General features: G+C 46.5%; 52 protein-coding genes, 1 tRNA gene and 2 rRNA genes (1 of these 55 running past the window's edge). 25 read left to right on the forward strand and 30 right to left on the reverse strand.

The genetic code is table 11. From position 1 onward, the window contains the following. The 4 genes from H027_RS0112345 to H027_RS0112360 form a co-directional block, all read left to right on the forward strand. Positions 1 to 1,732: ribosomal RNA gene (locus H027_RS0112345) — 23S ribosomal RNA — on the forward strand; it begins 1,155 nt to the left of the window's first position. Positions 1,733 to 1,807: 75 nt separating this feature from the next. Then, positions 1,808 to 1,922 (forward strand): 5S ribosomal RNA (gene rrf / locus H027_RS0112350). A gap of 34 nt (positions 1,923 to 1,956) precedes the next feature. Continuing rightward, a tRNA-Thr gene (locus tag H027_RS0112355) sits at positions 1,957 to 2,032 on the forward strand. 59 nt (positions 2,033 to 2,091) lie between these two features. After that, a complete protein-coding gene (locus H027_RS0112360; RefSeq protein ID WP_024872767.1) occupies positions 2,092 to 2,532 on the forward strand; it encodes an early set domain-containing protein in 441 nt (146 codons plus the stop codon). Between the two features lie 34 nt (positions 2,533 to 2,566). Here the strand turns inward: H027_RS0112360 and H027_RS0112365 are convergent, their stop codons facing one another. The 4 genes from H027_RS0112365 to ygfZ all read right to left on the reverse strand — a co-directional run bounded on the left by H027_RS0112365 (position 2,567) and on the right by ygfZ (position 8,324). Continuing rightward, complete coding sequence (locus H027_RS0112365; RefSeq protein WP_024872768.1) at positions 2,567 to 3,421, reverse strand: Tim44 domain-containing protein; 855 nt, start codon at positions 3,419 to 3,421, stop codon at positions 2,567 to 2,569. Positions 3,422 to 3,601: 180 nt separating this feature from the next. Further along, a complete protein-coding gene (gene ptsG / locus H027_RS0112370; RefSeq protein WP_024872769.1) occupies positions 3,602 to 5,053 on the reverse strand; it encodes a PTS glucose transporter subunit IIBC in 1,452 nt (483 codons plus the stop codon). A 473-nt stretch (positions 5,054 to 5,526) separates the two neighbouring features. Further along, entirely contained in the window at positions 5,527 to 6,969 is a 1,443-nt protein-coding gene (gene ptsG, locus H027_RS0112375; protein ID WP_024872770.1) for a PTS glucose transporter subunit IIBC, read from the reverse strand. Positions 6,970 to 7,412: 443 nt separating this feature from the next. Continuing rightward, entirely contained in the window at positions 7,413 to 8,324 is a 912-nt protein-coding gene (ygfZ, locus tag H027_RS0112380; protein WP_038149282.1) for a tRNA-modifying protein YgfZ, read from the reverse strand. Between the two features lie 135 nt (positions 8,325 to 8,459). Here ygfZ and H027_RS19380 point away from each other — a divergent pair, with 135 nt between their 5' ends. Both H027_RS19380 and H027_RS0112390 read left to right on the forward strand, forming a co-directional pair. Beyond that, on the forward strand, positions 8,460 to 8,672 hold the full coding sequence (locus tag H027_RS19380) for an FAD assembly factor SdhE (RefSeq protein ID WP_420804660.1): 213 nt from the start codon (positions 8,460 to 8,462) through the stop codon (positions 8,670 to 8,672). After that, positions 8,641 to 9,027 carry a protein YgfX gene (locus H027_RS0112390; RefSeq protein ID WP_024872773.1) on the forward strand — a complete coding sequence of 129 codons (387 nt, stop codon included), beginning with the start codon at positions 8,641 to 8,643 and terminating at the stop codon, positions 9,025 to 9,027. The genes H027_RS19380 and H027_RS0112390 overlap by 32 nt, the downstream gene beginning before the upstream one ends. On the opposite strand, the gene nadB is transcribed toward H027_RS0112390, so the two are convergent. Next, positions 9,021 to 10,634: an L-aspartate oxidase gene (gene nadB, locus H027_RS0112395; protein WP_024872774.1), complete on the reverse strand. Its 1,614-nt coding sequence runs from the start codon at positions 10,632 to 10,634 to the stop codon at positions 9,021 to 9,023. The genes H027_RS0112390 and nadB overlap by 7 nt on opposite strands. Before the next feature lie 169 nt (positions 10,635 to 10,803). On the opposite strand from nadB, the gene rpoE reads away from it, so the two are divergent. The 10 genes from rpoE (at position 10,804) to pdxJ (ending at position 19,289) form a co-directional block, all read left to right on the forward strand. After that, positions 10,804 to 11,388 (forward strand): RNA polymerase sigma factor RpoE, encoded by a 585-nt coding sequence (gene rpoE, locus H027_RS0112400; protein WP_024872775.1) that lies wholly within the window; start codon positions 10,804 to 10,806, stop codon positions 11,386 to 11,388. A 35-nt stretch (positions 11,389 to 11,423) separates the two neighbouring features. Next, positions 11,424 to 11,984: a sigma-E factor negative regulatory protein gene (locus H027_RS0112405; protein WP_051448989.1), complete on the forward strand. Its 561-nt coding sequence runs from the start codon at positions 11,424 to 11,426 to the stop codon at positions 11,982 to 11,984. A 7-nt stretch (positions 11,985 to 11,991) separates the two neighbouring features. Beyond that, positions 11,992 to 12,957 (forward strand): MucB/RseB C-terminal domain-containing protein, encoded by a 966-nt coding sequence (locus H027_RS0112410; RefSeq protein WP_038149283.1) that lies wholly within the window; start codon positions 11,992 to 11,994, stop codon positions 12,955 to 12,957. A gap of 11 nt (positions 12,958 to 12,968) precedes the next feature. Beyond that, positions 12,969 to 13,415, forward strand: coding sequence for a SoxR reducing system RseC family protein (locus H027_RS0112415; protein WP_024872778.1), 447 nt, complete (start codon positions 12,969 to 12,971; stop codon positions 13,413 to 13,415). Positions 13,416 to 13,556: 141 nt separating this feature from the next. Further along, a complete protein-coding gene (gene lepA, locus H027_RS0112420) occupies positions 13,557 to 15,353 on the forward strand; it encodes a translation elongation factor 4 (protein WP_024872779.1) in 1,797 nt (598 codons plus the stop codon). Positions 15,354 to 15,358: 5 nt separating this feature from the next. Next, positions 15,359 to 16,279: a signal peptidase I gene (gene lepB / locus H027_RS0112425; protein ID WP_024872780.1), complete on the forward strand. Its 921-nt coding sequence runs from the start codon at positions 15,359 to 15,361 to the stop codon at positions 16,277 to 16,279. Further along, a complete protein-coding gene (gene rnc, locus H027_RS0112430) occupies positions 16,276 to 16,947 on the forward strand; it encodes a ribonuclease III (protein WP_024872781.1) in 672 nt (223 codons plus the stop codon). The genes lepB and rnc overlap by 4 nt, the downstream gene beginning before the upstream one ends. Further along, positions 16,944 to 17,849: a GTPase Era gene (gene era, locus H027_RS0112435; RefSeq protein WP_024872782.1), complete on the forward strand. Its 906-nt coding sequence runs from the start codon at positions 16,944 to 16,946 to the stop codon at positions 17,847 to 17,849. Before rnc ends, era begins: the two co-directional genes overlap by 4 nt. Next, positions 17,842 to 18,561, forward strand: coding sequence for a DNA repair protein RecO (recO, locus tag H027_RS0112440; RefSeq protein ID WP_024872783.1), 720 nt, complete (start codon positions 17,842 to 17,844; stop codon positions 18,559 to 18,561). Before era ends, recO begins: the two co-directional genes overlap by 8 nt. After that, the gene (gene pdxJ, locus H027_RS0112445) at positions 18,558 to 19,289 is read left to right on the forward strand and encodes a pyridoxine 5'-phosphate synthase (RefSeq protein WP_024872784.1); all 732 of its coding nucleotides are present in this window, start codon (positions 18,558 to 18,560) and stop codon (positions 19,287 to 19,289) included. The genes recO and pdxJ overlap by 4 nt, the downstream gene beginning before the upstream one ends. A 73-nt stretch (positions 19,290 to 19,362) precedes the next feature. Here the strand turns inward: pdxJ and H027_RS0112450 are convergent, their stop codons facing one another. The 3 genes from H027_RS0112450 to H027_RS0112460 form a co-directional block, all read right to left on the reverse strand. Then, positions 19,363 to 20,523 (reverse strand): type III PLP-dependent enzyme, encoded by a 1,161-nt coding sequence (locus tag H027_RS0112450; protein ID WP_024872785.1) that lies wholly within the window; start codon positions 20,521 to 20,523, stop codon positions 19,363 to 19,365. A 400-nt stretch (positions 20,524 to 20,923) separates the two neighbouring features. Beyond that, complete coding sequence (locus H027_RS0112455) at positions 20,924 to 21,772, reverse strand: 23S rRNA (adenine(2030)-N(6))-methyltransferase RlmJ (RefSeq protein ID WP_024872786.1); 849 nt, start codon at positions 21,770 to 21,772, stop codon at positions 20,924 to 20,926. Positions 21,773 to 21,774: 2 nt separating this feature from the next. After that, positions 21,775 to 23,712, reverse strand: coding sequence for an ABC transporter ATP-binding protein (locus H027_RS0112460; RefSeq protein WP_024872787.1), 1,938 nt, complete (start codon positions 23,710 to 23,712; stop codon positions 21,775 to 21,777). Positions 23,713 to 23,860: 148 nt separating this feature from the next. Here H027_RS0112460 and slyD point away from each other — a divergent pair, with 148 nt between their 5' ends. Then, positions 23,861 to 24,544 (forward strand): peptidylprolyl isomerase, encoded by a 684-nt coding sequence (gene slyD / locus H027_RS0112465; RefSeq protein ID WP_024872788.1) that lies wholly within the window; start codon positions 23,861 to 23,863, stop codon positions 24,542 to 24,544. Between the two features lie 53 nt (positions 24,545 to 24,597). Here slyD and fur read toward each other — a convergent pair whose 3' ends face one another. From fur to H027_RS0112485, 4 genes are all read right to left on the reverse strand, one after another. Continuing rightward, complete coding sequence (fur, locus tag H027_RS0112470) at positions 24,598 to 25,032, reverse strand: ferric iron uptake transcriptional regulator (protein ID WP_024872789.1); 435 nt, start codon at positions 25,030 to 25,032, stop codon at positions 24,598 to 24,600. Positions 25,033 to 25,192: 160 nt separating this feature from the next. Continuing rightward, complete coding sequence (fldA, locus tag H027_RS0112475; RefSeq protein ID WP_024872790.1) at positions 25,193 to 25,717, reverse strand: flavodoxin FldA; 525 nt, start codon at positions 25,715 to 25,717, stop codon at positions 25,193 to 25,195. Positions 25,718 to 25,762: 45 nt separating this feature from the next. Next, on the reverse strand, positions 25,763 to 26,056 hold the full coding sequence (gene ybfE, locus H027_RS0112480) for a LexA regulated protein (RefSeq protein WP_024872791.1): 294 nt from the start codon (positions 26,054 to 26,056) through the stop codon (positions 25,763 to 25,765). Between the two features lie 105 nt (positions 26,057 to 26,161). After that, a complete protein-coding gene (locus H027_RS0112485) occupies positions 26,162 to 26,917 on the reverse strand; it encodes an alpha/beta fold hydrolase (RefSeq protein WP_038149817.1) in 756 nt (251 codons plus the stop codon). A gap of 333 nt (positions 26,918 to 27,250) precedes the next feature. Here H027_RS0112485 and seqA point away from each other — a divergent pair, with 333 nt between their 5' ends. Next, positions 27,251 to 27,769, forward strand: coding sequence for a replication initiation negative regulator SeqA (gene seqA / locus H027_RS0112490; RefSeq protein ID WP_024872793.1), 519 nt, complete (start codon positions 27,251 to 27,253; stop codon positions 27,767 to 27,769). A gap of 18 nt (positions 27,770 to 27,787) precedes the next feature. Then, positions 27,788 to 29,437, forward strand: coding sequence for a phosphoglucomutase (alpha-D-glucose-1,6-bisphosphate-dependent) (gene pgm, locus H027_RS0112495; protein ID WP_024872794.1), 1,650 nt, complete (start codon positions 27,788 to 27,790; stop codon positions 29,435 to 29,437). A gap of 79 nt (positions 29,438 to 29,516) precedes the next feature. On the opposite strand, the gene H027_RS0112500 is transcribed toward pgm, so the two are convergent. Genes H027_RS0112500 through sapA form a run of 5 tightly spaced genes read right to left on the reverse strand, consistent with a single transcriptional unit; the run spans position 29,517 to position 34,744 of the window. Further along, positions 29,517 to 30,302, reverse strand: coding sequence for a peptide ABC transporter ATP-binding protein (locus tag H027_RS0112500; protein ID WP_024872795.1), 786 nt, complete (start codon positions 30,300 to 30,302; stop codon positions 29,517 to 29,519). Next, the gene (locus H027_RS0112505; protein WP_024872796.1) at positions 30,299 to 31,297 is read right to left on the reverse strand and encodes a peptide ABC transporter ATP-binding protein; all 999 of its coding nucleotides are present in this window, start codon (positions 31,295 to 31,297) and stop codon (positions 30,299 to 30,301) included. Before H027_RS0112505 ends, H027_RS0112500 begins: the two co-directional genes overlap by 4 nt. Beyond that, positions 31,297 to 32,190 carry an ABC transporter permease subunit gene (locus tag H027_RS0112510; RefSeq protein ID WP_024872797.1) on the reverse strand — a complete coding sequence of 298 codons (894 nt, stop codon included), beginning with the start codon at positions 32,188 to 32,190 and terminating at the stop codon, positions 31,297 to 31,299. The genes H027_RS0112505 and H027_RS0112510 overlap by 1 nt, the downstream gene beginning before the upstream one ends. Next, positions 32,174 to 33,124 (reverse strand): ABC transporter permease, encoded by a 951-nt coding sequence (locus tag H027_RS0112515; protein WP_024872798.1) that lies wholly within the window; start codon positions 33,122 to 33,124, stop codon positions 32,174 to 32,176. The genes H027_RS0112510 and H027_RS0112515 overlap by 17 nt, the downstream gene beginning before the upstream one ends. A 3-nt stretch (positions 33,125 to 33,127) precedes the next feature. Further along, entirely contained in the window at positions 33,128 to 34,744 is a 1,617-nt protein-coding gene (gene sapA, locus H027_RS0112520) for an ABC transporter substrate-binding protein SapA (RefSeq protein WP_024872799.1), read from the reverse strand. Between the two features lie 160 nt (positions 34,745 to 34,904). Between sapA and H027_RS0112525 the strand changes: the two genes are divergently transcribed. Then, complete coding sequence (locus H027_RS0112525; protein WP_024872800.1) at positions 34,905 to 36,317, forward strand: YcjX family GTP-binding protein; 1,413 nt, start codon at positions 34,905 to 34,907, stop codon at positions 36,315 to 36,317. Further along, complete coding sequence (locus tag H027_RS17830; RefSeq protein ID WP_024872801.1) at positions 36,314 to 37,408, forward strand: YcjF family protein; 1,095 nt, start codon at positions 36,314 to 36,316, stop codon at positions 37,406 to 37,408. Before H027_RS0112525 ends, H027_RS17830 begins: the two co-directional genes overlap by 4 nt. 29 nt (positions 37,409 to 37,437) lie before the next feature. On the opposite strand, the gene H027_RS0112535 is transcribed toward H027_RS17830, so the two are convergent. From H027_RS0112535 to H027_RS0112545, 3 genes are all read right to left on the reverse strand, one after another. Next, positions 37,438 to 38,808, reverse strand: coding sequence for a sensor histidine kinase (locus H027_RS0112535; RefSeq protein WP_024872802.1), 1,371 nt, complete (start codon positions 38,806 to 38,808; stop codon positions 37,438 to 37,440). 3 nt (positions 38,809 to 38,811) lie between these two features. Then, a complete protein-coding gene (locus H027_RS0112540) occupies positions 38,812 to 39,501 on the reverse strand; it encodes a response regulator transcription factor (protein WP_024872803.1) in 690 nt (229 codons plus the stop codon). Between the two features lie 120 nt (positions 39,502 to 39,621). Further along, positions 39,622 to 40,221: a GDSL-type esterase/lipase family protein gene (locus H027_RS0112545; protein ID WP_081741552.1), complete on the reverse strand. Its 600-nt coding sequence runs from the start codon at positions 40,219 to 40,221 to the stop codon at positions 39,622 to 39,624. Between the two features lie 16 nt (positions 40,222 to 40,237). On the opposite strand from H027_RS0112545, the gene H027_RS0112550 reads away from it, so the two are divergent. Both H027_RS0112550 and H027_RS0112555 read left to right on the forward strand, forming a co-directional pair. Beyond that, on the forward strand, positions 40,238 to 40,921 hold the full coding sequence (locus H027_RS0112550) for an ABC transporter ATP-binding protein (protein WP_024872805.1): 684 nt from the start codon (positions 40,238 to 40,240) through the stop codon (positions 40,919 to 40,921). After that, positions 40,914 to 43,349, forward strand: a complete 2,436-nt coding sequence (locus tag H027_RS0112555; RefSeq protein WP_038149285.1) for an ABC transporter permease — start codon at positions 40,914 to 40,916, stop codon at positions 43,347 to 43,349. Before H027_RS0112550 ends, H027_RS0112555 begins: the two co-directional genes overlap by 8 nt. An 8-nt stretch (positions 43,350 to 43,357) precedes the next feature. Here H027_RS0112555 and H027_RS0112560 read toward each other — a convergent pair whose 3' ends face one another. The 3 genes from H027_RS0112560 to H027_RS0112570 all read right to left on the reverse strand — a co-directional run bounded on the left by H027_RS0112560 (position 43,358) and on the right by H027_RS0112570 (position 47,923). Continuing rightward, entirely contained in the window at positions 43,358 to 44,263 is a 906-nt protein-coding gene (locus H027_RS0112560) for a TIGR01777 family oxidoreductase (protein WP_024872807.1), read from the reverse strand. 231 nt (positions 44,264 to 44,494) lie between these two features. Continuing rightward, the gene (pta, locus tag H027_RS0112565; RefSeq protein WP_024872808.1) at positions 44,495 to 46,651 is read right to left on the reverse strand and encodes a phosphate acetyltransferase; all 2,157 of its coding nucleotides are present in this window, start codon (positions 46,649 to 46,651) and stop codon (positions 44,495 to 44,497) included. Positions 46,652 to 46,726: 75 nt separating this feature from the next. Beyond that, positions 46,727 to 47,923: an acetate kinase gene (locus tag H027_RS0112570; protein WP_024872809.1), complete on the reverse strand. Its 1,197-nt coding sequence runs from the start codon at positions 47,921 to 47,923 to the stop codon at positions 46,727 to 46,729. A gap of 278 nt (positions 47,924 to 48,201) precedes the next feature. Between H027_RS0112570 and yfbV the strand changes: the two genes are divergently transcribed. After that, positions 48,202 to 48,624: a terminus macrodomain insulation protein YfbV gene (yfbV, locus tag H027_RS0112575; protein ID WP_024872810.1), complete on the forward strand. Its 423-nt coding sequence runs from the start codon at positions 48,202 to 48,204 to the stop codon at positions 48,622 to 48,624. Here yfbV and pflA read toward each other — a convergent pair whose 3' ends face one another. The 4 genes from pflA to ycaO form a co-directional block, all read right to left on the reverse strand. Further along, entirely contained in the window at positions 48,625 to 49,371 is a 747-nt protein-coding gene (pflA, locus tag H027_RS0112580; RefSeq protein ID WP_024872811.1) for a pyruvate formate lyase 1-activating protein, read from the reverse strand. It abuts the gene before it with no gap. A 144-nt stretch (positions 49,372 to 49,515) separates the two neighbouring features. Then, positions 49,516 to 51,798, reverse strand: a complete 2,283-nt coding sequence (gene pflB, locus H027_RS0112585) for a formate C-acetyltransferase (protein ID WP_024872812.1) — start codon at positions 51,796 to 51,798, stop codon at positions 49,516 to 49,518. A gap of 66 nt (positions 51,799 to 51,864) precedes the next feature. After that, the gene (gene focA / locus H027_RS0112590; RefSeq protein ID WP_024872813.1) at positions 51,865 to 52,695 is read right to left on the reverse strand and encodes a formate transporter FocA; all 831 of its coding nucleotides are present in this window, start codon (positions 52,693 to 52,695) and stop codon (positions 51,865 to 51,867) included. 259 nt (positions 52,696 to 52,954) lie between these two features. After that, positions 52,955 to 54,715 carry a 30S ribosomal protein S12 methylthiotransferase accessory factor YcaO gene (gene ycaO, locus H027_RS0112595; RefSeq protein ID WP_024872814.1) on the reverse strand — a complete coding sequence of 587 codons (1,761 nt, stop codon included), beginning with the start codon at positions 54,713 to 54,715 and terminating at the stop codon, positions 52,955 to 52,957. Between the two features lie 201 nt (positions 54,716 to 54,916). Here ycaO and asd point away from each other — a divergent pair, with 201 nt between their 5' ends. Continuing rightward, positions 54,917 to 56,035, forward strand: coding sequence for an aspartate-semialdehyde dehydrogenase (gene asd, locus H027_RS0112600; protein ID WP_024872815.1), 1,119 nt, complete (start codon positions 54,917 to 54,919; stop codon positions 56,033 to 56,035). A 163-nt stretch (positions 56,036 to 56,198) separates the two neighbouring features. Here the strand turns inward: asd and flgN are convergent, their stop codons facing one another. From flgN to flgA, 3 genes are all read right to left on the reverse strand, one after another. Next, positions 56,199 to 56,603 carry a flagellar protein FlgN gene (flgN, locus tag H027_RS0112605; RefSeq protein ID WP_024872816.1) on the reverse strand — a complete coding sequence of 135 codons (405 nt, stop codon included), beginning with the start codon at positions 56,601 to 56,603 and terminating at the stop codon, positions 56,199 to 56,201. Then, complete coding sequence (gene flgM, locus H027_RS0112610; protein WP_024872817.1) at positions 56,600 to 56,926, reverse strand: flagellar biosynthesis anti-sigma factor FlgM; 327 nt, start codon at positions 56,924 to 56,926, stop codon at positions 56,600 to 56,602. The genes flgN and flgM overlap by 4 nt, the downstream gene beginning before the upstream one ends. A 78-nt stretch (positions 56,927 to 57,004) precedes the next feature. Further along, positions 57,005 to 57,649, reverse strand: a complete 645-nt coding sequence (gene flgA, locus H027_RS0112615; protein ID WP_024872818.1) for a flagellar basal body P-ring formation chaperone FlgA — start codon at positions 57,647 to 57,649, stop codon at positions 57,005 to 57,007. Between the last annotated feature and the right edge of the window lie 22 nt (positions 57,650 to 57,671).

Consider the following 57,671-nt stretch of genomic DNA (forward strand, 5'->3'; position numbering starts at 1 on the left):
GCCGTAAGGCAAGTGGTAGGGGAGCGTTCTGTAAGCCTGTGAAGGTGTGTGGTAACGCATGCTGGAGGTATCAGAAGTGCGAATGCTGACGTGAGTAACGTTAAAGGGAGTGAAAGACTCCCTCGCCGGAAGACCAAGGGTTCCTGTCCAACGTTAATCGGGGCAGGGTGAGTCGGCCCCTAAGGCGAGGCTGAAAGGCGTAGTCGATGGGAAGCGGGTTAATATTCCTGCACTTTTTGTAACTGCGATGAGGGGACGGAGAAGGCTAAGTAGGCCAGCGGTTGGTAGAGCTGGTGAAAGGTGGTAGGGAAGTACGGTAGGCAAATCCGCTGTACTATATTCCGAGAGCCGAGACGAAGTGACTACGGTCATGAAGTTACTGATGCCACGCTTCCAGGAAAAGCCTCTAAGCTTCAGGTTACAAAGAACCGTACCCGAAACCAACACTGGTGGTCAGGTAGAGAATACCAAGGCGCTTGAGAGAACTCGGGTGAAGGAACTAGGCAAAATAGTACCGTAACTTCGGGAGAAGGTACGCTGATGTTGGTGAAGAGATTTACTCTTGGAGCGAATGTCAGCCGCAGTGACCAGGTGGCTGGGACTGTTTAACAAAAACACAGCACTCTGCAAACACGAAAGTGGACGTATAGGGTGTGACACCTGCCCGGTGCCGGAAGGTTAATTGATGGGGTTAGCGCAAGCGAAGCTCTTGATCGAAGCCCCGGTAAACGGCGGCCGTAACTATAACGGTCCTAAGGTAGCGAAATTCCTTGTCGGGTAAGTTCCGACCTGCACGAATGGTGTAACCATGGCCACGCTGTCTCCACCCGAGACTCAGTGAAATCGAATTCGCCGTGAAGATGCGGTGTACCCGCGGCTAGACGGAAAGACCCCGTGAACCTTTACTACAGCTTGACACTGAACATTGAACCTACCTGTGTAGGATAGGTGGGAGGCTTTGAAGTGATGACGCTAGTTGTCATGGAGCCGTCCTTGAAATACCACCCTGGTATGTTTGATGTTCTAACCTTAGCCCGTTATCCGGGCCAGGGACAGTGTCTGGTGGGTAGTTTGACTGGGGCGGTCTCCTCCCAAAGAGTAACGGAGGAGCACGAAGGTGGGCTAATCACGGTCGGACATCGTGAGGTTAGTGCAAAGGCATAAGCCCGCTTAACTGCGAGACGGACAGGTCGAGCAGGTGCGAAAGCAGGTCTTAGTGATCCGGTGGTTCTGAATGGAAGGGCCATCGCTCAACGGATAAAAGGTACTCCGGGGATAACAGGCTGATACCGCCCAAGAGTTCATATCGACGGCGGTGTTTGGCACCTCGATGTCGGCTCATCACATCCTGGGGCTGAAGTTGGTCCCAAGGGTATGGCTGTTCGCCATTTAAAGTGGTACGCGAGCTGGGTTCAGAACGTCGTGAGACAGTTCGGTCCCTATCTGCCGTGGGCGTTGGATGATTGAGTGGGGTTGCTCCTAGTACGAGAGGACCGGAGTGAACGAACCGCTGGTGTTCGGGTTGTCATGCCAATGGCACTGCCCGGTAGCTAAGTTCGGAAAAGATAACCGCTGAAAGCATCTAAGCGGGAAACTTGCCACGAGATGAGTCATCCCTAGGACTTTGAGTCCTCTGAAGGGCCGTTGGAGACGACGACGTTGATAGGTGAGGTGTGTAAGCGTAGTGATACGTTGAGCTAACTCATACTAATGACCCGAGAGGCTTAACCATACAACACCCAAGTGGTTTCAAACCCCAATGCTTGTTTGACTGATTGAATGACAGCTTTCCAATGAACCGAATATGCCTGGCGGCGATAGCGCGATGGAACCACCTGTACCCATTCCGAACACAGAAGTGAAACGTTGTAGCGCCGATGGTAGTGTGGCATTCGCCATGTGAGAGTAGGACACTGCCAGGCTTCTAAATTAGACGAAAGTCAGCCGAAAAAAAGTGCTGATATGGCTCAGTTGGTAGAGCGCACCCTTGGTAAGGGTGAGGTCCCCAGTTCGACTCTGGGTATCAGCACCATGAAAAGAATGAAGCCCTGCAGATATCTGCAGGGCTTTTTGTCTTAAGGATGCATAGGGATGATGTGGCGTATATTACCGGTTATTGCTTGTGTATTAATCGCTGGATGTAGCTCTCAATCAGGTACTCAGAGTAACGTCTCACCAAATGTAACACCTTCAAATACAGCATTATTCCTTCGCGGTGATATGACTGATTGGGATGCTCGTTCTGAGTATCAGGTTCAGCAGACATCCTCTAATGTATTCAGTGTTAAAGCTGAGCTTCATGAAGCCGGTAAAACCTACCATTTTAAATTTGCCGATGCTCGCTGGTTGCCTGCTATGAACTATGGTGCCGCGATGGATGATGCTGAATTAAGTCTGGATACACCTGTCCCGGTTCGGGCATACAGTTGTTTAGATGAGCTTTCGTTTACGCCTGAACTGGCTGGTAAATATGAATTTGTGCTGGATTTACGGAATCGTCGGGCAGTCGCATTGGTCAAATTAGTTCAATAAAAAAAGCGCTGATATATCAGCGCTTTGTGAGAGTTTATTTGTTTTCAATACCAACAATTATCCACGACGCATTGTTAGCTTTAATATCTCGTTCTAAATGCCAGATTTCGTTTATATCTTCTTCAATACCTTCAACAACATCGCGGTAGCGGCCTTTAAATAGTACGCTGAGTTGTGCTGAACTTGCTCTGCGGTCAGCTCTGACCAGTTCAGAATTCAGATATAAAACTTCAGTGTGTTGTTCCCCAGGATATTCTGCCCGTTCCCGTTTCAGAACATTAAATAGATCAGGTGTTACATATTCCTGTATTTTTGAAAAATCATTTACGTTCCAGGCTGTTTGCAAAGTTTTGTAATGATCATTAGCTTCTTTTATGAATGTAGAGATATCAAATCCGGCAGGTAAGTCGAAAGGGACTGCATCTGTAGTTATTGATGAAGAGCCGGCATTACCTGATTCTTGGGATACTGGTTCAACAGGTTGTCTGGCCTGATAGGGCATGTTGTAGGCGGGTTGTGAGCCGTGTGCTGTCGTTGATTTTTTATTGCGTAAGAAGCGGATAATAAAGAATGCTATCCCTGCTATCAGCAAAATATCGAGCATGTGAAGACCACTAAACGCACCACTGCCCAATAACCACGCAAAAAGTCCTCCAGCCAGTAAACCACCTAATAAACCGCCCATTAATCCGCTCTTATTTGGCTGTATTTGCTTATTGATAGTTGGATTGACTGTATTGATGGTATGAGCAGGTTGCGAGGGTGCTGTTTTGAAGCTTTGGCCAAATGATTTGCCCCCACCAAATTTTTTTGCTTCCGCATGCTCCGAGAACAATGAGATACTGAAGATTAATGAAAAAATAGTGAGCATGGAAAACAACTTACGCATACTTTTATCCTTGATGATTACATTGTGTAACATCCTATCCTGAAGTAGCGAACCGTCAATTCATTTAGTTAAGTTGCTCTTTTCGGAAAAAACGAAATATTTTCTAGAAATAGAAAATTTATCAGAAATAAAAACCCCTCGGCTAGGCGAGGGGTTAAGCAAAGATAAGTGAATAGCTGATTAGTTAGCTTTAATCCACTGATCCATATCAGTTTTTAGGTTATCTGATTTAGTACCAAAAATAGCCTGAACACCAGTACCTGCAATGACAACGCCTGCTGCACCTAAAGATTTCAGTTTGGTTTGATTAACATTTTCTGTGCTTTTTACACTAACACGCAGACGTGTAATACAAGCGTCCAGATTGGTAATGTTTTCTTTACCACCGAAGGCGTGAACTAATTCGCCAGCCAATTCTGTGCCTGATAATTCTGCATTGTCAGCAGATTCGTCTTCGCGACCTGGTGTTTTCAGATCTAGGAACTTGATGACTGCACGGAATACTGAGTAATAAACAGCGGCATAGCATACACCGATCATTGGGAACATGATCAAGTTGCTACCTTTGTTGCCTATTACACTCAAGACCAAGAAGTCGATCAGGCCATGTGAAAAGCTGGTACCTGCACTCATATTCAACGTGATACATACCACGAATGCCAGACCAGCCAATACTGCATGAATTGCATAAAGAACTGGTGCAACGAACATGAATGAGAATTCGATTGGTTCAGTGATACCGGTTAGGAATGAAGTCAGCGCAGCTGAAATCATGATACCGCCAACTTTAGCCCGGTTTTCTGGTTTAGCACTATGCCAAATTGCAATAGCGGCAGCAGGTAGACCGTACATTTTGAACAGGAAGCCGCCAGCTAATTTACCTGCAGTAGGATCGCCAGCGATAAAACGAGGAATGTCACCGTGAAAAACTTGCCCTGCAGCATTAGTGAATGAGCCTACTTGCATTTGGAATGGTACGTTCCAAATATGGTGCAGGCCAAAAGGAACTAATGCGCGTTCAACAACACCGTAGATGCCGAATGCCAATGTTGGATTCTGATATGCAGCCCATTGTGAGAATACGTCAATTGCATGACCAATTGGTGGCCAAATAAAGGACAGAACAACTGCAGCTAGAATTACAGAGAAACCTGTAATGATAGGTACGAAGCGTTTACCAGCGAAGAAACCTAAATATTCAGGTAACTGGATACGATAAAAACGGTTGAACATGAACGCGGCAATTGCACCAGCGATGATACCACCTAACACACCGGTGTTAGACATGTGCTCTACCGCCACAGCGTAGTCTGGTGCTGATGGGGCAATACCTGCAATGAATGGTGCAGCAACGGTCATGGTTTTGGTTAAAATAGCATAACCCACTGTTGCCGCTAATGCTGCTACCCCATCGTTGTTTGTAAAACCAAGGGCAACACCAATCGCGAAAATGAGCGCCATGTTGCCAAAAACAGCGCCGCCGGCCTGAGCCATTATTTGAGAAACAACTGCTGGTAACCAGCTAAAGTTAGCAGAACCGACGCCTAGCAGGATACCAGCAACAGGCAGCACGGATACCGGTAACATCAGCGACTTACCGACTTTTTGCAAATTTGCAAATGCATTACTCATTTAAAACTCCTGATGAGTGTTTTGATGGGAAATCCAGAAAATTTTTTATAGTCATTAATTGTGATTAGATCTTTGCTAATAATTAAAGCGTCAGCAGTGACGCTTTAATAAAAATGAAGCATAGATCGTAAATGCCATTTTCGAGAACATACCGTGAAAAAACAAGAGATTAAGATGTAAGTTATTATTAATAATATGATTTACGGTTTCGTGTTGTAGCTTTACATTCATGTTTTTTACAAAACACATCACATCGAAAGTTAATGTAATTGATTTTTTGCTTGTTTTCCCTTCATTTGAAACTTCAATTGAAATTCATTCCTAATGGAAGGAATGAATACACAAAGAATGAATGTTTATTAAATATGAAATGTTGTTACGAAATGAATTAATTTAAATTGTTTATTGATTTGTGAGCAATAAAAAACCCCTCCGAAGAGGGGTTAAAAATGGAAACCTAAGTTGTTATGTAATTAGTGGGTTTTAATCCAGTGATCCATATCAGTTTTCAGGTTGTCTGATTTAGTACCGAAAATTGCTTGTACACCAGAACCTGCAACTACAACACCTGCTGCGCCCAGCGCTTTCAGTCTTGCTTGATCCACTTTTGCAACTTCTTTCACGCTAACACGCAGACGAGTGATACATGCATCCAGGTTGGTGATGTTGTCTTTACCGCCGAAAGCATGAACCAGTTCACCAGACATTTCAGTTGCATCCATGGCCAGGTCTTCAGCAGTTTCATCTTCACGACCAGGAGTTTTCAGATCCAGTGCCACAATTGCTACACGGAATACTGTGTAGTAGATCGCTGCGTAGATCAAACCGACGATTGGGAACATCCAGCCTTTGGTTGATTGAGAGAACAGCACAATGAAGTCAATCAAACCGTGAGAGAAGGTAGTACCGTGTTTCATACCCAGCAGAATCATCACTACGAACGCTGAACCAGCCAGCAGAGCGTGGATTGCATACAGAACTGGAGCAACGAACAAGAATGCAAATTCGATTGGTTCGGTGATACCGGTCAGGAATGAAGTCAGCGCAGCTGAAATCATGATACCGCCGATACGAGCACGATGTTCTGGTTTTGCAGTGTGCCACATAGCGATAGCAGCAGCAGGCAGACCGTACATTTTGAACATGTAACCACCAGCCAGGTTACCCGCAGTTGGGTCACCAGCGATGTAACGAGCGATTTCACCGTGGAATACCTGACCAGCAGCATTGGTGTATTCACCTACTTCGAAGAAGAATGGTGCGTTCCAAATGTGGTGCAGACCAAATGGGATCAGTGAACGCTCAACGATGCCGTAGATACCGAATGCCAGTGCTGGGTTTTGGTACGCAGCCCAATGGGAGAAGGCTTTGATTGCGCCACCGATTGGAGGCCAAATGAAAGCAAGTACAACACCAGCAACAATGGCTACGATACCAGTTGACAATGGAACGAAACGTTTACCGGCAAAGAAGCCCAAGTAGTCAGGCAGTTCAATACGGTAGAAACGGTTAAACATATATGCAGCAATACCGCCAGCGATAACGCCGCCCAGAACACCGACGTTTGAAACGTTTTCAGCTTGTGCTGCGAAATCAGCAGCAGTTGGGTTTAAACCAGCCAGCAAGGGAGCAACAACGCTAACTGTTTTGGTCAGAATGAAGTAACCAACGGCTGCAGCCAGACCTGCAACACCATCATTTTTGGTGAAACCTAAAGCTACACCGATTGCGAATAACAATGCCATGTTACCGAAAACGGCACCACCGGCTTGTTCCATGATTGATGATAAAGTTGCTGGCAGAACACTGAATTTTGCTGCACCGACGCCCAGCAGAATACCTGCTACTGGCAGTACGGATACAGGCAGCATCAATGCCTTACCGACTTGTTGAAGATTTGCGAACAAATTTTTCATATAAATGAGCTCCTGAGGAGTGTGCGTCCTATTAATGGATTGAATTACACGGGTTTCAATTAAAAGAAACCGCTATTTATATTCTGTGTATTTCAACAAGGTTTATGATAGTTGAATTAATTTTTCTAAGAAGCGAATAAATAAAGAAATAAAATACAGATCACATAGATGATTGTTTCTTATTTATTGCGTTAGAAACAATAATAGGTAATAGGTAACTTATTATATCTAATATATTTTTATGTGTTTCTTTGTGTCTTTATATTTTGCTTTGTATTTTGATGTTTCTGATTGAAACACTTTGTAACAAGTGTGATTGCGGTAAACTGTATATAGAGCAGAAATAATTAGATTGGGCTGCAACAAATATATAGATTGGTGCGGTTGTCATAAATTTAAAGTCCCAATCAGTGAAATAATTGGGACATCAAATTAATTAAAAATTATTCAACGCTATATGGCACAGGAATTAGCGTTAATGTACTGGTTTGATCGTTTTCTACTCTAAATATGCTATCTGGCAGCGTATCACTTGGTAACACTACACTTAACAGTACTTGATTCTTTTGTTGCCATACGTCGAGAATAGTTCCACTAATCCGCCAATGCTCACCGACCTGGCGTTCTATCACTGTTTCAGTTGTTATGGGCTGATTGACGCTCCCTTTTAGAATATAAAGAGCTCGATTATTTGCTCCACGATACTTCGCTCTGGCTACAATTTCTTGGCCGGTATAGCATCCTTTGGTAAAACTAATGCCGTGCAAAGCCTGAAGGTTGAGTGCTTGGGGGATAAATTCTGTTTGGGTTTGCTTACTGAGCTGTGGAATACCATCAATAATATCAAGAGCTTTCCAATTGACCGCAATGCATTCTGGAAGGGATAGATTCAGCGGTTGTTCTTTCTCTTTCAGGAAAAACCAACGATCTGGATTTATTTGAATCCAGTTTATTTCAGTAAATGACCCCGACTTGACTTGTGTTGCTTGCCAGATATCAGTTCCAGCACCAGCTATCCCTAATATGTCATATTGTTCACTGACGTCACTGATTGTGACTTTGGAAAATACAGCATATTTTTTTAATTCAGCCAGTTGAACATCCGCTAACTCTTTTTTGTAGAGCATTAATAGGTCTTGGTTACGCTTCAGCAATCGAAATACCGCCAGAACTTTACCTTTAGGCGTGCAATGAGCGCCTAATGTGCTTTGCCCTATAGGTAATGCAGTTACATCACAAGTAACTTGTCCATTCAGATATTTCTCTGCATCAGGACCTTCCAGGCGGATCACAGCTATATCATTCAAGTGATATACACTAGGCTCTGAAGGGAATAAAAATTTTTCATTCATCATGTTTTTCCACTGAAGGATGGTAATTCATGGTAAATAACGGACTATTGTTTGTCAGCTGATATTGCTGAGATTATTAAGAGGAATCATCATATGAACGCTGATTTATCACGGCTTCGATGGGCTTGTCGCAGAGGGATGCTTGAATTGGATACAATTCTTGCTCCTTTCCTAGAACATGAGTATCCAGAACTCTCTGATGTTTTACAGCGTGATTTCCAACGTGTACTGAATTGTTCTGATCTCGAGTTATATCGATGTTTGCTTCGGGCTGAAACACCATCAGATTTATCATTACAATCAATATTGGGAGTCATTCGTGAAAAACATCAGGCACGTCATTCGAGTTGAACCATCACATCATCATCAATTGTTTTTAGTGATTGGTCATATCATTGTTGGATGGTTGGCGTGGACAGGTTTGCATGGTCATTTGTGGCTGGTCTTTTTTATCATGTGGGGCGGTTCACTTTTCTGGTCTTTATATCAGGCCTATCACCGCCAATTTGAATTTGAAATGCGCGGGGATGAAATTTTTATGGATGGGAAGTTTTACCATGTCATGCCTGCATCTAAAGTAGGATATGGTTTTCTCTGGCTGGTTTTACATGGCGATAAGGTAACGCATTTATGGTTGTTTTCTGACAGCATGGACGAAGCCGAATACCGCCGGATTGCCCGGCGGATCAATATGCGAACTCAGTAATCCCCAGGGATCAGAATGGTTGGTGCTGGGTTATCCTGTTGTTCAGGGTAATCCAGATTGTAATGTAATCCTCTAGATTCTTTACGCGCCATGGCTGAGCGAACAATTAGCTCTGCAACTTGTAATAGATTACGCAGTTCCAATAGATTATTTGAAACTCGGAAGTTGGCATAATATTCATGAACTTCCTGTTTAAGCAGATCAATGCGTCGTTTAGCGCGTTCTAATCTTTTATTGGTTCGCACAATTCCAACATAGTCCCACATGAACAACCGCAGTTCATGCCAGTTATGCTGGATGACGACTTCTTCATCTGAGTTTGAGACCTGACTTTCGTCCCATGCTGGTAACGATGGCGGCATACTGCTCATGGGTAAATGAGCTTGTATGTCTTTAGCTGCAGATTGAGCAAAAACAATACATTCCAGAATGGAGTTAGATGCCATACGGTTGGCGCCATGTAAACCGGTATAAGAAACCTCACCGATGGCATAAAGACCTGGGATATCTGTTTGCCCGAATCGGTCACTCATCACCCCGCCACAGGTATAGTGTGCCGCTGGAACAACAGGAATTGCCTGCTGAGTAATGTCAATTCCCAGTTTGAGGCAGCGTTCATAAATAGTTGGAAAATGCTTACGGACGAAATCAGCTGGTTTATGGCTAATGTCTAGGAACATGCAATCAGCTCCCAGGCGTTTCATCTCATAATCAATAGCGCGAGCGACGATATCTCGGGGTGCCAGTTCTGCACGAGAATCAAATTCAGGCATAAAACGAGAGCCATCGGGCCGTTTCAGCAGTGCACCCTCACCTCGTAATGCTTCGGTCAGCAAAAAGTTACGGTCATCGGGATGAAAAAGCGTCGTAGGGTGGAATTGATTAAATTCCATATTGGCTACTCGACAACCGGCACGCCATGCCATAGCAATTCCATCACCGGAACTGACATCAGGATTTGAGGTATATTGATAAACCTTGGAGGCGCCGCCTGTAGCGAGAGCAACAAAACGGGCTCTGACGGTTTCAACCTGTTCTTTGGTGCGATTCCAAATATAAGCGCCTAATATCCGGTTGCCTGGAATCCCCAGTTTTCGCGTAGTGATGAGGTCAACCGCGTTGAATCGCTCCATTAATTGGATGTTCGGATGTTGTTTTACCCGATCAACTAATGTGACTTCTACATATTTGCCGGTAGAGTCGGCAGAGTGAAAGATGCGGCGATGACTATGCCCACCTTCTCGTGTCAGGTGATATGCAGGCTCTCCATCTTCAGATGTGTTTTCTTCTTTATCAAAAGGGACGCCTTGCTGAATGAGCCAGTCAATAGACTCTTTTGCATTTTCTGCGGTGAACTCTACAATAGCTTTATCGCATAATCCGGCACCGGCATTTAATGTGTCGTTGACATGTGATTCGATGCTATCTGTTTCTTCAGCTACAGCAGCGATGCCTCCTTGGGCATAATAGGTTGCCCCTTCACTTAAGGGTCCTTTGCTCAATATCATCACTTTTGCATGATCCGCTAAGCGTAATGCTAAAGTGAGGCCTGCGGCACCACTGCCAATGATCAAAACATCGCAGGAGTATTCAACATTCTGTTTCATAAGTATCATTGGCCTTGATGATGAAAGCTTTATACTAGCCCAACTGATGGTCAGGTGCAGCCCGGATCACGTTTTTTTGCGGAGAATAGAACTTTTCTCCAAAAATACTGTCTCACTAAGTGCGCTACTTCGGGCCGATAGTGCAAATCAGGAGGAAATCGGCGTCGATATGAGCGATATAGAGATCGATCAACAGTTGGTTGAGCGAGTACAAAAAGGTGACAAGCAGGCATTTAATCTGTTGGTGACAAAATATCAGCGGAAAATAATGAATCTGGTGAGTCGTTATGTGAGCAATCCAGGTGATACTGCTGATGTGGTTCAGGAAGTATTTATCAGTGCTTATCGTTTCTTGCCTTCATTCAGAAATGACAGTGCTTTTTATACTTGGTTGTATCGCATTGCAGTGAATACGGCAAAAAACTATTTGGTTTCAAATGGCCGTCGTCCACCAGGAATGGATGTAGATATTGCTGATGCAGAACAATATGACTCAGGTGATGCATTACGGGACATTGCAACTCCGGAACGGTTGCTTTCATCTGAACAGGTGCGTCAAACAGTCATCAATGCACTGCAGTCGTTACCTGAAGATTTAAGAACTGTGATTACATTACGGGAAATAGAAGGGTTAAGTTACGAAGAGATTGCCGAGGTTATTGATTGTCCTGTAGGCACTGTTCGTTCTCGTATTTTCCGTGCACGAGAAGTTATTGATAATCGTCTTAAGGCCGTACTGCAGGGAATAGATTAGGATTATCCTGCTTTGAAATGGAGTAACGGGTTAGTATGACAACATCAAAAGAACATGTTTCCGCTTTGATGGATAATCAGTTGCAATCTGAACAGACGTTGAATGCACTACTGAATGATCCTTCTACCTTTGAAACTTGGGAGCGTTATCATCTTATTGGTGATGCATTACGTGATGAATTGCCTAATCAGCTTGATTTGATGCTTTCTCAACGAATTGCTGATGCTTTAGAGCAAGAAACGATGATTGTGAAACCTGAACGTCATCTCTTTGCGGTAGTTAAGCCCAATGTGAAACGTTTTGTACAGGTTGCTGGACAATATGCGATTGCAGCTTCAGTTGCGCTGGCGGTATTGGTCGGTATTAATCAGCAGCACGATAACCTGGCTGGGATCAAGCAAGGGCCGGTATTAAATACTGTGCCTATTGGTGGTTCAGCTACACCGGTGAGCGTAAATTACAATCCTGAGCATGTGCATGCATTGCCATCTTCATCAGTCATGACTGAGCAGCAATTGCAAGCTGAGCGTCAACGGATTGCTCGATATATTCAGGATCATCAATTACAACAGCGTTTATCTCCCATTGAGCGGTAATTGAATTTTGAAGTCTCGCATTATTTTGGTTTGTTTTACCCTCATCTGCTCTATCACTAAAGCCTCTGCTGAACCATCTGCTGAGGCTTTGTTATTTCAGATGCAACGTGGGTATCATCACAACAATTTTGAATTGGTAATGGCGCATATACTACAAAATACGCTTGAACCTTTGCGTCTTACCCATGGTTGGAATGACCGTACAGAAATAACGCATCTGTTGGCTTTAAGTGGTCGTCCAGTCGAATATCTGGGGAAAAACAAACAAGTTACGTTCGCGGAATCTGCAGATGTTTCCTATACGTTGCAAAAATCCAAACTGCCTGGATTATGGTTTTCAATTCTGAACTGTTCGCCAGAAACGTTGTTAAAGTATTACGATGTTGTTAGTACAGGGAAAGGACGTATAGCAGGGCAAGTAGCACAATCTGTACGTTTAACAGCTAAGGAAGATACAAAATATAATTTTACGCTTTGGTTGGAGCAGAAAACCGGTATTTTGTTGCGACTGGACGTCAATGATGCTCAAGGCAATATGGTAGAACAATATCTTGGTATGGATTTTCGTTTCTTGCCTGAGCAGTCTCCTGATATTAAAGCATTGGCGGCGATGAAAGTCCCTCCAGCCGAAACAAGTCATGAAATTTATCATGCTGCGCCTGTTTCACATCAGTGGATTTTGGGATGGTTGCCCTCAGGTTTTGTTTCTCTATCATCAGATCAACACAAACTAATTGGTAGTGATGAATTAGTGGACTATTTTATGCTTAGTGACGGATTGGTTGATGTTTCTGTCTATATTTCACCATCGTCAACCAAGCTCAATAGTCGTGAACGGGAACAGGTTGCAATTCACGGTGCAACATCCATTTTGAGTTTGGTCCGGGACGATGGCGTAACACTCACGGTAGTTGGTGAATTACCACTAGTCAGTTTACGACATATAGCTGAGACTGTTCAAATCGCTCAGTAAGGGGGTTGTCAATGATTGAAGCAATTGCCACTGTGGTGGGTATGCGTGATGGGCTGGTCAGTGTTGAATATAAACGGACATCGGCGTGCGGCCATTGCGAAAACAACTCAAGCTGCAGTATTAAGGCGGAGGGTGAACATGCGGGTGAGCATATTATCGATATCGCTTGTTCCTTGTCCCTTGAAATTGGCCAGCAAGTCAGAATTGGTATCCCGGAGAATGAATTGGTGAAAGGGGCATTATTGATTTATATTTTACCCTTATTTTTCATCATGCTAGGCGCTATTCTCGGGCAGTATTTTGCACCGTTAGGTGATGATTGGCCTGCTATTGAGGGCGCCTTTCTCGGCGGATGTATTGGATTTATGCTGATGCGCATTCGCTCATCCCGATTATCTTCAGAAGAGTATAAACCGGTTATTTTGGGCGTTAATATTCCTGTCATTCAAATGGTTTGATGAGCATTCAGTGATTGCATTCCTGTTCATTCAAGACAGGAGTGCAATCAGTCGCTACTAATCATAGCTCTGCCGCCGCTAATCCAGTAAAATCCTGCCCAAATTGTCGTTAATTACATGTCATCACATAAATAAGACCTCATGAAGAATATTCGTAACTTCTCTATTATTGCCCACATCGACCATGGTAAGTCGACTTTGTCAGATCGCTTGATTCAGATTTGTGGTGGCCTTTCCGAACGTGAAATGCAGGAACAGGTTCTTGACTCCATGGATCTTGAGCGTGAGCGTGGTATCACCATCAAGGCGCAGAGCGTTACGCTGAACTACAAGGCTAAAGATAACGAAACATACCAACTGAATTTCATCGACACGCCAGGTCATGTGGATTTTTCTTATGAAGTGTCTCGTTCACTGGCTGCCTGTGAGGGGGCATTGTTGGTGGTCGACGCGGGTCAGGGGGTAGAAGCTCAGACACTGGCGAACTGCTATACCGCGATGGAAATGAATCTGGAAGTTGTGCCAGTTCTGAATAAAATTGATTTGCCACAAGCTGAACCTGAACGTGTTGCTGAAGAAATTGAAGACATCGTTGGTATTGATGCGATGGACGCCGTTCGTTGCTCAGCTAAAACCGGCTTAGGTGTGGATCTGGTTCTGGAAGAGATTGTTAAAAAAATTCCGGCGCCGTTGGGTGATCCGGATGCGCCATTGCAGGCCCTGATTATTGATTCTTGGTTTGATGATTATCTTGGCGTTGTGTCATTGGTTCGTATCAAAAATGGTAGCCTGAAAAAGAACGATAAAATCAAGGTCATGAGCACCGGCCAGTCTTGGGGCGTAGATCGTCTGGGTATTTTCACGCCGAAACAAAAAGATACCATGGCTCTCTCCTGCGGGGAGGTGGGTTGGGTGGTCTGTGGTATCAAGGATATCCATGGTGCTCCAGTAGGGGATACACTGACATTAGCTAAGAACGGCGCCGAAACTGCATTACCTGGTTTTAAAAAGGTGAAACCACAAGTCTATGCGGGGCTGTTCCCGATTTCTTCAGATGACTATGAAGCGTTCCGTGATGCATTGGAAAAATTATCACTGAATGATGCATCGTTATTCTACGAACCAGAAAACTCTACCGCGTTGGGTTTTGGTTTCCGTTGTGGTTTCCTTGGCATGCTGCACATGGAAATCATTCAGGAACGTTTGGAGCGTGAATATGATCTTGATCTGATCACGACCGCACCGACCGTAGTATATGAAATCGTGCAAACTGATGGTTCAACGATTCATATTGATAGTCCGTCCAATTTACCCGCTATCACCAGCATTCAGGAATTACGTGAGCCGATCGCCGAATGTCATATTCTGGTGCCACAAGATTATCTGGGCAATGTCATTACCTTATGTATTGAAAAGCGTGGTGTGCAAACCAATATGGTTTACCACGGTAATCAGGTAGCGCTGACTTATGAAATTCCGATGGCCGAGGTTGTTCTGGATTTCTTTGACCGTCTGAAATCAACCAGCCGTGGTTATGCATCTCTCGATTATGCCTTCAAACGGTTTGATACGGCGGATATGGTGCGTCTGGACATCATGATCAATGGTGAGCGTGTTGATGCATTGGCGATCATTACACACCGTGATAATGCGCAGTCTCGTGGTCGCCTGTTGGTGGAAAAAATGCGTGAGCTGATCCCGCGGCAGATGTTTGATATTGCTATTCAGGCTGCAATTGGTAACCATATTATTGCGCGCAGCACAGTTAAAGCGATGCGAAAAGACGTTTTGGCCAAGTGTTATGGTGGTGACGTCAGCCGTAAGAAAAAACTGCTGAACAAGCAGAAAGAAGGTAAAAAACGTATGAAGTCGCTGGGTCGGGTTGATGTCCCTCAAGAGGCATTCCTGGCTATCCTACATGTTGGAAAGGATAACTAATTAAAATGGCTAATACTTTTGCTCTGATTCTGGTGGCTGTCACAGTCGTGACCGGTTTGGTCTGGCTATTGGATCGTTGGTTTCTAGTTCCTATGCGAGCGGCAAAAGCTCGTAAAGCTCAGGAACAAACTAAAGCACCACTGACCGCTGAAGCCATAGAAAAATTGATGATGGAACCCGTGTGGGTTGAACAGTGCAAAGGCATTTTCCCTGTGATTGCCGCTGTGTTGGTTTTGCGTTCTTTTATCTACGAACCATTTCAAATTCCATCTGGATCAATGATGCCAACCTTGCTGGTTGGCGATTTTATTCTGGTAAACAAATTTGATTATGGTTTAAAAGACCCAATCACCAATCACACCATTATTGAAACAGGTCATCCTCAACGCGGTGATGTCATCGTTTTTAAATACCCAGAAGATCCAAGTATTGATTACATCAAACGCGTGATTGGTTTACCCGGAGATAAAATTATCTTCCGTAATAAAGAGTTGTATCTGCAACCGGCCTGTCATGACAGTAAGGTTTGCCCAGAATTGAAGAAAATTGATACCAAGTTCATCGAGACTGGCGCTTTTCAACAGTTAGGGATGCCGTTGGAACATTATTCTGAGCAGTTAACAACCGCTAAGAGTCATGACATTCTGCGGAACAGCTTTATTCCGGATCGTGTAGGTCAATATTACCAGCAAGAAGGCCAGCCAGTTGGGGAGTGGGTTGTGCCTGAAGGTCATTATTTTGCGATGGGTGATAATCGCGATAATAGTCTGGATAGTCGTTTCTGGGGCTTTGTACCAGAGCGTAACTTGGTTGGTAAAGCGGTTGCTATCTGGATGAGTTTTGAATTCGATCGACCAGAAGGTAGTTCTGTACCTAAGTGGATTCCTACTGGTGTTCGTTTTAACCGTATAGGCAGTATTCAGTGAATGATAAATTACCACGCTTAGAGCAAAAGCTAGGCTACCAGTTTCAGAATAAAGATTTATTAGTCCGGGCTATCACACACCGCAGTGCAGGCTCTCGTCACAACGAGCGGTTAGAGTTTTTAGGGGATTCAATTCTCAGCTTGGTTATTGCTGAGGTGCTTTATCATCGCTTCCCGAATGTCAGTGAAGGCGATATGAGCCGAATGCGGGCGACATTAGTGCGCGAAAAGACATTGGCTGAATTAGCACGTGAATTTGCACTGGGCGATTATCTGATCCTGGGGCCTGGTGAGCTAAAAAGTGGTGGTTATCGGCGAGAATCTATTTTAGCGGATACAGTTGAAGCACTGATTGGGGCTATTTATCTGGATAGTGATCTGGATAAGATCCGTTCTCTGTTATTGCAGTGGTACAACGAAAGACTGGATGCGATCCGCCCTGGGGTGGAACAAAAAGATCCTAAAACGCGGTTGCAGGAATTTCTGCAAGGGCGTCGTCGCCCACTGCCAACTTATGCGGTAACAGACGTTAAAGGGGAAGCACACAATCAGCAATTTATGGTTGAGTGTGTTATTGAAGATATTGAAACTGCGTTTGTTGGTATTGGTTCCAGCCGCAGAAAGGCCGAGCAGGCCGCTGCTGAAAAAGCACTGGAGCAATTAGCATGACGGAAGAAGAAAAGACCTATTGTGGTTTTGTGGCCATTGTTGGCCGCCCTAATGTGGGTAAATCCACGTTACTCAATAAATTATTAGGCCAAAAAGTCAGTATTACCTCGCGCAAACCGCAAACGACGCGGCACCGGATTTTGGGTATTGATACTCAAGGCGCTTATCAGACGATATTTGTGGATACGCCCGGCCTGCATATCGAAGAAAAGCGCGCCATCAACCGTTTAATGAACCGTGCCGCCACCAGTTCACTGGGCGATGTGGAAATGGTGGTGTTTGTTGTGGATGGTACACAATGGACGGATGATGATGAAATGGTGCTGAATAAGCTGCGTCATGTTCGTTGCCCGGTTGTTTTGGCCGTCAATAAAGTCGATAACATCAAAGATAAAGAGGTGTTGTTTCCGCATTTGCAGTGGCTGGCGCAAAAAGGAAATTTCGCTGAGATCATGCCCATTTCTGCCACCAAAGGTACGAATGTCGAGAAAATTCGTGAGATGGCGCGGCAGTTGTTACCGGAGGGGCAGCACTATTTTCCGGAAGATTATATTACCGATCGCAGTTCACGCTTTATGGCCTCCGAAATCGTACGTGAAAAACTGATGCGTTTCATGGGCGAGGAATTGCCTTATTCAGTCACCGTTGAGATCGAGCGTTTTAAGGTTGAAGAAGACGGCTTATTTCATATCAATGCCCTGATTCTGGTTGAACGTGAAGGCCAGAAAAAGATGGTGATCGGTAATAAGGGTGAGAAACTCAAAGTGATCGGCACCGAGGCGCGTCTGGATATGGAACGCTTGTTTGGACAACGCGTTTTTCTGGAATTGTGGGTGAAAGTGAAGTCCGGATGGGCTGATGATGAGCGCGCCCTGCGTAGTTTAGGTTATGGTGATGACTGAGCCGGAGTTATTACCGGCTTTTGTATTACATACCCGCCCATATCGGGAAACCAGTCAGCTGGTGGATCTATTTGTTGCATCGATGGGCAAAGTGACTGTCGTTGCAAAAGGTTCCCGCTCTTCCCGTTCTTCGTTAAAGGGGCTGCTACAGCCCTTTTTACCACTACATATTCATTTCGGTGGCAAAAGTAGTCTCAAAACCCTGTTACAGCTTGAAACTCGCAGCACTCAAATTGTCTTGCAGGGTGAGCGTTTATTCAGTGGCTTATATTTGAATGAACTGCTTTATTATCTACTGGAGCCTGATGCTGAGTATCCCGGTTTGTTTAGCAGTTATTTCCAAGTCTTACTGGCTTTGTCTGAGCAACGAGAAGTCGTTTCAATCTTGCTACGCCAATTTGAATTATTGCTCTTGCAACAGTTGGGATACGGCACGGATTTTTGTTACGCTGCGGACAGTGGTTTACCCATTGATCCCGATAGCTTTTATCGCTATGAGCTTGAGTCGGGCTTTATCGCGACCTCGTTACGACACCATTCGTTTTTCTCTGGTCGGGAAATATTAGGAATATCTGAACAGGATTTTTCAGACAGTACTGTTTTGGCGGCGGCCCGTCGTTTTAGTCGGCAGGCATTTGCGGCATTATTAGGTAATCGGCCCCTGAAAAGCAGGGAGCTGTATTCTGCATACATAGCAAGGAGATCAGAGTGAGCAAGATTTTACTGGGTGTGAACATTGATCATGTCGCTACACTGCGTAACGCGCGTGGCACGGCCTATCCTGATCCTGTTTTTGCTGCTGCACTGGCGGAACAGGCGGGAGCTGAAGGGATCACGGTGCATCTGCGCGAAGATCGTCGTCATATCACAGATCGTGATGTTGAAATTCTGCGTCAAACTATTAAAACGCGGATGAATCTGGAGATGGCGGTGACTGACGAGATGGTCTCGATAGCTTGCCGAATCAAACCCCAGTTTGTCTGTTTAGTACCGGAAAAACGTCAGGAAGTTACTACGGAAGGTGGTTTGGATGTGGCTTCACAGATTGCCCGGATCCAGGATGCCGTGAATCGTCTTTCCGCTGTCGGAACAAAGGTCTCTTTATTTATTGATGCCGACCATGTGCAAATTGATGCTGCGGTTGCTACCGGGGCGCCTTATATTGAGATCCATACCGGTCGTTATGCTGATGCTGAAACAGAAGAAGCACAACAGGAAGAGCTGGCCCGTATCGCGGAAGCAGCCGCGTATGCAACGCAGAAAGGATTAAAAGTGAACGCCGGGCACGGCTTGCATTATCAGAATGTGCAGCCGATAGCCGCCATTCCTGAAATGATCGAGCTGAATATCGGTCACGCTATCATTGGCCGGGCAGTATTCAGTGGTCTGCCGGAGGCGGTTGCAGAAATGAAACGCCTGATGCTGGAAGCGCGTCAGTGACATGTGCATTAGTGCGAACCTAAAAAACAGAAGGGCCGTCATATGACGGCCCTTTCATTTAATGAGCAAGTAATTAAGCAACCGCTTTCATTTCGGATACTTCTTTCGTATCAACGACCAGAATACTGGCTTTACGGAAGAAGTTGAATTCGGTTGCAGAAGCCCAAGTGTAAGCTCCCATCATTTTTCCGACAATCACATCCCCGACATTCAGCTCTGGCAAGTCGATATCATCGGCAATTACATCAATGCTGTCACAGGTTGGACCGGCCAGAACAGCAGGTTTAGCCTCGCCAACTGCATAAGGGGCTGACTTTGGATAGTTGATATGGTCAAACAGTTGACCACTGTAGCTGCCATATAAACCATCATCCAGATAGTACCAGGTACGACCGAAACGCTCGGCTTTACCCATGACGCTGGCGACGGATGTCATGCAAGGCGCTGAAATGAAACGGCCTGGCTCAGCCAGTTTACGAATACCAGCAGGCGTATTGTTCAATGCTTCACGGATTGGGGCGCAGAATTCATAAATATCGAAATCTGAGCCATCAGCGCCGTAGTTGACAGGAAAGCCACCACCAATATCCAGCACTTGAAGCTCAATGCCTTCTGCTGCAGCATCGCGCAATATCTGGTTGCAGGCGGTGATCGCTTCAACATGGCGACGCGCATTAGGCACTTGAGAACCGACATGGAATGACAAACCAATCACGTTCAGGTTCATGGCCTTGGCTTTACGCAGTAATGGCAAGGCAGCCTCTGGGGTACAACCGAACTTCTTGGACAGATCAACTTTCGTTTCTGGATTCGGGAAGCTGACGCGAAGCAGTAACTCGGCTTTGTCTTGATAAGGAATGAATTTATCCAGTTCTACCGGGTTATCGAATACAAAGACTTTACAGCCATATTCGAGCGCATAACGGATATCACCGTCACGCTTGATCGGGTGTGTATGAATACAATCGTCCGGATTGATCTGATTTTCTAACATCACATCAACTTCGCCGTTTGTTGCTAAGTCAAAACCACAACCTTCCGCTTTCAGCGTTGCGACAACAGCCGAGTGAGGTAATGGTTTCAATGCATAATGCAGACGAACATCTGGCAGGGCTTGAGTTAAAGCGCGGTACTGTTTGCGGACAGCCGCCTGATCCAGAACCAGCAAAGGGGAACCATAGGTTGCGACCAGTTCGCGGTAATCCAGTTCAGCAGGGACGATTTCGTTGTTCATTGTATGTTTACACCTCACAAAAGGGCCACCGCCCTGTCACCAGTGATACGCTCTGTCCGATCCAGCAGAACGCGATGCTTTATAAAAAATTCCGGCGCATTATCGGGCTTTTATGTGACAGTGCAATAGCAAATATCACACTATTTTCGCATCAATGCATACTATAGGCTATTTATCAGCATTAACGGCGGGGATATGTGTGGTTTTTTGGTAAGAAAATCTAACAACATAGCCTTTATTTGGATTTTAACTTGTAGATGTGTCGGTATTTGGCGGTAAATAAAGAATTTTATGAAATGTTGGCAAGTATGAAACTTTTTACTCATCAAGATAAAAAATGGTGGGGTAAATGCTGTTGCCGTTCAAGGGATGGGGCTTGAATGGCAACATTTTTATTCAGTTAACACTCTGAATTATGCGATTTTATTTTCCAACTGGCCTGAGGGGATAAAGCCAGCAAGGAGCAAAGATCGGGCAATAATTTTTCCAGTTGTTGTTCAAATTGCCAGGGCGGATTAAATATGGCCATGCCCGAACCGTGCATGCCCCAAGTCGGCGATTGCGCCTGAACACTGAGTTCAACCGTTAACATGGGGATACCCAATTTTTCACATTCTCTGAGCATACATTGACTGCGGTCTGCATCTTTCCCCAATAACGGATACCAGACGGCGTAGATCCCCACGGCCCAGCGCTTCCAGGCTTTAGCTAACGTCTTGACGACACGCTCATAATCTTCTTTCAGTTCATAGGGCGGATCAATCAATGCCAGGCCCCGACGTGGGGTAGGCGGAGTCAGGGCCACTAATCCTTCAAATCCATCACGATGATGAAGTGCAACACGGTTATCTCGTTGCATATGCTGACGCAGGATGTCAATTTCATTGTTATGCAGTTCCATCAGGATCAGACGATCTTGTTCGCGCAACAGGGCACGAGCAATTTCTGGTGAACCGGGATAAAAGTGCAAAGTGTTGTCTGGATTCAACGCAGCAACACAATCCAGATAACTTTTCAGAGCCGGCCACTGTTCTCGCTGCGGCCAAAGGCGGGCAATGCCTTCTTCATATTCTGCTTTTTTATTCGCCCATTCGCCGGTGAGATCATAGCAACCACCACCGGAATGAGTATCAAGATAACAGAACGGTTTGTCCTTTTGTTTTAACTGATCGATCAATAACGCAAGGACGGCGTGTTTAAGTATGTCGGCGTGGTTGCCGGCATGGAATGCGTGACGATAACTGAGCATGATTAATCCTGCGTTGCCAGTTCAGTGGCAAATTGTTGTTCCATTTGTTCTAGCTGTTCGGAAATATCCATCCATTCCAGCTCAATCTGTTCCAGTTCGTTTTTCAACGGACCTTGTTGTGATAACAGCCCTGTTAATTTAGCCTTGGCATCGTCCTGATAGATGGCCGGATCAGCCAGTGCTTGTTCCAGTTCATGCAGTTTTTGCTGAAGTTTCGCCATGAGCTGTTCATGTTTTTCCAGCTTTTGACGTAAAGGGCGGGTTTGTTGCCGAAAATCGGCTTCACGTCGTTTTTGATCCTTTCGTGCCGCTGCACTTTGCGGTGCAGCACTTGAGCTGGTTGTCGCGCTTTTGTTTTCCGCTGTGTTTTTATCTTGCTCAGTAAGCCATTTATGATAGTCGTCGAGATCGCCATCAAATGCTTCCAGCCGTTTATTATGCACCAGATAAAATTCATCTGTGGTGGTACGCAGTAAATGGCGGTCGTGCGAAACGATCACCATGGCCCCTTCAAAACCTTGTAGCGCCAGCGTCAGTGCTTCACGCATTTCCAGATCTAAATGGTTGGTCGGTTCATCGAGTAATAGCAGATTCGGTTTCTGCCAGACCAGCAGAGCTAACACCAAACGTGCTTTCTCGCCGCCAGAGAAGGTATCCACCGGTTCTAATGCTTTATCACCGTGGAAACCAAAACCACCTAAAAAATTGCGTAGCTCTTGTTCAGGCCGGTTACCAGCCAGACGAGTAAGATGTTGTAACGGCGAATCGCCCTGTTGCAGGGATTCCAACTGATGCTGAGCAAAGTAACCGATTTTAACACCTTTGCTTGGTTCCAGTGTCCCAGAAAGGGGAATGAGTTCACCCGCCAGCAATTTAATGAAAGTCGATTTACCGGCACCATTTCGTCCTAACAGACCGATACGGGAGCCTGGTACCAGATTGAGCTTTATCTTTTCCAGAATCAGTTTGTCGCCATAACCAGCACTTAAATTTTCCATACTGATCAAAGGCGTGGGGAGTGCATCCGGTTCACGGAATTGGAACTGAAATTGCGAATCAACATGCGCCGGCAGGATCAATTCCATGCGCTCCATCGCTTTCAGACGGCTTTGTGCCTGACGCGCTTTGGTCGCTTTATAACGGAAGCGATCAACATAATCCTGCATCTTGCTTAAGGCTTGTTGTTGCTTCTCATACATCGATTGCTGTTGCGCTAAGGCCGAAGCTCGCTGGATCTCGAAATCCGAATAGCTGCCGGTATATTCGTTTAATTTTGCATTTTCGATATGAATGATGCGACCAATCACCCGATCCAGAAAATCGCGATCATGAGAGATCAGGATCAATGTCCCGCGATAAGAGCGTAACCAGCTTTCCAGCCAGATCACGGCATCTAGATCGAGATGGTTGGTGGGTTCGTCAAGTAATAACAGGTCGGAACGACAAATCAATGCCTGAGCCAGATTGAGACGCATCCGCCAGCCGCCGGAAAACGCCGATACGGGTTGCGCGTGTTGTTCACTGCTGAAACCTAAACCATGTAGCAGTTCACCGGCACGGGCGCGAACGGTATAGGCACCGGCTGCATCTAAACGGCCGTGCAATTCGGCAATGCGAATACCATCGCCTTGTTGTTCTGCCTGCTGCAACTGTTGCTCAAGGTGACGAAACTCTTTATCACCATCAATAACGTAATCCAGGGCAGAACATTCAAGTGCTGGGGTTTCCTGCGCCACGGTTGCCACCTGCCATTGGGCAGGGACAGAGACTGAACCGGCATCAACGGCCAGTTCATTTTTTAATAAAGCAAAAAAACTCGATTTTCCGCAGCCGTTTTTTCCAACCAGCCCTACTTTTTGACCCGGATGAATGGTGGCGGTAGCTTCTTCTAATAGAGGCTTATTGCCTCGTAGCAGCGTGATTTGAGAAACGATAATCATGACGGGAATATTCTGCGGCAAAAACAAAAGCGCATTATACGGGGAAAAGCGTTCTCCGGCAGCAGTTGAATGCTCAGGGGGTGATTGTGTTTCACCGGAATTTTCCGGTATGCTGGTGCGACTAGTTGTCATTTAACCAGGATGCATGATGAAGATTACTCATTTGAGCGTAGTAACGCTGGATTACACCGTATCAGACGATGCGGGCGAGGTGTTGGATACAACCGAAGGGCGTGAACCGCTGGTTTATCTGCATGGCAGTGGTTTTTTAGTGCCCGGCCTGGAAAATGCCTTATATGATCGTGAAGAAGGCGATAGCTTTGAGCTGACCGTTCCTGCTATGGATGCATACGGTGAATATGAAGAATCTCTGGTGCAGGAAGTACCTGGTGAATTGTTTGACGGCATGGAAGTCGCGGAAGGTGATACTTTCGTTGCGGATACCGATGACGGTCACCGTCCGGTAACCATCGTTGAAGTTTCTGAAGATTTTGTCAAAGTCGATGCGAACCACCCACTGGCGGGTATGGATCTGCATTTCAAAGTCAATGTACGCGGTGTTCGTGCGGCGACAGCGGAAGAGATCGCGCATGGCCACGTTCATGGCGATGACGAAGGCTGTGGTCATCACCACCATCATCATCATGAACATGGCGGTGAAGGTTGCTGCGGTGGGCATGGACACTCACACGGTGGCGAAGGTTGCTGTGGTGGTCATGGTCATGACCATGATGATGCTCATGAATGCTGTGGTGGTAAAGGCCATGCTCATGCCGCTGATGAAGATGAAGCGCATGAATGCTGCGGCGGCCACGGCGGCTGTAAGCACTAATAAAAAATCCCGCCTAGTGCGGGATTTTTTATACCGGATCATCAATATCCAGACTATTTTTTGCGATTAATGCATTCTTCTTTGTTATTGCAGTGTCCGTATAGGTACAGACTGTGATTAGTCAGCGTCATACCGTGTTGCACCGCAATTTCTTTCTGTCGCTGTTCAATGACGTCATCAGAGAATTCAACAACAGTGCCACAATCCAGACAAACCAGATGGTCATGATGATGTTGCTGGGCTAATTCAAAAACTGACTTGCCCCCTTCAAAATGATGACGAGTCACGATGCCGGCATCATCAAACTGATTTAATACGCGGTAGACAGTGGCCAAGCCAATCTCTTCACCATTGTCCAGCAGCAGTTTATAAAGGTCTTCCGCACTGATGTGCTGACATTCAGGCTGGCGCAGATATTCTAAAATTTTCACGCGCGGCGAAGTAATTTTTAGGCCTGCATCTTTTAATTGCTGATTATGGTCTGTCATAGCTCTCTATATCTTTGGGGCAGTTTGAGACTGCTGCGAGTAGGGCTTATCCATTATAGGGTGCAAAAGTAATAAAAAGAAATGTGTTACGTAGGGGATTCTTGATCCCGCATAAAATAAAGCCTGCAGTGATAACAGGCTTTATTAAAACGAAATGGAGTTAAGCCAGTTCCGCTAAACACATTTCTTCGCGCAATTGTTGGCACCAGGCGGTCACGCGTTCAGCGGTTAATTCTGGTTGACGATCTTCGTCAATGCCCAAACCAACGAAGTGTTTATCGTCAACCAAGGCTTTTGACGCTTCAAATTGATAGCTGTCAGTTGGCCAGTAACCCACAATGGTGGCGCCTTTTGCCTGAACGAGATCACGTAACGTGCCCATCGCATCCAGGAAATATTCGGCATAATCCTCTTGGTCACCACATCCAAAGATGGCAACCAGTTTGCTACTGAAGTCGATTTTTTCTAATTCAGGGAAAAAGTCATCCCAGTCTGCCTGCGATTCACCGTAATACCAGGTTGGAATTCCCAGGATCAGAAAATCGTACTTTTCAAAGTCAGTGCGAGTACATTGAGCCACATCCAGTACATCAACCAGATCGCTACCCAATTCTTTCTGGATCATGCCAGCGACGGCTTCTGTGTTGCCGGTGTCACTGCCAAAGAACAGACCTATCAGTGCCATAAGATGAGTTATCCTTATTTCGTCGGAATTCAAAAACGCTGTTTATTATTCTAGCTGGACGGAGCGTTGAGCGCTAACGTATTCCCGGACTAACTCTTGAATGAGTTCCGACCGACTGATACTGCGTGCATCTGCCAACTGATTGAGATCATCCAATAACTCGGCTTCGAGTTTCAGTTCCACCCGATGGAGCCCTTTTTCCTTATCCCGTTTGAGTTGATTCCGTTTGTTGATCTTCAACTGCAAATCGCGGGGATGAGGATTGGTTTTGGGGCGCCCTGGACGCTTTTCATCAGCAAACAGATCCAGTGTTGTGCGATCCGATTGATGTTTTGCCATATATAAAACTACTGCCAGACAAGGTTCAGGTGCGAGCATTCTCAATAGGGGGCGCACTATACCACAATGTGCAAGAAAGCATAACGCACGATAGTGAATGAACGGTCAGTTTGTCTGTAATAGAAATCGTTCCACAATGCCATTAAACAGCTGTGGTTTTTCTGCATGTAACCAATGGCCACACCCTGCCATGATTCGGGCTGTGGCATTGGGAAAATGGGCTTTGATGGCCATTTGATGCGCTGCTTGCAGATAATCAGACTCACCACCTTTAATAAACAAGGTGGCCCCGGCATAGTGTTTTTCTGCAGCAAATGGCCAACCCATGATGTCGGAATAATGGGTTTTCAGGGTATTGAGATTGAATTGCCAGTGTGTGGGATTTTCACTGCTGAACGATTTTAATAGAAATTGACGCACGGCAGGATCAGACACATGTTGGCTCATCAGCTCATCTGCCGCTTTACGGGAAGTGACGGTTGATGTTTCTGCCACGGCAGTCAATGCCGCAAAGACGGATAAATGACGATGCTCTTGATAATTGACGGGAGCTATATCTGCTACGACGAGCGAGGCGACACGGTTCGGTTCAGTGAGTGCCATTGCCATCGCCACTTTGCCGCCCATTGAATGCCCAATCAGATGAGCCTTCGGTAACCCCAGAGTTTGCAGTAACGCCAGAATATCCTGACTCATGGCGTGATAGTCCATATCAGCATGCCATTCAGATAATCCGTGATTTCTGATATCGACCGTGATCACCGAATAGTGTGACATCAGCTGTTGCTTCAGTAAGCCCAGATTGTCTTGTTTTCCAAATAAACCATGTAACAACACGATAGGGGTAGTTTCGGCTGCCATAACGGGGGTTATCTGGTAATTCAGTTTCACAGAAATATCCTTGCATGATTTAGTAACTTTATATTAACAAATTACAGTCAGTGCCGTGAACCCGCCTAACGAATGGATCCCAAAGATAGATTTGTTTTGTTGTTTTGCGGAAACACCTAATTGGCAAAATTAGCGAACAAAATGAGGGATCAGTCACGTGTGAGAATGTTATCGGATGTATTGCTTCTGGTTTTATGCCACTGTAATCACTCTGCGTGCTAAACACAGAGGGTTAGGTTTGCCGCTGTGGCTTATGTATAATCCGGCTGTTGTCTATATTCAAAGTTGTCGGAACCAAAAAGAATGAAAACCATTGAGGTTGATGATCAGATATACCGTTACATTGCCAGCCGTACCTTGCACATTGGTGAGAGTGCTTCTGATATTTTAAGACGCCTGCTTGCTTTGCCCTCGGATGCGGATCCGACAATTTCTGCGGTATCTGTTCATGAAGCAACGCCAGAACATATTGGTGAAGTTTCAACTGATGTTCTGTTTACCTTGCTTAACGATGTACAACTGGCAAAGGAAGAGAGTGCGATTGCACGTTTTATGTTGATTCTTTCTGCATTGTATCGTTCTCAACCCGATGCTTTCAGACGTGCGGCTGACATTAAAGGCCGAAAGCGGATCTATTTTGCTGAAGACCCTCAGGCCTTGCTGGATAACGGCACCACAACCAAGCCTAAACCTGTCCCGGAAACCCCATACTGGGTGATTACTAACACGAATACTGGCCGTAAGCGCTTGATTATTGAGCAGTTAATGCAGGCCATGGGCTACTCTGCAGAAACTATCGCAGAGGTTTGTAACAAGGTATAAAAGAACAGGAAGTCGTATATGGCACAACATCCCCATGCAGGCAAACCCGCCCGCGTTGAAGATTTAACTAACATTCCTCGTCTGGTGGCTGCCTACTATCTGAATAAACCGGATATGTCACTGCCGGAACAACGTGTGGCTTTTGGTACTTCCGGCCACCGCGGCAGTTCACTGCACAGCGCGTTTACTGAATCTCATATCCAGGCAGTCAGTCAGGCATTGGCTGAATATCGTCAAAGCAAAAACATTACCGGCCCATTGTTCATTGGTATGGATACGCACGCGTTGTCTGAAGCGGCATTAGCCAGTGCGGTCCAGGTATTAGCTGCCAACGGTGTCAAAGTACGCATTCAACAAGGGTTAGGTTATACCCCGACACCGGTAGTTTCACATGCGATCCTGACATACAACCGTGCGGGTCATGCTGATCAGGCGGATGGCGTGGTGATCACACCGTCGCACAATCCACCGGAAGATGGTGGCTTCAAATACAACCCACCACATGGTGGCCCAGCGGAAGGCGAGATCACCAAATGGGTGGAAGATCGTGCGAACCAGATCCTGGAAAACGGGTCTGTTGACGTTAAAGTCATGCCATATGCGGCAGCTATCGCATCTGAGTTTGTAGAAGAGTACGACTACGTTGCGCCTTATGTAAATGATTTGGGCAATGTGCTGGATATGGAAGCTATCCGTAAGTCCGGTATCAAGATTGGTGTTGACCCATTGGGCGGTGCTGGTGTTGCGTATTGGGATGTGATCGCGAAAACGTATGGTCTAAACATCGAAGTGGTGAATTACCGCGTTGATCCGACCTTCTCGTTCATGACGCTGGATAAAGATGGCAAAGTGCGTATGGATTGCTCCAGCCCATGGGCGATGGCGAGCCTGATCAGCCTGAAAGATAAGTTTGATATTGCCTTAGGTAACGATCCTGATTATGACCGCCATGGCATTGTCACCAAATCTGGGCTGATGAATCCAAACCATTATCTGGCGGTGGCCATTCAGTATCTGTTTACACACCGTCCACACTGGCCAGCCCAAGCGGCTGTGGGTAAAACACTGGTGTCTTCTTCGATCATTGATCGTGTTGCGGGCAAGATTGGTCGTGACCTGAAAGAAGTGCCTGTTGGTTTCAAATGGTTTGTGGATGGTCTGTTTGACGGCAGTTTCGGTTTTGGTGGCGAAGAGAGTGCGGGTGCTTCCTTCCTACGTAAAGACGGTTCAGTCTGGACAACCGATAAAGATGGTTTCATTCTGGCGCTGTTGGCGGCAGAAATCATTGCAGTCACCGGCAAAGATCCTCAACAGCTGTATAACGCATTGACAGAAGAGTTTGGTGCACCGGTTTATCGTCGTATTGATGCTCCGGCAAATACTGCGCAAAAATCAGTGCTGTCCAAACTGAGCCCTGACCTTGTAGAAGCAACCATGCTGGCAGGTGAGCCAATTCTGGCTAAACTGACCAAAGCGCCGGGCAACAATGCAGCCATCGGTGGCCTGAAAGTGGTGACTGAAAATGGCTGGTTCGCGGCACGTCCGAGTGGTACCGAGTCTATCTACAAAATTTACATGGAAAGCTTCAAAGGCGAAGCCCATCTGGATGCGATCCAGAAGGAAGCGCAGCAGATCGTATCCGCTGCATTGGCTAAAGCTGGCGTGTAATTACGTTAGATTGCCATTATTGTGGATAAAGAAAAGCCCTGAATTTTCAGGGCTTTTTACTTTCTGCTCGTTGCCAAATTTAGCGTCGATATTCATGGCCATGATTTTGAATCAAGCGTTTGGTCACCTCATGCTGCGGGTTTGAAAACACGTCATGGGTCGTGCCACTTTCTACCACTTCGCCTTGATGCATGATCAGCACTTTGTCGCTGATATGGCGGACGAGCCCTAAATCATTTGCCACGACAACATAAGACAAACCAAGACGTTCCTGCAGGTTCAGCATGAGGTTGACGACTTGCGAACGCATCGATACATCCAGCATGGAGAAGGCTTCATCCGCGACGATGATTTTGGGATCCAGGATCAACGCTCGGGCAAAGGCGACGCGTTGTTTCTGCCCCAGTGAAATCATTTGTGGATAGAACAGGGCATGTTCAGGTAACAACCCCACCATGCGTAGTGTTTCAATGACGGTGTTGGCGCGTTCTTCTTCACTTAACTCGGTATTCAAACGCAAAGGTGCTTCCAGAATTCGTCCTACACGCAGTTGCGGGTTCAGGGATGAGTTTGGATCTTGAAAAATCATGCGGATCAGCTTGCAGCGTTTTTGGGTATCGCCAAAAGCAATCACTTCACCATTGACTTCTATTTCACCGGACGTCGGGGGAACTACGCCAGCCAGTATTTTAGCTAATGTACTTTTCCCTGATCCAGTCTCACCAACGAGTGCCAGTGTTTGGCCCGGTTCGAGTGTAAACGAGATGTCTTTCAGCACCTGAACCTGTTTTCTACGAAACAGACCGACACGGTTGAAAAAGGTTTTGTTAATGCCACTGACTTTTAATAATGGAACGGAGTTCATCGGCTGGATTCCTCCATATTCAGTGGAAAATGACAGTAAAATTGATGCCCTTTCAACTGGGTAACATCAGGCATACGCACACACATTTTTTGCGCATACGGGCAACGAGGGCCAAGACGACAACCTATAGGCAGATGTTGTAACGGTGGTATGGAACCGGGCAATGTCGTGAGCAAGGATTTATGGGGCAGGTCTTGCGAAAAATCGGGCAACGCATTCAAGAGTGCATCGGTATAAGGGTGATGCGGATTTTTCAGAATGGATTCCCGTGTTCCTGTCTCTACCATTTGTCCGCAATACATCACACTCACGGTGTCGGCTAAGTTTGCGATGGCGGTAAGGTCATTACTGATCAACAGAATCGTGGTGTTGTTAACCACGTTCATCTTATCGAGCAACCGCAGGATCTGCGCCTGGGTGGTTGCCTCCATGGCACTGATTGGTTCATCTGCAATCAAGAGCCGTGGTTTTACTGCTATGGCCATGGCAATCATGACTTTCTGACAAATACCATCTGAAAGTTCGAGTGGGTAGGCGTGCATAACCCGGTCATGATCTTTAACACCGACACGATGCAGCAATGCCTTGGCATATTTTTTCCGCCAGAAAGGGCGTTGCCACCATTTTCCCTCAAAAACCCGGTTGGGGATCACTTCCATCAACTGTTCACCGACAGGAATTGACGGGTCAAGACAAGAAACCGGCTCTTGAAAAATCATGGCAATATTTTGCGACAAGAACTTACGTCGTTGAAATGCGCTCATTTCCAGTAAATTAACATCGCAAATGCGCAGTCGGTCAGCGGTGACATGCCAATTATCTTTCGTGATACCAACCAGTGCCTTGGCAACCAGACTTTTACCTGAACCTGATTCGCCCACTAAACCACGAACTTCACCTTCGTTCATGGTCAGGCTGATTTTGTCGACCACTTTGACGCGCCCTTGCGAGGTATCAATTTCAATGGTCAGATTTCGGATATCCAGTAATGGCATTATTCTTGTCCTTGTTGCAATGCTTTGCGCAGGCCTTCACCCATTAGATTGGTGGCGACTACACTCAACATGATGGCGAGCCCAGGTAATGCCACATTCCAGGGGGAAATATAGGCCAGATCCAGACTGTCGGCGATCATGGTACCCCATTCGGATAAAGGCGATTGCGCACCGAGGCCAAGAAAACAAACTGCGCTGATATCCAGAATGGCGGCTGAAAGACCGCGAGTGGTCTGTGTCACCAAGACATCCAGAATGTTTGGCAAAATGGCGAGGCGTAAAATTCGAAACGGGGTCGAACCGTCGAGACGTACGGCAATAATATATTCTTTGTTGTATTCTTCTCGCACCGCGTTAAAGGAGGCCCGGATAAATTGGGGGATCTGCGCAAGACTAATGGCGAGTAACGCGTTATCCAGACTGGCACCCATGATTGAAACGAGAACGATGGCCAGTAACAGCGAAGGGATGGACAGCAGAATATCCAGCATATGATATAAAATGCTGGAACTGAGACCGTGCTGCATGGCGGCAACGATGCCGATACAAGAGCCGAAGACCATGGCCAGTAAACATGCGGTTAAAGCACTGCCGAACGTGAGTTGTGCGCCATAAAGCAGACGAGAAAGGGTATCACGCCCTAAGTCGTCGGTACCGAGGAAATAGTGCAGCGACCCGTTAGTTTCCCATGAGGGTGGTAAGAGCAGGGCGTTTGCATTTTGATTAAAGGGATCATAACTGGCCAGTGACGGGCCGAGCAGAGCCATTCCGATAAAAAATGCAAACAACCACAACCCCGTCATTGCGCGCGGGTCATTGCGGAATGTCTGCCATGTCTGCGCTAGTGGAGAGGGTATGCGGATCTCGGGATAAATTCTAACCTTGCTGGGCATACAGAGCTTTCCTCTTGGCAGGGTAAAACAAAACTGTCAGCAGTTCTGAACAAATGTTGATGATGATCAGCGTGATCGCAATTACCAACATACAAGCCTGAACGGCCGCGAAATCGCGCGCTAAAATACTGCTGATTAACCAGCGGCCCAAGCCGGGCCATTCAAACATTTGCTCTGTAATAATGGCGGACGTCACAATGGTGCCAAATTGCATGCTTAGCATCGGGAGAATGGGGGGAAGGGCATTGCGCAGACCGTGCGTCAGAATCACACTCCAGGTGGAATGTCCGCGACTGAGAGCGGCTTTGATATAACCTTGTCCAATGACTTCACTGAGAGATTTACGCACTAATCGGATCACTTCAGTGGTAGTGGCTAACGCCAGTACACTGGCAGGTAAGATCAAATGTTGTAACGCATTGAAAAATGCATCCATATGATCCGGATTATCGGATAGCCAGCAGTCCAGCAAGCTAAAGCCTGTGATCGGTTTGATTTGATAGAGCAGGCTTAATTGCCCGGATGACGGGAACCACCCTAATTGCATGGCCAGTGTCATGGTGAGCAGGGTTGCTAACCAATAAATGGGGATGGAAAAACCCAGCAGGCTCAGGTTTGAAATCAGAATATCAGGGATGCGGTCACGATAAATAGCTGAAACCGCCCCCAGCGTGACCCCGACAATCGTTGCCAGAATGATCCCCGCAAGTGCAAGGCCCAGTGTTGCTGGTAAATAAGACAGCACACTATTTAACACAGGTTCGCCCGTGACGTTGGAGAATCCCCACTGGCCAGTCAGAAAGTGATGTACATATTCAAAATAACCACTGCTCTGAACACTGTTAATGTTGCGATCGATGCCGTAGGCCAACAAGCTCAAAATTAATAACGTGAAAAATAACAAGCTTAAACGGCGCAATGTGTAAATAAGCATGATTTACTCCCGATAAGCCTTCTTAAAGGAAACACCACCTGTTGATGGAATAATTATATCTTGCATATTACGCCAGTAGGCCGTCACCATCAGGGCATGAGCAAGGGGAATGACAGGAACGTTTTGGTAGATCATCTCTTGGTTCTGTTGATATTCATAAATACGCTGTGACAGGCGTTGTGTGGCGAGTGCCTGATTCAAATGTGCATCAAAAGTGTCATTGCACCAGTTCGAATAGTTATTGCCCCCATTTTTCAACGACTCACAGCTTAAGAGTGGTCTCAGGAAATTGTCAGGGTCGGTGTTATCGGCTGCCCAGGCAAGCAATGCCAGATCATGTTTTCCCTCTTGTAACCGGGTGCGCATCAGTGACCAGCGAGTTTCGAGGATCTCGACATTAATACCAATACGTGCCAAGTCTCCTTGAATTAATTGCGCTGTTTTGGAGGCATCCGGATTGTATGTTCGCGCAATGGGCTGAACCCACAAGGTGAGATCAAAGCCGTCTGGATAACCTGCTTCTTTGAGTAATTGTTTTGCCTGTTCCGGATCAAAATAGTATTCGTCAAGATTGGGGTCATGCGCCCAAGACGCAGGCGGCAATAGGCTTGATGCGGTTTCGCCTGTGTCATAGAACACGGCCTGTTGCAGGTTATCCCTATTTACCGCCATGGCAATTGCACGACGGACGCGCACATCGGTAAGCGGTTTTTTCTGGGTATTCAACGCCAGATAGGTGGTGTTCATGTTGCTCTGAATATCTAGCGCAGTGCGCGGATTATTGCGAATAAACGGTAACTGACTGGCGGCGGGGGTGGCTATCACCTGACATTCCCCCGTGAATAACTTGGCGAGCCGCTTTGATGCCCGAGGTGTGTAGTCAAAGACCAATTGCTCCAAGATCGGTGTTTTATCCCAATAGGTCGGGTTGCGTGTCAGCCGCAAATACTGATTGGGGCGCAATTCCAACATTTGATAGGGGCCGGTGCCGACAGGCAGATCATCCATATCCTGCAGATTGCCATGCTGGCGTTGCAGATAGTCACCGTATTCGGCTGATAAAATGACGGAATAATCACTGGCCAGCGTCGCCATGAATGAGGCATCAGGGTGGCGCAAGATAAATTGCACCTGATAATCCGTGACTTTTTTTACATCCTGCAGCACATCAGCAAATTGCCGGTTATCAAAGAAGGGATAGTGCGTTCCAGATACGGCATGGAATGGATGAGCCGGGTCTATGATCCGCTGAAAGCTGAAAATGACGTCGTCAGCATTAAAGGTACGATGTGGCGTAAACCAGGGTGTGTGGTGGAAATGAACATTCCGGCGCAAATTAAAGGTATAAACCAGACCATTACGGCTAATGCTCCAATTTTCAGCCAGTGCCCCATCCAGACGTTGCGTGTCAGGGTTGACCTCAATCAGACGGTTATAAACCTGTTGAGAGAGTGACGCCACAAAAGGGGTCGAACCCTGTACTTGAGGATTCAAGTGCTGACTGAAACTGTCAACACAGTAAACTGCACCGCTGGTTTTGGTTGATTCGACTGGTTTACAGCCTGCGAGTAGTAGTAATACTACGGCTCCCAAACAGTGCAATAATGAAAAAGGTTTCATACGATATCCGTGACTGATAGGCTGGGACATCACCACTATTGGCGTTGACCACATCTAAGTGCTGATTATAACGCGAGTTATCTCTGATCGCTTGTCTGAGATGCGGTGTATTCTCATACTTGATTTGACGCTCGGATTTTTCTGGCAGGTGGAGGTGACCGTGTTACAGCAGGAACGATGGCGGAATTTACAACGCAAAGCCGATACGTTATGGCAACGTACATGGGATCGTCACATGCGTTTAGCCGTTACCGGATTGGCTCGAAGTGGCAAAACAGCATTCGTTACCGCATTGATCCAACAGTTGGAACAAGCCGGATTCAATGCCAAGTTACCGCATTGGCAGGTGTTGCAACAAGGACGGTTGCTGGGTGTTCAGCAAGTCGTACAACTGCATCAGCACATACCTACATTTGGTTATACCCATGCTTTGTCAGCGCTGGCTGCTGATCCGCCGCAATGGCCGGAGCCTACGCAGACATTGAGTGAAATCAGGCTGGAATTACGTTTTCGTAGCCAGCATCTTTTACGTCAGAAAATAGGGCAGGACATTTGCAAACTCTATCTGGATATAGTGGATTATCCGGGGGAATGGTTGCTGGATCTGCCGTTACTTGAGCTGAGTTACGCACAATGGAGTGCGCAAATTCGGGGGCAATTACAGTCACCGTCCCGACGCCATCTGGCGGAACCCTGGTTGCAAGCGGGAAGTCATTGGTCTGCTGCGCAGCCTTTTTCTAACATGGTTGATGAAATAAGCCATGTCGCCGCACTCTATACCAACTACCTACATGACTGTCGCTCTCAGCTTGGATTGCAAAGCATTCAACCTGGCCGTTTTGTTCTGCCCGGTGAATATGCCGGTGCTCCCTTATTGCAGTTTGTGCCTTGGGTGTGGGCATTACCTGAAGAGCCCGCGACCAAGGATTCGATTTACGGCTTAATGCAGGCCCGTTACGAGGCGTATAAGGAACATGTGATTAAACGATTTTATCAGCAGCATTTTTCCGGTTTTGATCGGCAGATCGTGCTGGTGGATTGTCTGCAACCGTTAAAAACGAGCCATGAGTCGTTAGCGGATCTGCAAAATACGCTTGGTCAGATATTAAAAAGTTTTCAATATGGGAATAGCCATTGGTGGCAACGGCTGTTTTCTCCAAGAATCGACAAACTCTTGTTTGTCGCCAGTAAGGCAGATCATGTGACGCCAGAACAACACCCGGCTTTGCTGAGTTTGCTGCGTGAGTTAGTGCATTCCGGGTTGGCTCGTGCCCGCTTTGAGGGTATCTCGCTGGAATGTATGGCGATGGCGGCTATCCGAGCGAGTGAATATCATCGTGTTGATTATCAGGGGCAGCCGTTGACGATATTACATGGGGTGGATTTACAGGGGCATGAATTGGCGCTATTTCCCGGTACGATCCCGCCACAGATCCCTGCCGCCGATTTTTGGCAAAACCCAGCATTGCGATTAACCGACTTACGGCCACCATCTTGGACTCTGACTCAGCCAAGACCGCATATTCGATTAGATCAAGTATTGGAGTATTTGCTGGGAGATAAAATGCAATGAAAAAGCCCTCATCAGAAACAGCCCCGCCGCATTTAAATGCCATTGAGATCCCATTGGAGTTACTCAATCGAAATACCGTCACCCAAGAACATGAGCCGATCGAAATATCCCCACTTCAATTGCATGACGCAACAAGCCTGCCTGATCTTGAGATAAGTGATGATGTTGATGTCGCGCCACTTCGTGATGAACTGGCTTTTTCTGGCTGGTTTCGTTGGGGCGGGCTGACGGTATTGGCATTATCTTTTCTTGAAGCCGGTAATTTTTTATACCATCAATATTTAGTCAGCCCCTGGCTGGGCGGTGCCTGGTCAGTTGCTTGCGGTTCGTTATTGATCGGTGTGCTGGGGATGGGGGTACGCCAGTTGCGGGCGCTACGGCATTTGCGGCGGAATACCCGGCTTCGTGACGAAGCGGAGTGCCTGCGCAGTGTTAACCAGCATGGCAATGCACTCGCGTTTTGCCGCCATTTGGCGAGTGAGAATAAATTGCAGAACTTGCCGGGATATCAGACCTGGTTGGAGCACATTGAACCGCATCATGATGATAGTGAGGTTTTGACATTATTCAGTCAATTTGTGTTGCATCCGTTAGATGAAAAAGCGCTGCAATTAGTTCTGAAATCCAGTAGTCAGACCGCATTGTTAGTCGCAGCGAGCCCTTTGGCATTGGCGGATATGTTGCTGGTGTTATGGCGGAACCTGAAAATGCTGCAGGACATCGCTGACATCTATCAGATCCGGTTAGGGTATTGGGGACGGCTGCGCCTGATCCGCCAAATTGTACAAAATATGGTGTTTGCCGGTGCGACGGAACTGGTCACGGAATTAGGTACTGATTGGTTCAGCAGTGAACTGACGTCAAAATTATCAGCGAAACTGGCTCAGGGGTTGGGAAGTGGGTTGATGTCTGCCCGGTTAGGGATCAACGCTATTCAGTTATGTCGGCCAATACAGTTGTTGCCGGGTGAAAAACCTAAACTCTCGCAAATCCGAAGAGCGCTATTAAAACGGCTGAGTTCAACCGTCAGTCAATTCTTTACAAGCAAAGTACCGGGCGATCCGCAAAAAAGTGCGCCGCAAAAAGAATAAACCGGCATGTGCCGGTTATTCTGATCTAATCACGAAAGTTGCACGGTACAAGGCAATTTGACCTGCATACACAAACCACCGGATGGTCGATTATGCGCCCTAATCGAACCCCCATGTGCTTCAATGGCTCGCTTGGTGATGGCCAACCCTAAACCTTCTCCCGGGTTATTATTGCTGCGGAAGAAGGGTTCAAAGATGGATTCCAGATCATTCTCGGCAATGCCGGGGCCATCATCGGCAATTTCAATATCTAAGAGTTCAGGGGATTCCTGATAGACACTGATTTCAATATGACAGCCGCGTCCAGCATGCTGCAGGGCATTACGGATCAGATTATCAAATGCCCGCAATAACAACTCGCCACGACTCTGGATAATAATGCCTTCATTGAGCGCGTTATCCAGTTGCAGTTCAATCATGCTTCCGCTGTCTCTGGCTTCAAACTGAGCATCGTCGACCAGCGATTTTAACAGCTCTATCAAATCCAGATAATCTTCCTTGGGTTGCGGCACGCCAGATTCCATTCGAGCGAGCATCAGCACTTCCCCCACCAGACTGTCGAGGCGGTGACATTCCTGTTCAATGCGTTGCAGCATTTGCTCGGTGTTTTCGGGTTTTTGTCGCATTAAACCGATTGCCAGCTGCAAACGAGCCAGTGGTGAGCGTAAGTCGTGGGAGACATCGTGCAACAAACGGCGTTGTGCCTGAATCAGTTGCTTGAGCTTGTCTGCCATCGAATCAGCATCTTGCCCGAGATCCGCAAATTCATCGTAGCGTTTTCCCAGTTTCTGGCTGACGTTGATATCGAAATCCCCCCCTGAAACGGCTTTCAGTCCATCGCGTAATGTTTCGATGGGGCGTGAAATTGAACGTGCGAGCCAGTTACTGAATAACAAGCTGGTCACTATGGCCATGAATAACAAAAACACCGGGGCATCAAACAATTCAAAGGCGATGTTATAGGGGAAGGGGGGCGGCCGCCGAATGAGGAATATCCAGAATATCTCACCATCCGGCAGTGTCACTTTTTCTACACCGGGTGTGTTTGGCTCTTGTTCCGTCAGGTGCTGCGCTTCCTGCCAGGCTTTCTCATTGACTGCACGGTTAAAGAGATCTTTTCCATCTTGATCTACAACATAAGGAACCGGCATCCGCGGTGCTTTCGGATCATGCTTTTGAGCTAACTGCGGCCCTAAAATTTCTTCCAGTAATTGCTTGCCACCACTCGTTAAGGTTCGAGCGACTGAATCGGTAATACCGTTGGGCCGCTCACCGGTTTCCACCTTGTTGATCGTCAGTTTGGCATCTTGATAGAGCGTAACCAGAACGCCGGTGCATACACCGGTTAGCAAAATTGCCAACCAGAAGCTGAGTAATATTTTCCAGAAGATGCGGTGCATGGATTATTCAACTACCAACTGATAACCGATTCCCCTGATAGTCTGAATGGGTGAGCGCCCATCTTTTAAGGTGCCCAGTTTCTGACGAAGATTACTGACATGCACATCGATACTGCGATCATAGCGGGCAAGCGGTCGGCCCAGGGTATGTAAAGAAAGATCTTCTTTACTGATGGTTCGTCCTGCGCGACGGCAGAGCATTTCCAGAAGGTTAAATTCGGTACTGGTGAGATCGAGTAATTCATCACGCCAGGTAGCACTCCGGCTGGCGGCGGAAATAGCCAGTGCCCCGACACGCAAGGGTTGTAGCTGCCCCGGATCTTGTTTTTCCGGATCAGCTCTTCGCAAAATGGCACGAACACGCGCGACTAATTCTCTTGGGGTGCATGGTTTTGAGACATAATCATCCGCACCGAGCTCCAGCCCGATGATACGATCAATGTCATCCCCTTTTGCAGTCAGCATGAGGACGGGAATATTACTGTGGATCCGCAGGCGACGGAGAACATCAATACCATTCAGTTTTGGCATCATCACATCGAGCAAAATCAGGTCGTAATCACCACTCAATGCTTCTTCTAAACCACTTTCACCATCGTGACACATCTGAACGGCAAAACCTTCATTACTGAGGTATTCCCCCTGCATGCTGCACAGTTCCAGATCATCATCAACCAACAATACGCGGATCATGTAAACCTTCCTAATAAGACATACAGCGCCATGATACGGTGCAAACTGAGCCGGACAATAGACACAGCATAGATATACCTATATTTACCTATAATTACATTTTATATGAGAAATGGCGGATTACGGTGTCGTGGCTGATGGTTTAATGTACTGGCGCAATAGCGGTTCCATCATGTCCCGGATCAGGGGTTGTGCTTCCGCTTTAGGATGAATGCCATCATTCAGCATCAGTTCCGGATGTATCACAATGGGTTCAAGAAAAAACGGCAGCAAGGGTGTGTGCATTTCCTGGGCTAACTGCGGGTATATCGATTCAAGTTTAGCAATATAGGCTGCGCCATAATTCCGCGGAATACGGATCTGCATCAATAGTGGTTTCGCGCCACTTTTTTGAATGAGCTGAATAATTTTTTTCAGGGTTTGATAAGGCACTTGAGGCGGAAAGCCGCGAATTCCGTCGTTTGCACCCAATTCAATTAAGACCCAATTGGGTTTGTGATTGGACAATAAAGCAGGCAATCTGGCTAAACCATCCTGAGATGTGCTGCCGCTGATGCTACTGTTAATGATAGAGACCGGAAAATGCGCTTTCTGCCATTGTTGGTCTAACAAAACCGGCCAGCTTTGTTCTGCAGCCATCATGTAACCGGCGCTTAAACTGTCACCGAGAATTAATAGTGTACCGGCGTGTCCGGACAGAGAAAAAACAGATAGTAACATCAACAGGATACCTCTCATGACTCAGCCTCTTATGATTCAAGTCAATAAATTGTCGCACAGAGTGCCGGTGGGTAAAGAACAGCTTACCATCCTTGATGGTATCCAGTTGCAAGTCAAGCCAGGAGAGAGTGTTGCCATCGTTGGGGCGTCTGGATCAGGGAAGTCAACCTTGCTAGGGATGCTGGCCGGGCTGGACTTACCCACGGAGGGTGAAATTTTTATTGCCGGACAATCATTGCTTCAGATGGACGAAGAACAGCGAGCCCAGTTACGTTCGGAGCGGATTGGTTTTGTTTTTCAGTCTTTCCTGCTGATCCCCGAACTGACAGCACTTGAAAATGTCATGTTACCAGCGGAATTGCGGGGGATCAGTCAGGCAAAACAGCTGGCGACTACCTTATTAAATGAAGTCGGTTTGGGAGAGCGCCTGCACCATAAACCGGCTCGACTTTCTGGTGGCGAACAACAACGTGTTGCACTTGCCCGTGCTTTTATTTGTCAGCCTGCTCTGTTATTGGCCGATGAGCCCACGGGGAATTTAGATCAGCATACCGGCGAGAAAATCGCTGATTTGTTATTCCGAATGAATCAGGAATCGGGTTCCAGTCTGGTTATTGTGACGCACGATGTGGCATTGGCGAGTCGTTGTCAGCGGCAGTTACGCATGACCGCCGGAAGGCTGGAGGAGTCACATGATTAAATTATTGTGGCGCCTGTTTTTGCGGATGGGCTGGCAGGGTGGTTTGCAATGGTTTGTGATTGCATTGGCGATTTGTATTGCGTCAGTGCTGAGTGTTTCTCTGGTGTCGGATCGATTGACGCAAAGCCTGAAGGTGTCCGGCCGCGATTTTCTGGCCGCCGATCTGGTCATTGATTCGGCGAGACCCTTACCGGATGAATGGTTAAAACAGGCCAGAACCTTTCGGTTACAACTCACGCATACAACCGAATTTTCGACCATGCTGTTGGCTGGCGAACAAATGCAACTGGCTTCCGTTAAGGCGGTAGAGTCGGGCTATCCTTTTTATGGCCGTTTGCAGTTATCTCCTCAGCAAACGATACGTGCCGGGGAACTTTGGCTTTCTAAACCATTAATGTTACTGCTGCAGGTAAAGCCCGGTGAGAGGGTTCAACTCGGTTCCACGTCATTAAAAGTGGCTGGCGAACTCCTGCAAGAACCGGATCAGAGTTTTAATCCGTTAGCATTGGCACCCCGCGCCATTATGCATCAGCATGATGTGGGCGCTGCCCAGATTTTACTGCCGGGCAGTCGGGTTACGCATCGTTATTTGTTTCACGGTGATGCTGCTGCATTGACGGCCTGGGAGCAATGGCTGACACCGCGACTGCAGGTGGGACAAAAATTACTGAAACCGGAACAAGCCAATCGAAATTTATCTCGTCAGTTAGAACGCAGTGAACGTTTCTTCCGGGTGGCCTCTTTGTTAGGGCTATTGCTGGGGGCTATCGCCATGAGTATTGCTATTCAGCAATATGCCCGTCAAACCCAAACCATGCTGGCGTTACTAAAAACCTTTGGTGCATCTCGCTGGCGGATCATGCTTTTACTGGGGGGATTATTGTGTCTGCTCACACTGAGCGGAATAGTGATCGGCTGTTTGTTAGGCTGGCTGGTTCATAGCTGGATGGTCTGGCAATTGGGAAATGCATTACCTCCCGAACTGGCCGCCCCAACAATACGACCGTTTATTCTGGCATTTGTGCTGGGCAGTATTCTGGTCGCCTTGCTGGTTTGCATTCCGCTCTGGCGGCTGTTGGATGTTCCGGCATTACGGGTTTTGCGTCAGGAACAAGAGAGCCGGATCCCGTCCTGGTTAACCTTACCGCTACTCGTTGTCGGGTTGTTGGCTATCAATCTCATCTTATTACAAGACACCAAGTTGGTATTGGGGCTGCTGGGTGGCGTGATCATCTTGATCCTGATCTTAGGTTGCATCGGCTATCTGCTGTTACGCCTGTTACCGAAAGGTGAAACAGGCAGTAGTTTTTATTTGGCGGTTCAGCACTGGCAGCGCCAACCACTGGAAATCTTGCATCAGCTGAGCGGCATCGCCTTATCCTTATTATTGCTCGGTGTGATCATGAGTGTGCGCAGTGAGATTGTTTCCGGTTTTCAGACGTTCTTACCTGCGGATGCCCCGAATCGGTTTTTAATTAACATTCCAGATAGCGACAAAGTGGAATTAGAGCATTTCCTGCAGCAACATCAACTGACTCATGCTCCCTTATACCCCATCGTCAGAGGGCGGCTGACTCATATCAACGGTGAACCGGTTACCCAGCAGGAGGGGCAACCCGGTCGTCCCGGCATTCACCGTGAACTGACGATGACTGCACAGGCGCAATTGCCGACAGACAGCATCATAGTCAGTGGGAAAGGATGGTCGGAAGGCATGCGCAAACAAGTGTCTATCGAACAAGGCGTTGCCGCAGAATTAAATATCAAACTGGGCGACCAATTACAATTTACGGTCGATGATCAATCCTTCACGGTGACAGTACGCAATATCCGTCAGGTCGATTGGCAGAGTATGCGCCCCAATTTCTTTATGATTTTCTCACCGGATGTATTACAACCCTTTGTCGTGAATTGGATGACAAGCTTACGGGTGCCACCGGATAAACTGCCAGCCGAATTGGAACTCGCGCGTACATTTCCTACGATTACGTCTCTGAATATCGATGACTTACTCAATAAATTGCAGGGCGTACTCGATAAGCTGGCAAAAGCGATGACGTTATTGATGTTGTTGGTGTCGGCTGCGGCTATTCAGGTGCTGCTGGTGCAATGGCAGGCTGGATTGCAGCAACGTCAGATCAGCCTGTTATTGATGCGAACGCTGGGAGCCAGGCGCCAACAATTACGTAATATGTTGCACTGGCAAGCCATTTTGCTCGGTGGTTTTGCAGGAATAACTGCGGCATTCAGTTGTGAATTGTTTCGCTGGTGGCTTCATGCTGAATGGAGCGAACAGCCCTGGCAATGGCTGCCCATGTTATGGTGGTTGTTACCACTCAGTGGTGCGGTGACCGTTTTGTTGGTTTCTCAGTTTACCTTGCAACCATTATTGCGGCGAACTTTGGCTGAGCGATTAAGGGCGCTATAAATCTTGATTTATTCATCTTCAAATAGATGTCGGAGTGCTTCTTTTAGCTCGGGATAACGAAATTTAAAACCGGCCTCTAATAATCGTCTTGGTTGAACATTTTGACCACTGAGCAGCAGCTCTGCCATTTCTCCAAGCAATAATGTTAAAGCCCATGCTGGAACACGCATAAAATGGGGACGATGGAGGGTGGCAGCAAGCGCAGCACTAAATTGTTTATTCGTGACAGTATTCGGTGTGGTTGCATTATAAATTCCATTGCATTCTGGGTGTTCAATCAAAAATAGGATGATGGCAGCTAAATCTGTACGGGTTATCCATGACATCATCTGCAATCCAGAGCCCATAGACCCACCCAATCCGCACCAATAGGCAGGTAACATCTTTGCCAGTGCACCGCCTTGCGAACCCAAGACCAGCCCAAACCGGGTGATACAGACCCGACAATTAAATTCAGTCGCCTCCATAGCCAATTTTTCCCAATGTGCACAGACACGAGAAGGAAAATCCTGACGTGCTGGTATGAAGTTTTCGTCTATGGGATCGGCATTCTGAGTGCCATAGAATCCAATGGCTGAAGCATTGATCCAAATTCTTGGTTTTTGTGCGTTGGATTTTTTTAATGTTTCCAGTAACTTGGCTGTTATTGACCAGCGACTTTCGCAAATTAGCTGTTTCTGAGCATCATTCCAGCGCTTTGCTGCCAGCGATTCGCCCGCCAAATTAATAATTACATCCACATCATCGAGAGTTTTGAGTTGTTCTATTTGAATAACTTTACAGTTATCCACAGATAATTGTTTTGCTGCTAACTTTGGAGAGCGGCTAATCAATAAAAGCTCATGTTTCATTTTCAATGAATTGACTAAATATTGACCAATAAAACCCGTTGCGCCTGTAATAAGAATCTTCATGCGGGCACCTGCGATGGAAAAATAGACGGATATGGGTGTCTAAGCTAGTGATAAGTATGCAAGATATCCAGAAAAAGAACTTTTTTTCTGCAATGAACCAATGAGCATTTTTGATCTTATCCACATTTCCTGTGGGTAAGGCTGTAGATGAATACTGAAAAATTGTCAGATACGAGAAGCAGGTATAAAAAAGCCCTGAAACCAGGGCTTTAAAAATGACTAACGAAGTGTTCAGTCTTGAGATTGAGTAGACTGAATACCTGTCAGTGCGATGGTGTAGACGATATCGTCAACCAGAGCGCCACGAGACAGATCGTTAACCGGTTTACGCATGCCTTGCAGCATTGGGCCGATAGAAACCAGATCCGCAGAACGTTGAACCGCTTTATAGGTCGTGTTGCCGGTGTTCAGATCTGGGAAGACGAACACAGTAGCTTGACCTGCAACAGGTGAGTTCGGTGCTTTAGACAGCGCCACGTCAGCCATCACGGCCGCATCGTATTGCAGCGGACCATCGATGATCAGATCTGGACGTTTCTCTTTGGCAATACGGGTTGCTTCGCGAACTTTATCAACATCCGCGCCAGAACCTGAAGTGCCTGTCGAGTAAGAGATCATGGCCACACGTGGTTCAATACCAAATGCTGCGGCAGAATCAGCAGACTGAATAGCAATTTCAGCCAGTTGTTCTGCATTTGGATCAGGATTGATCGCGCAGTCACCGTAAACCAGAACCTGATCAGGTAACAGCATGAAGAAGATCGATGAAACCAGTGAGCTGCCAGGCGCGGTTTTGATGATCTGCAATGGTGGACGAATGGTGTTCGCTGTGGTGTGAACTGCACCAGACACCAGACCGTCCACTTCGCCCCGCTCCAGCATCATGGTGCCCAGCACCACGTTGTCTTCCAGTTGTTCGCGTGCAACAACTTCAGTGATACCTTTGCTCTTACGCAATTCGACCAGACGAGGCACATAGCGTTCACGCGCTTCAGCCGGATCGATGATCTCTACACGATCACTCAGCACTACACCTTGCTGTTCCGCAACACGACGGATTTCATCCGGATTACCCAACAGCACAGGGCGGGCAATACCGCGATCAGCACAGATAGCAGCCGCTTTGATGGTACGAGGCTCATCACCTTCTGGCAGAACGATACGTTTATTCGCTTTGCGAGCCAGTTCTGTCAATTGATAACGGAATGCTGGCGGGCTCAGACGACGAGGATGGCTGGATTCAGAGGTCAGAGTTTCCAACCAATGTTTATCGATATGACCCGCGACATAATCTTGAACCAGTTCAATGCGTGCGTTATCGTCAATTGGAATTTCCACATTGAAATTCTGCAGACTGACCGCAGTTTGCCAGGTGTTGGTGTTGATCATCAGGATTGGCAGACCAGTCTGCATTGCCTGCTGACACAGAGCCATCACCTGAGGTTCAGGGTGATACCCACCTGTTAATAACAATGCGCCCAGCTTCACACCGTTCATCGCAGAGAGACAGGCTGAAACGATGACATCAGAACGATCGCCAGAGGTAACCAGCAAGCTGCCTGGTTTGAAATGCTGAACCATGTTGTGAATGGAACGCGCACAGAAAGTCACAATGTTCAGGCGGCGAGTATAAATTTCACCTTCATTGATGATTTTTGCATTCAGATGGCGAGCGAGATCAATAGCACGTGGTGAAATCAGTTGAGAATTCCACGGGATGCAACCCAGAATCTTCAGCGGTGACTTACCGAAGAATTGCAGAATTTCAAGATGGTTGCTGCCATTTTCACCAGTATGGTGAGCTTCAAACATTTCAGTCAGATCAGGGCGGGTAATGCCATGTTCATCAACGGGAGCACCCACTTTGTTGATAATGCAGCCCACGATACGTTTGCTGTGAGTACCACCAAAATTGGCACAAGCCAGTTCGATGCTCTCTTTCAGTTTCTGGCTGGAATAATTGCCTGGATGAGTTACCAGTACAATATCGGCATCCAGTGCGGTTGCGATTTCTTGGTTCAGTTTATTAGCAAAAGGTTGCTTATCAACTGGTACCAAGCCTTCAATCACCACGACTTCGGCACCACTCTCAAGGACATGTCTCTCATAGAGAGCGACAATCTCTTCTAACAGAATTGCACTGTTGTTAGAGGTGATCATGTTCTCTGCATATTGCAGGGAGAGTGGTTCAGGAGGTGTGATGTTTGAACCGGCACGAATGACGGCTGTTGATGTTTCAGGGCCAGATTGACCAGGTCTCGGTTGAGCTACCGGTTTAAAAAAGCTTACGTTGACGCCATGACGCTCCATTGCCCGGACCATGCCCAGACTTACAGAGGTAACGCCAACGCCGGTGCCAATCGGGATAAGCATGATTGTACGAGCCACTTAATATCCCCTTGTTTCGACGTTTACTTACTAATGAAAAGGCTGCCCTGAGGCAGCCTTGAGTATTCTATCTTATCAGGCGACCAAATTCGCCGCATCTCTCGCAATTACCCACTCTTCATTGGTCGGGATCACCATGGCAATGGTACTGCCTTCTTCAGTGATGATACCTTGTTTACCAAAACGAGCTTTCAGGTTTGCTTCGGCGTTCACTTTAAAGCCTAACAGACCCAGGCGATTCAGCGTTAGTTCGCGAATAGGTGCTGAGTTTTCACCGATACCACCAGTGAATACCACTGCATCCAAACGACCATCCAGCGCGGCGGTGTAACTAGCTATGTATTTTGCCAGACGATAGCAGTAAATATCCATCGCTCGTTTCGCTTCTTCTTTAGTTTCGTAGTTATCTTCTACGTAACGGCAGTCGCTGGTGACTTCAGTCAGGCCCAACAGGCCGGATTCTTTGGTCAGAGTCTTGTGGATATCGTCCAGACTCATTCCCAGTGCATCATGCAAATGGAAAATAATGGCAGGATCGATATCACCGCAACGGGTTCCCATAACCAGACCTTCTAATGGCGTCATCCCCATTGAGGTATCTACGGAATGACCACCTTTGATGGCGCATACTGAACCACCATTGCCCAGATGGCAGTTGATGATATTCAGTTCTTCCACTGGTTTATTCAGAACCTCTGCAGCCTGAAGGCTGATGTAATAGTGGCTGGTACCATGCATACCGTAGCGACGAATGCCATTTTCCTTATACAGCTTATAAGGCAGGGCATACAGATATGCTTGTTCTGGCATAGTCTGATGATATGCCGTGTCGAAGACAGCCACGTTTGGCAGAGATGGGAATGCATGCTTGGCTGCACTGATTCCAACCAGATGGGCTGGGTTATGCAGTGGCGCTAAAGTACTGCACTCTTCAATACCTTTGATGACGCTGTCATCAATCAACACTGACTGAGTAAATTTCTCGCCGCCATGAACTACACGATGACCAATGGCAATCAGATCGGCGACTAACTCCGGCTTGTTTGGCAGTATGGTTTGTACGATAAAATCAAGCGCTTCCTGATGGGCAGCTCCAGCACCTAAATCGGCGCTGCCTTTTGCTCCATCTAGCTTCCACTTGATTTTGGCGTCATCGAGGTGTAAACATTCGGCAAGGCCTGAGAGTTTTTCATCACCAGAGGTGGCGTCAATCACGGCGAATTTCAGTGAAGAACTGCCGCAGTTAAGTACAAGAACCAACTTGCTACTCATTCATTAATCCTAATCATGGGTTTCTAACAATGTCGTTACAGAAGTGTTTAAAAAATGTTAAACACGGGCAGCAAATATAGCATATGATTATGTCAGGAGCCCACTGTTTACCATTCATGCAGGCAATCAATAGGCCTAGACTAAATGGTGTATATTTCCTGTTAAAACTTCATGTTTTAAGGCGGGGAGAATACAGTGGATGCCGCCAAACCACAAAGAGTTCTTATTTACTTAACTCTGAGTTAAAGTACTAAATTGGCGGAGAGAGGAGGTGTAGTATGAATTCCTTCAGCAAAACATTGTCGTATGGCGCTGATTACTCTTCTATTTGGCCGTCGCATCCAGAGTTGGCTGCTTTTTTCCCTGAGCAAACAATCATCTACCTGCTGAACTGGGGCAAACGGCTTATTCCTGCCGTGGTGATCCTCAGTGGCTGTTTACAAATGCAGTGGGGAAATCCGGTGAATTGGCCGACGTTTATTGCGAGCTGCTTATTTGCGTTAAGTTTGCCGGTGCAGGGGTATTATTGGCTGGGTAAACGAGCGGAGACATTGCTGCCTCCGTCATTAACGCGCTGGTATTTCGATATCAACCAGAAAATGAATTACGCACCGTCAGTAAACCGACCCAGTTATTTTGATCTTGCTACCACTTTACGTAAAGCGTTTGAACAACTGGATCGGGTATTTTTATTTCAGTGATTAATAACTGGTTTTGATACCGTAAGAAACCAGGATCTCCTTGAGGTGTTCCATGACTTCTTTCTTAGGAGGATGGACGCCTTCCAGCTCGTATTTTTCGCCCATGGCTGTCCATTTGTGTTTGCCCAGCTCATGATAGGGCAGCATCTCCAGCTTTTCTACTTTGCCGCCCAGCTCATCACGGATGAAAGCTCCTAGGGCATGAGCGCCTGCATCATCGTCTGTCCAGCCAGGTACCACCACGTACCGGATCCACATGGTTTTCCCTTTTTTTGCCAGATAGCGAGCAAAATCGAGACAGTATTTATTGCTGACATGAGTGAGGGGAATATGTACGTCGTCATTCATGTGTTTGATATCCAGCATGACGAGATCGGTTTGTTCCAGCAGGGCATCCAGCGCTTCATCATAATGACGGACAAAACCGTTTGTATCCAGACAGGTATGAATACCTTGTGCTTTACAGGCCTTGAACCACTCGGTGACAAACTCTTTCTGGAGTGTTGCTTCGCCACCCGATGCCGTGACACCGCCACCTGAAGATTTCATGAAATGACGATATGACAGCAGGTCTTTCATCAGGTCATCAACCGTGACTTCTCGGCCACCTTCAGTATCCCAGGTATCACGGTTATGACAATATTTGCAGCGCATCAGACAGCCTTGCATAAAGGCGATGAAACGGATCCCCGGGCCATCTACCGTTCCGCAAGTTTCAATAGAATGAATACGGCCTTTAATTGTCATAGTTAACTCCAGAATACTTCTTTATTGATACTCATTTTATTACAGATTAATACGCTGAGCACGGAGACATAGTTCAAAGCTGGACATTTATCCATAAAAAAACCCCGACTGTTGCCAGCCGGGGTTTTTACTGAACAAAGCTTATTACATGGACTGTGTGAAAGTACGAGTAATAACGTCTTGCTGTTGTTCTTTAGTCAGTGAGTTGAAACGCACTGCGTAACCAGAAACACGGATAGTCAGCTGAGGATATTTCTCAGGATTTTCCATTGCGTCCAGCAGCATTTCACGATTCATTACGTTGACGTTCAGGTGTTGGCCACCTTCAATGTTGGATTCATGGTGGAAGTAACCGTCCATCAGACCAACCAGGTTGGCTTTCTGCGCATCAGCTTCTTTACCCAGCGCATTCGGTACGATAGAGAAGGTGTAAGAGATACCGTCTTTAGCGTAAGCGAATGGCAGTTTAGCAACAGAAGTCAGAGATGCTACCGCACCTTTCTGGTCACGACCGTGCATTGGGTTAGCGCCTGGTCCGAATGGTGCACCAGCGCGACGACCGTCAGGGGTGTTACCAGTTTTCTTACCATATACCACGTTAGAAGTGATGGTCAGAACAGACTGAGTCGGGATCGCATTACGGTAAGTTTTGCGATGCTGAACTTTCTTCATGAAACGTTCAACCAGATCACAAGCGATACTGTCTACGCGTTCATCGTTGTTACCGAATTGTGGGTATTCACCTTCAATTTCAAAATCAACAGCAATGCCGTCTTCATCACGGATTGGTTTAACTTTCGCGTATTTGATTGCAGACAGAGAGTCTGCTGCAACAGACAGACCCGCGATACCACAAGCCATAGTACGAATTACATCACGGTCATGCAGGGCCAGCTGAATTGCTTCGTAGCTGTATTTATCGTGCATGTAGTGGATGATGTTCAGTGCGGTGACGTACTGAGTTGCCAGCCAGTCCATGAAATGGTCCAGACGGTCCATAACATCGTTGTAATCCAGATATTCAGATTTAACTGGTTCAGTTTTAGGACCAACCTGAATTTTCAGTTTTTCATCCACGCCGCCATTGATTGCGTACAGCATGGTTTTCGCCAGGTTTGCACGGGCGCCGAAGAACTGCATTTGTTTACCGATCACCATTGGTGATACGCAACAAGCGATAGCATAGTCATCGTTGTTGAAATCGTTACGCATCAGGTCATCGTTTTCGTACTGAACTGAAGAGGTATCGATAGATACTTTAGCGCAGTATTTTTTGAAGCCCATTGGCAACTGTTCTGACCACAGAATGGTCATGTTAGGCTCTGGTGAAGGGCCCATGGTGTACAGTGTATTCAGGTAACGGAAAGAAGATTTAGTTACCAGAGTACGACCGTCAACACCCATACCACCCAGAGATTCGGTTGCCCAAATTGGGTCGCCAGAGAACAGTGTGTCGTATTCAGGAGTACGCAGGAAGCGCACCATACGCAGTTTCATGATCAGATGATCGACGATCTCCTGAGCTTCAGCTTCAGTGATCAGACCTTTTTTCAGGTCACGTTCGAAGTACACGTCTAAGAAGGTAGCGGTACGACCGAAAGACATCGCTGCACCGTTCTGGCTCTTCACTGCGCCCAAGTAGCCGAAGTAAGTCCACTGAACAGCTTCCTGAGCAGTTGTTGCTGGACCAGAAATATCACAGCCATATTTAGCCGCCATAATTTTCAGTTGGTTCAGAGCACGGTGTTGTTCAGAGATTTCTTCGCGCAGACGGATGGTCGCTTCCAGATCTTCACCAGCTTCCAGTTTAGCTTGCAGAGATTTGAACTGAGCCAGTTTGTCAGCCATCAGGAAATCGATACCGTACAGTGCTACACGACGGTAGTCACCGATGATACGGCCACGGCCATACGCATCAGGCAAACCGGTGATAACACCTGATTTACGGCAGTTCAGGATGTCTTTGGTGTAAACATCAAAGACGCCCTGGTTGTGAGTTTTACGGTAGTCGGTGAAGATTTTTTTAACTTGTGGATCCAGTTTACGGCCGTAAACTTCACAAGAGCCTTCAACCATTTTAATACCACCGAAAGCGACGATAGCGCGTTTCAATGGTTTTTCAGTTTGCAGACCAACGATCTTTTCCAGATCTTTATTGATGTAGCCTGCATCATGAGAAGTGATGGTTGACGGCAGATCAGTATCAAAGTCTACAGGAGCGTGAGTGCGGTTTTCTTCCTTGATGCCTTCCATGACCTGTTCCCACAGTTTGGCAGTGGCTTCCGATTCGCCTGCCAGGAAGGATTCATCACCCTCATAAGGGGTGTAGTTTTTCTGGATGAAATCACGGGTGTTTACTTCTGATTGCCATGCACCAGGAGCAAAACCTTCCCACGCTTTCAGACATTTTTCACTTAACTCTGCCATTTTTTCATTACCTCTTCGGTATTGATGAGAAAAAGATCCGGGGTATCAATATATCTGGATTACAGATTAATGATGACGGCGGAAAATGAACCAGTTTGTCAGACCAACCATAACACCACCGCCTATGATATTACCAATGGTGACTGGGATCAGGTTGTTAATAATAAAATTGTGAATAGTCAGATCTGCGAAAGCAGATTGCTGCGCGCCAATTGCCTGCCAGAATGCTGGCGATGCAAAATTCTCAATTGCAATCCCCACTGGGATCATGAACATATTGGCGATACTGTGCTCAAAACCAGAAGCTACAAACATTGCGACGGGCAAGACCATAATCAGCGCTTTATCAAGCATAGTACGGCCACCGAAAGCCATCCAGGTTGCCAGACAAACCATCAAATTACACATGATACCCAGCGCCACAGCTTCGACGAATGTATGGTGAATTTTATGCTGTGCAACACCCAGGGCGACCTTACCCCATGAAGCATCACCGGCGGAATACTGACTGCTCAACATGATCAGGGCAACAATGATTAAACCACCAATCAGGTTACCGAAGTAAACGATACCCCAGTTCTTAAACATTTGACCCCAGGTAATGCGTTTTGCTGCACGGGCTACAATTGTCAGTGTCGTTGATGTGAATAATTCGCCACCAAGCAACACACACAAAATCAACCCTAGGGAAAAGCAGATACCGCCAACCAGTTTATTGTTACCAGTGGATACGGCTGTGATGTAAAAAACAAAGGCAATCGCAATAAATGCACCTGCAGTAATTGCAAGCATAAATGCTTTTGCGGCGGGTTTAGTGGCTTTACCATGGACAATGTCTTCAGCAACCGCGGCAATAGCCTCTGGTTTCAGACAATCAAAAGGAGATTCAGCTTTCACGGAATTTACACCTATATGTCAAATTACTGGTGTAATGATAGCAATAATGATTTCCTGCAAAATTGCTCCAGATCAAATCTCTCCGGTCATCATGTAATTTTATTACATTTAATTCGTTCGGCATGGTTGGTTGAGCGGGTGGTTGCTGTAAGGATAAAAACAGGTGAGATGACATTAAAAATCAACCAGAGGCAGTAATATTCGACTCTGGTTGATTAATTAAATTAATAAAATCAATTAATTGTTAATTATTAACCATTTATTGCTGTAATGCATATGCATCTTTCGCTCTTTGGAGCTTTTCATAAGCGCCTAGGAGTTTTTGATGATTTTTGAAAGTTTGCAACGTGGAATCAGCAGCTTGCAAACCAAAGAAACGATGAGAGCCTTCAATATGTCCCCACGCCTGAGAGACGGTTTCTTCTCCGAACATTCGGATGAAAGAATTGTAGTAGGACTTAGGATCTCGCTCTTCATCAAGGAATAATTCCAGGCTTGCATTTAGACAGCGGAAAAATAATGCGCGTTCTTCAGATAAAACGGAGCTGTTGAAGTCTTGGGTCCATCCCGCCCATTCTTGGGCTAATTCCAGTTCACCTGCCGCCAGTGCCAAGAAGCACTTCAGCTCACCAAGGCGTAGTGTATGCCAGCCTGTTCCTTTATCGGCAGCGATACCTAACAGTTCGCGGACACGGGTTTGATCATCAAAACCCTCTTCATCTAATTGATCAAAAAGTGCCAGATATTCTTCGGCCTCCCATTTGCTGTCAGGTAAGCTCAGAATGGTATTACGCAAATGGCTACCCATGTTGTTGTTTGCGTAGAGCAAATCTTCAACAGGATAAATATCAGACATGCCTGGCACTAAGATACGGCATGCATAGACACCAAGATGTTCATAATCGGCAATATAAACGGGTTGTTCCAGTTTATCGAAAATGGCCAATAAACCGTGAAATTCTGCTTCTGTTGAGCCGGAAAAATCCCAGTCAACAAATTCATAATCAGCGTCATCTTTAAATAGATCCCAGCTGATCAAACCCGAAGAGTCGATAAAATGCGTTTCCAGGTTATGTTGATCGGCTACATCGTCATTGTTAAATGACGGTGGGGCAAAGACGTCCAGATCTTTCAGCCCTCGGCCCTGAAGTAATTCGGTGACTGTGCGCTCAAAGGCAACTTCAAATTGTGGATGAGCGCCAAAAGAGGCAAAGCAAGTGCTGTTTTGTGGATTAAATAAAACGACACAGATAACTGGAAATTGTCCGCCCAGAGATGCGTCATAACACAGAATGGGGAATCCTTCATTTTCCAGCGTAGCGATTGCTTCCTGAATTTTTGGAAAACGGGCAATCACTGTTTCTGGTATTGCAGGAAGACTGATTGCTTCGCGAATAATTTTGTTTTTGACATACCGCTCAAACACCTCTGATAAACCCTGAGTTCTGGCTTCGGTCATTGTATTGCCTGCACTCATGCCGTTTGAGACATATAAATTGGCAACAATGTTCATGGGGATGTAAACGGTCTGCTGATTGTCTTGACGGACAAAGGGTAATGCGCAAATGCCACGCTTTTCATTGCCGGATTGCAGGTCAATCAGCATATCCGCTGTCAATTCATTTTCCGGGTCATAAAAAGCACGAGTGAAAGAATCCAGTAAGCCAGAAGGAAGTTGACCATCATCAGGTACCGCAAACCACTTTTCATTGGGATAATGCACAAACGGGCCGTTAGCAATTTTATCGCCCAAATAAAAGTCGGCAAAAAAATAGTTGGTGGAAAGACGTTCAAAATATTCGCCCAATGCTGAAGCGAGAGCCGCTTTTTGCGTTGCGCCTTTTCCATTAGTAAAACAGAGTGGGCAATCCTTATCCCTGATATGTACAGACCAGACGTTTGGTACTGGATTCAGCCATGAGGCTTCTTCAATATTAAAGCCCAAGGCTTGTAATTTATTCTGAAAGCTGGCGATGGAGTCTTCCAGAGCGGCGTCTTTACCTGGGATGAAGGTTTGCATTGATGGGTTCCACGTGTTGATAAATTGTTAAAACTCAGGTTGCGATCATAAGCTGCAATCATGGTTATGTCACTCTTCCTGCGTGTTCGATGCTCTTTGACCATTTCATGCAAAATATTTGATAAAAATGCTTGCAGCAACGCTCGGCATCCGTATTGTGAAGCGATGTGTTTTTGATAAGTAATCCAAGCAGGAATGGAAATGAAAAAAGTAGGACTAATTGGTTGGCGTGGTATGGTGGGCTCGGTTCTGATGAGCCGGATGATTGAAGAAAACGACTTCAGTAAAATCGATCCCGTATTTTTTACTACCTCTCAGGCTGGTCAGGAAGCACCGAAATTTACAGGTAAGCCTGCTGGTGTGTTGGAAAATGCCTTCAATCTGGATGCCCTAAAGGCGATGGATATTATCATTACCTGTCAAGGTGGTGATTACACGAAAGAAGTTTACCCCAAACTGATGGCTTCTGGCTGGACGGGATACTGGATTGATGCGGCTTCCACATTACGAATGGAAGATAATGCCGTTATCATTCTTGATCCGGTGAACGGTCATGTTATTGATAATGCACTAAATAACGGCATTAAGACGTACGTTGGCGGAAATTGTACTGTCAGCCTGATGTTGATGGGCTTGGGTGGTCTGTTCGCGAATGGTCTGGTCGAGTGGGTTTCTTCTTCCACTTATCAGGCGGCCTCTGGCGCCGGTGCCCGTCATATGCGCGAATTATTGCAACAAATGGGCGCGTTGCGTGATGTGGTGGCTACTGAATTGGCCGATCCTGCCTCTGCTATTCTGGATATCGAACGTAAAGTAACATCCGCAATGCGTGATGAAGCGTTCCCAACCAGTCAATTTGGTGCTCCTCTTGCTGGTAGCTTGATCCCATGGATCGATGTTGCGTTGCCAAACGGTCAGAGCAAAGAAGAGTGGAAGGGTATGGCAGAAACCAACAAGATTTTAGGTCTGCCTACGGCCGGTATTCCTGTTGATGGTAACTGCGTGCGAATTGGTGCGTTGCGTTGCCATAGCCAATCATTCACCATCAAACTGAAAAAAGATGTGCCGTTGACTGATATTCACCAGATGCTGGCGGCACATAACGATTGGGTTCGTGTGATCGAAAATGATCGTGCTATCACCGTTAAAGAACTGACTCCTGCTGCTGTGACCGGTACACTGAATGTGCCTGTTGGTCGTTTGCGTAAGATGAACATGGGGCCAGATTTCTTGTCTGCATTCTCTGTCGGTGATCAGTTGTTGTGGGGGGCTGCAGAGCCTCTGCGCCGTATGCTGAATATTCTGTTGGCAAAAGCTTAATCATCATTGCTTAATAGTTGATGATGTTACTGATAAAAACGCACTACTTTAGTAGTGCGTTTTTATTTCAGTGAATGAAGATGAAAAATGCAAACAGATATAAAGCATGCAGTGAAACAACAAAGAATATGATTTGACGAGTTAAATACAGGATTCAGGGCTATTAGGCTTTAATGCCCAGAGGCAGAGAGGAGCGAGGTTGTGTGAGACCGTGATCATTGTAGGTCATAGCATCATTATCTCTGGCTTTCGCAAGGATACTGCCGAGTTTACGACTGGCAACCAGATTCATTTCAATCAGCTTACCATTAACTTCGTTTTTCTCACGACATGAGCGAAGCACATCGTGAAAGTTGTTCCGCCAAATTTTATATTCATCAGTAGTTGTAGTCTGCTGAACCTGACTATCCAGTTCTGTTAGTTGTGCCAAGAGAGACATTTTATGGTTGGCTAAGTCAGTTAAATCCATGACCTGTCGTTGTTTCAGCGCAGCAAACTCCTGCTCCAGCACATGTTTTAATGCTGTCAGTAATTCTTGCTGTTGCTGCAACAAGCCATTTTCAATCATTTATTATCACCAAATAATGACTTTTCCTGAGCCAACAGTTTGTTCGCAATACTTTTGCTGTTGATTTTATAATCACCGCGGTCAATGGCAGCTTTAATCGATGCAACTTTACTGCTGTTGGTATCCGGGGCATCAGTAATTTTTTGTTGCAAACGAGTGAGGGACTGAGCCTGTTCTGTCAGTTTTACTGTATCTTGAGCAACGGTGTTTTTGCTGACAGAAGAGCTGCTGGATTCACTGCTGGCATCCTGTTTACTGGTTTTTGCGCTGGTGGTTTTGCTGGTCAAACCACTCAACGAACTGTTTATGTTATTGATAGCCATTTTTCATACCCGTAATTGAATCCGTGTATCTCTTCATCGGCAACAAAGTCAGGAACTTTAGCGATTAAAGTGAAAAAATTACATTTCCACCTTAACTTTACCAACGCCACTGATCACTGCTGAAATAATACGCTGTGAACGGATGTTTTGCACCCGGATCGTATCGTTCAATGCGCCATCTTGCAAAGCTCGTCCCGATGTTTTAATCACCATGCCGCCTTTTGCTGCAATAATCTCAACCGTATCATCGCGGCAGACAATGCAGATTTGATTCTGACGTATTGGCTGATTTGTTCTTATATCCCGTTTACTGCGAGCTCCGATCAGCAAAGACATGTCTGTGGTCATATCACCATTCAGCATAAAACTGTCAATGTAGGCGATAGTCATATTTTCGGCTGACAGTAACGTTCCTTTAGATATTGGGGTGGCTGCGGCGACCACTGGTTTCTGAATTCGCACTTTCACGGGGACAAATAATCGCCACCCGGGTTGATCTGGGCACACTACCGAAACGGTGGTACTGCGGCGCACATCACCATTTCCCGTGATTGATAACGCTAGTGGTTGTTGGCAGGGAGTCAGGTTTAGACGGGGGTCAATTGGATTGGCGATAGCTTCTACTTTATCTGATGGTTCAGATTGAATTTGAGAGAGCACATAATCGCTGACTTGTTGCTGAATATCCGCCTGCATATCATTTGCCACAGCCATTGATGGCATAAGGATTGCGAGACATATCAAT

It is taken from the genome of Tolumonas lignilytica (assembly GCF_000527035.1).
GTDB classification, from domain to species: Bacteria; Pseudomonadota; Gammaproteobacteria; order Enterobacterales; family Aeromonadaceae; genus Tolumonas; species Tolumonas lignilytica.

Coding starts and splice junctions, on each gene's coding strand:
- H027_RS0112485 (WP_038149817.1), bottom strand. CDS start 26,917: ATGGCAGCCGAAACTACCCCTATCGTGTTGTTACATGGTTTATTTGGA.
- H027_RS0112505 (WP_024872796.1), bottom strand. CDS start 31,297: ATGCCATTACTGGATATCCGAAATCTGACCATTGAAATTGATACCTCG.
- H027_RS0112570 (WP_024872809.1), bottom strand. CDS start 47,923: ATGAGTAGCAAGTTGGTTCTTGTACTTAACTGCGGCAGTTCTTCACTG.
- rpoE (WP_024872775.1), top strand. CDS start 10,804: ATGAGCGATATAGAGATCGATCAACAGTTGGTTGAGCGAGTACAAAAA.
- fur (WP_024872789.1), bottom strand. CDS start 25,032: ATGACAGACCATAATCAGCAATTAAAAGATGCAGGCCTAAAAATTACT.
- fldA (WP_024872790.1), bottom strand. CDS start 25,717: ATGGCACTGATAGGTCTGTTCTTTGGCAGTGACACCGGCAACACAGAA.
- H027_RS0112455 (WP_024872786.1), bottom strand. CDS start 21,772: ATGCTCAGTTATCGTCACGCATTCCATGCCGGCAACCACGCCGACATA.
- H027_RS19380 (WP_420804660.1), top strand. CDS start 8,460: ATGCTTGAATTGGATACAATTCTTGCTCCTTTCCTAGAACATGAGTAT.
- H027_RS0112560 (WP_024872807.1), bottom strand. CDS start 44,263: ATGAAGATTCTTATTACAGGCGCAACGGGTTTTATTGGTCAATATTTA.
- H027_RS0112535 (WP_024872802.1), bottom strand. CDS start 38,808: ATGCACCGCATCTTCTGGAAAATATTACTCAGCTTCTGGTTGGCAATT.
- H027_RS17830 (WP_024872801.1), top strand. CDS start 36,314: ATGAAAAAGCCCTCATCAGAAACAGCCCCGCCGCATTTAAATGCCATT.
- ygfZ (WP_038149282.1), bottom strand. CDS start 8,324: ATGATGAATGAAAAATTTTTATTCCCTTCAGAGCCTAGTGTATATCAC.
- flgN (WP_024872816.1), bottom strand. CDS start 56,603: ATGATTGAAAATGGCTTGTTGCAGCAACAGCAAGAATTACTGACAGCA.
- recO (WP_024872783.1), top strand. CDS start 17,842: ATGACTGAGCCGGAGTTATTACCGGCTTTTGTATTACATACCCGCCCA.
- ybfE (WP_024872791.1), bottom strand. CDS start 26,056: ATGGCAAAACATCAATCGGATCGCACAACACTGGATCTGTTTGCTGAT.
- H027_RS0112555 (WP_038149285.1), top strand. CDS start 40,914: ATGATTAAATTATTGTGGCGCCTGTTTTTGCGGATGGGCTGGCAGGGT.
- era (WP_024872782.1), top strand. CDS start 16,944: ATGACGGAAGAAGAAAAGACCTATTGTGGTTTTGTGGCCATTGTTGGC.
- yfbV (WP_024872810.1), top strand. CDS start 48,202: ATGAATTCCTTCAGCAAAACATTGTCGTATGGCGCTGATTACTCTTCT.
- pflB (WP_024872812.1), bottom strand. CDS start 51,798: ATGGCAGAGTTAAGTGAAAAATGTCTGAAAGCGTGGGAAGGTTTTGCT.
- H027_RS0112550 (WP_024872805.1), top strand. CDS start 40,238: ATGACTCAGCCTCTTATGATTCAAGTCAATAAATTGTCGCACAGAGTG.
- lepA (WP_024872779.1), top strand. CDS start 13,557: ATGAAGAATATTCGTAACTTCTCTATTATTGCCCACATCGACCATGGT.
- nadB (WP_024872774.1), bottom strand. CDS start 10,634: ATGAAACAGAATGTTGAATACTCCTGCGATGTTTTGATCATTGGCAGT.
- H027_RS0112545 (WP_081741552.1), bottom strand. CDS start 40,221: ATGTTACTATCTGTTTTTTCTCTGTCCGGACACGCCGGTACACTATTA.
- H027_RS0112415 (WP_024872778.1), top strand. CDS start 12,969: ATGATTGAAGCAATTGCCACTGTGGTGGGTATGCGTGATGGGCTGGTC.
- H027_RS0112515 (WP_024872798.1), bottom strand. CDS start 33,124: ATGCTTATTTACACATTGCGCCGTTTAAGCTTGTTATTTTTCACGTTA.
- sapA (WP_024872799.1), bottom strand. CDS start 34,744: ATGAAACCTTTTTCATTATTGCACTGTTTGGGAGCCGTAGTATTACTA.
- H027_RS0112540 (WP_024872803.1), bottom strand. CDS start 39,501: ATGATCCGCGTATTGTTGGTTGATGATGATCTGGAACTGTGCAGCATG.
- H027_RS0112365 (WP_024872768.1), bottom strand. CDS start 3,421: ATGCGTAAGTTGTTTTCCATGCTCACTATTTTTTCATTAATCTTCAGT.
- flgM (WP_024872817.1), bottom strand. CDS start 56,926: ATGGCTATCAATAACATAAACAGTTCGTTGAGTGGTTTGACCAGCAAA.
- H027_RS0112450 (WP_024872785.1), bottom strand. CDS start 20,523: ATGAACAACGAAATCGTCCCTGCTGAACTGGATTACCGCGAACTGGTC.
- H027_RS0112360 (WP_024872767.1), top strand. CDS start 2,092: ATGATGTGGCGTATATTACCGGTTATTGCTTGTGTATTAATCGCTGGA.
- ycaO (WP_024872814.1), bottom strand. CDS start 54,715: ATGCAAACCTTCATCCCAGGTAAAGACGCCGCTCTGGAAGACTCCATC.
- slyD (WP_024872788.1), top strand. CDS start 23,861: ATGAAGATTACTCATTTGAGCGTAGTAACGCTGGATTACACCGTATCA.
- lepB (WP_024872780.1), top strand. CDS start 15,359: ATGGCTAATACTTTTGCTCTGATTCTGGTGGCTGTCACAGTCGTGACC.
- asd (WP_024872815.1), top strand. CDS start 54,917: ATGAAAAAAGTAGGACTAATTGGTTGGCGTGGTATGGTGGGCTCGGTT.
- H027_RS0112500 (WP_024872795.1), bottom strand. CDS start 30,302: ATGAACTCCGTTCCATTATTAAAAGTCAGTGGCATTAACAAAACCTTT.
- pflA (WP_024872811.1), bottom strand. CDS start 49,371: ATGACAATTAAAGGCCGTATTCATTCTATTGAAACTTGCGGAACGGTA.
- seqA (WP_024872793.1), top strand. CDS start 27,251: ATGAAAACCATTGAGGTTGATGATCAGATATACCGTTACATTGCCAGC.
- ptsG (WP_024872769.1), bottom strand. CDS start 5,053: ATGAGTAATGCATTTGCAAATTTGCAAAAAGTCGGTAAGTCGCTGATG.
- H027_RS0112405 (WP_051448989.1), top strand. CDS start 11,424: ATGACAACATCAAAAGAACATGTTTCCGCTTTGATGGATAATCAGTTG.
- pgm (WP_024872794.1), top strand. CDS start 27,788: ATGGCACAACATCCCCATGCAGGCAAACCCGCCCGCGTTGAAGATTTA.
- ptsG (WP_024872770.1), bottom strand. CDS start 6,969: ATGAAAAATTTGTTCGCAAATCTTCAACAAGTCGGTAAGGCATTGATG.
- H027_RS0112510 (WP_024872797.1), bottom strand. CDS start 32,190: ATGCCCAGCAAGGTTAGAATTTATCCCGAGATCCGCATACCCTCTCCA.
- H027_RS0112460 (WP_024872787.1), bottom strand. CDS start 23,712: ATGATTATCGTTTCTCAAATCACGCTGCTACGAGGCAATAAGCCTCTA.
- flgA (WP_024872818.1), bottom strand. CDS start 57,649: ATGCCATCAATGGCTGTGGCAAATGATATGCAGGCGGATATTCAGCAA.